50 protein-coding genes (1 of these 50 running past the window's edge) are annotated in these 57,671 nt (G+C 34.4%); 23 read left to right on the top strand and 27 right to left on the bottom strand.

Features of this window, described 5'->3' with window-relative positions:
* Positions 1–92, top strand: the end of a protein-coding gene (locus WCG23_02355; protein ID MEI8388707.1) for a nucleoside transporter C-terminal domain-containing protein. Its footprint begins 1,195 nt before the window's first position; only the last 92 of its 1,287 coding nucleotides appear in the window; its start codon lies beyond the left edge, outside the window; the stop codon is at positions 90–92.
* Positions 93–441: 349 nt separating this feature from the next.
* Positions 442–945: a hypothetical protein gene (locus WCG23_02350; GenBank protein ID MEI8388706.1), complete on the top strand. Its 504-nt coding sequence runs from the start codon at positions 442–444 to the stop codon at positions 943–945.
* Here WCG23_02350 and folE2 read toward each other — a convergent pair.
* Together folE2 and WCG23_02340 are read right to left on the bottom strand one after the other, a co-directional pair.
* On the bottom strand, positions 942–1,781 hold the full coding sequence (folE2, locus tag WCG23_02345) for a GTP cyclohydrolase FolE2 (protein ID MEI8388705.1): 840 nt from the start codon (positions 1,779–1,781) through the stop codon (positions 942–944). The two genes, WCG23_02350 and folE2, sit on opposite strands and share 4 nt — an antisense overlap.
* 14 nt (positions 1,782–1,795) lie before the next feature.
* Positions 1,796–2,158 carry a hypothetical protein gene (locus WCG23_02340; protein MEI8388704.1) on the bottom strand — a complete coding sequence of 121 codons (363 nt, stop codon included), beginning with the start codon at positions 2,156–2,158 and terminating at the stop codon, positions 1,796–1,798.
* Positions 2,159–2,395: 237 nt separating this feature from the next.
* Between WCG23_02340 and WCG23_02335 the strand changes: the two genes are divergently transcribed.
* Positions 2,396–3,277 carry a methyltransferase domain-containing protein gene (locus WCG23_02335; GenBank protein MEI8388703.1) on the top strand — a complete coding sequence of 294 codons (882 nt, stop codon included), beginning with the start codon at positions 2,396–2,398 and terminating at the stop codon, positions 3,275–3,277.
* Positions 3,278–3,281: 4 nt separating this feature from the next.
* Here the strand turns inward: WCG23_02335 and WCG23_02330 are convergent, their stop codons facing one another.
* Both WCG23_02330 and WCG23_02325 read right to left on the bottom strand, forming a co-directional pair.
* Positions 3,282–5,144, bottom strand: coding sequence for a diguanylate cyclase (locus WCG23_02330; protein MEI8388702.1), 1,863 nt, complete (start codon positions 5,142–5,144; stop codon positions 3,282–3,284).
* A 95-nt stretch (positions 5,145–5,239) separates the two neighbouring features.
* Entirely contained in the window at positions 5,240–5,410 is a 171-nt protein-coding gene (locus tag WCG23_02325; protein ID MEI8388701.1) for a hypothetical protein, read from the bottom strand.
* A gap of 412 nt (positions 5,411–5,822) precedes the next feature.
* Here WCG23_02325 and WCG23_02320 point away from each other — a divergent pair, with 412 nt between their 5' ends.
* Positions 5,823–7,583 (top strand): hypothetical protein, encoded by a 1,761-nt coding sequence (locus tag WCG23_02320; protein MEI8388700.1) that lies wholly within the window; start codon positions 5,823–5,825, stop codon positions 7,581–7,583.
* Position 7,584: 1 nt separating this feature from the next.
* On the opposite strand, the gene WCG23_02315 is transcribed toward WCG23_02320, so the two are convergent.
* On the bottom strand, positions 7,585–8,220 hold the full coding sequence (locus tag WCG23_02315) for a hypothetical protein (GenBank protein ID MEI8388699.1): 636 nt from the start codon (positions 8,218–8,220) through the stop codon (positions 7,585–7,587).
* Positions 8,221–8,375: 155 nt separating this feature from the next.
* Between WCG23_02315 and WCG23_02310 the strand changes: the two genes are divergently transcribed.
* On the top strand, positions 8,376–9,383 hold the full coding sequence (locus tag WCG23_02310) for an LD-carboxypeptidase (protein MEI8388698.1): 1,008 nt from the start codon (positions 8,376–8,378) through the stop codon (positions 9,381–9,383).
* Here WCG23_02310 and WCG23_02305 read toward each other — a convergent pair.
* Together WCG23_02305 and leuS are read right to left on the bottom strand one after the other, a co-directional pair.
* On the bottom strand, positions 9,375–10,358 hold the full coding sequence (locus tag WCG23_02305) for a HAMP domain-containing sensor histidine kinase (protein ID MEI8388697.1): 984 nt from the start codon (positions 10,356–10,358) through the stop codon (positions 9,375–9,377). The genes WCG23_02310 and WCG23_02305 overlap by 9 nt on opposite strands.
* 51 nt (positions 10,359–10,409) lie before the next feature.
* Complete coding sequence (gene leuS / locus WCG23_02300; GenBank protein MEI8388696.1) at positions 10,410–12,896, bottom strand: leucine--tRNA ligase; 2,487 nt, start codon at positions 12,894–12,896, stop codon at positions 10,410–10,412.
* Positions 12,897–13,023: 127 nt separating this feature from the next.
* Between leuS and galE the strand changes: the two genes are divergently transcribed.
* The 3 genes from galE to WCG23_02285 all read left to right on the top strand — a co-directional run bounded on the left by galE (position 13,024) and on the right by WCG23_02285 (position 16,166).
* Positions 13,024–14,055, top strand: coding sequence for a UDP-glucose 4-epimerase GalE (gene galE, locus WCG23_02295; GenBank protein ID MEI8388695.1), 1,032 nt, complete (start codon positions 13,024–13,026; stop codon positions 14,053–14,055).
* Positions 14,056–14,108: 53 nt separating this feature from the next.
* On the top strand, positions 14,109–15,050 hold the full coding sequence (locus WCG23_02290; GenBank protein ID MEI8388694.1) for a UDP-glucuronic acid decarboxylase family protein: 942 nt from the start codon (positions 14,109–14,111) through the stop codon (positions 15,048–15,050).
* A 111-nt stretch (positions 15,051–15,161) separates the two neighbouring features.
* Positions 15,162–16,166, top strand: coding sequence for a tetratricopeptide repeat protein (locus tag WCG23_02285; GenBank protein ID MEI8388693.1), 1,005 nt, complete (start codon positions 15,162–15,164; stop codon positions 16,164–16,166).
* A 31-nt stretch (positions 16,167–16,197) separates the two neighbouring features.
* Here WCG23_02285 and WCG23_02280 read toward each other — a convergent pair whose 3' ends face one another.
* Both WCG23_02280 and WCG23_02275 read right to left on the bottom strand, forming a co-directional pair.
* Entirely contained in the window at positions 16,198–16,386 is a 189-nt protein-coding gene (locus WCG23_02280) for a ferredoxin (protein ID MEI8388692.1), read from the bottom strand.
* 252 nt (positions 16,387–16,638) lie between these two features.
* Positions 16,639–18,069 carry a phosphoglucomutase/phosphomannomutase family protein gene (locus WCG23_02275; GenBank protein ID MEI8388691.1) on the bottom strand — a complete coding sequence of 477 codons (1,431 nt, stop codon included), beginning with the start codon at positions 18,067–18,069 and terminating at the stop codon, positions 16,639–16,641.
* A gap of 150 nt (positions 18,070–18,219) precedes the next feature.
* Here WCG23_02275 and WCG23_02270 point away from each other — a divergent pair, with 150 nt between their 5' ends.
* Positions 18,220–18,813, top strand: coding sequence for a hypothetical protein (locus tag WCG23_02270; GenBank protein ID MEI8388690.1), 594 nt, complete (start codon positions 18,220–18,222; stop codon positions 18,811–18,813).
* A 43-nt stretch (positions 18,814–18,856) separates the two neighbouring features.
* Here the strand turns inward: WCG23_02270 and WCG23_02265 are convergent, their stop codons facing one another.
* On the bottom strand, positions 18,857–20,305 hold the full coding sequence (locus tag WCG23_02265; GenBank protein ID MEI8388689.1) for a phosphomannomutase/phosphoglucomutase: 1,449 nt from the start codon (positions 20,303–20,305) through the stop codon (positions 18,857–18,859).
* Positions 20,306–20,541: 236 nt separating this feature from the next.
* Positions 20,542–21,402, bottom strand: coding sequence for a 3-deoxy-8-phosphooctulonate synthase (gene kdsA, locus WCG23_02260; GenBank protein ID MEI8388688.1), 861 nt, complete (start codon positions 21,400–21,402; stop codon positions 20,542–20,544).
* 256 nt (positions 21,403–21,658) lie between these two features.
* On the opposite strand from kdsA, the gene WCG23_02255 reads away from it, so the two are divergent.
* The 3 genes from WCG23_02255 (at position 21,659) to WCG23_02245 (ending at position 24,455) form a co-directional block, all read left to right on the top strand.
* Positions 21,659–22,069, top strand: coding sequence for a prepilin-type N-terminal cleavage/methylation domain-containing protein (locus WCG23_02255; GenBank protein MEI8388687.1), 411 nt, complete (start codon positions 21,659–21,661; stop codon positions 22,067–22,069).
* A 152-nt stretch (positions 22,070–22,221) separates the two neighbouring features.
* Positions 22,222–22,941, top strand: coding sequence for a response regulator transcription factor (locus tag WCG23_02250; GenBank protein MEI8388686.1), 720 nt, complete (start codon positions 22,222–22,224; stop codon positions 22,939–22,941).
* Positions 22,942–22,955: 14 nt separating this feature from the next.
* A complete protein-coding gene (locus tag WCG23_02245) occupies positions 22,956–24,455 on the top strand; it encodes a leucyl aminopeptidase (protein ID MEI8388685.1) in 1,500 nt (499 codons plus the stop codon).
* Here WCG23_02245 and WCG23_02240 read toward each other — a convergent pair.
* Genes WCG23_02240 through WCG23_02230 form a run of 3 tightly spaced genes read right to left on the bottom strand, consistent with a single transcriptional unit; the run spans position 24,452 to position 27,637 of the window.
* Positions 24,452–26,047: a DHA2 family efflux MFS transporter permease subunit gene (locus tag WCG23_02240; protein ID MEI8388684.1), complete on the bottom strand. Its 1,596-nt coding sequence runs from the start codon at positions 26,045–26,047 to the stop codon at positions 24,452–24,454. The genes WCG23_02245 and WCG23_02240 overlap by 4 nt on opposite strands.
* Positions 26,044–27,126, bottom strand: coding sequence for an HlyD family secretion protein (locus WCG23_02235; GenBank protein ID MEI8388683.1), 1,083 nt, complete (start codon positions 27,124–27,126; stop codon positions 26,044–26,046). Before WCG23_02235 ends, WCG23_02240 begins: the two co-directional genes overlap by 4 nt.
* A gap of 46 nt (positions 27,127–27,172) precedes the next feature.
* Positions 27,173–27,637, bottom strand: a complete 465-nt coding sequence (locus WCG23_02230) for a MarR family transcriptional regulator (protein ID MEI8388682.1) — start codon at positions 27,635–27,637, stop codon at positions 27,173–27,175.
* Positions 27,638–27,784: 147 nt separating this feature from the next.
* Here WCG23_02230 and rfbC point away from each other — a divergent pair, with 147 nt between their 5' ends.
* From rfbC to dnaX, 4 genes are all read left to right on the top strand, one after another.
* On the top strand, positions 27,785–28,342 hold the full coding sequence (rfbC, locus tag WCG23_02225; protein ID MEI8388681.1) for a dTDP-4-dehydrorhamnose 3,5-epimerase: 558 nt from the start codon (positions 27,785–27,787) through the stop codon (positions 28,340–28,342).
* Between the two features lie 3 nt (positions 28,343–28,345).
* Positions 28,346–29,323: a dTDP-glucose 4,6-dehydratase gene (gene rfbB, locus WCG23_02220; GenBank protein ID MEI8388680.1), complete on the top strand. Its 978-nt coding sequence runs from the start codon at positions 28,346–28,348 to the stop codon at positions 29,321–29,323.
* A gap of 1 nt (position 29,324) precedes the next feature.
* Positions 29,325–30,146, top strand: a complete 822-nt coding sequence (gene rfbD, locus WCG23_02215) for a dTDP-4-dehydrorhamnose reductase (protein MEI8388679.1) — start codon at positions 29,325–29,327, stop codon at positions 30,144–30,146.
* A gap of 87 nt (positions 30,147–30,233) precedes the next feature.
* Entirely contained in the window at positions 30,234–32,177 is a 1,944-nt protein-coding gene (dnaX, locus tag WCG23_02210; GenBank protein MEI8388678.1) for a DNA polymerase III subunit gamma/tau, read from the top strand.
* A gap of 7 nt (positions 32,178–32,184) precedes the next feature.
* Here the strand turns inward: dnaX and WCG23_02205 are convergent, their stop codons facing one another.
* Positions 32,185–33,225, bottom strand: a complete 1,041-nt coding sequence (locus WCG23_02205; protein MEI8388677.1) for a S8 family serine peptidase — start codon at positions 33,223–33,225, stop codon at positions 32,185–32,187.
* 73 nt (positions 33,226–33,298) lie between these two features.
* Positions 33,299–35,761 carry a phenylalanine--tRNA ligase subunit beta gene (pheT, locus tag WCG23_02200; GenBank protein ID MEI8388676.1) on the bottom strand — a complete coding sequence of 821 codons (2,463 nt, stop codon included), beginning with the start codon at positions 35,759–35,761 and terminating at the stop codon, positions 33,299–33,301.
* A 267-nt stretch (positions 35,762–36,028) separates the two neighbouring features.
* Here pheT and WCG23_02195 point away from each other — a divergent pair, with 267 nt between their 5' ends.
* Entirely contained in the window at positions 36,029–38,059 is a 2,031-nt protein-coding gene (locus tag WCG23_02195) for a methyl-accepting chemotaxis protein (protein MEI8388675.1), read from the top strand.
* 136 nt (positions 38,060–38,195) lie between these two features.
* On the opposite strand, the gene WCG23_02190 is transcribed toward WCG23_02195, so the two are convergent.
* Both WCG23_02190 and WCG23_02185 read right to left on the bottom strand, forming a co-directional pair.
* Positions 38,196–39,074: an SDR family oxidoreductase gene (locus WCG23_02190; GenBank protein ID MEI8388674.1), complete on the bottom strand. Its 879-nt coding sequence runs from the start codon at positions 39,072–39,074 to the stop codon at positions 38,196–38,198.
* Positions 39,075–39,136: 62 nt separating this feature from the next.
* Positions 39,137–40,735, bottom strand: coding sequence for a pyridoxal-dependent decarboxylase (locus WCG23_02185; GenBank protein MEI8388673.1), 1,599 nt, complete (start codon positions 40,733–40,735; stop codon positions 39,137–39,139).
* 206 nt (positions 40,736–40,941) lie between these two features.
* On the opposite strand from WCG23_02185, the gene WCG23_02180 reads away from it, so the two are divergent.
* Positions 40,942–42,519, top strand: a complete 1,578-nt coding sequence (locus tag WCG23_02180; GenBank protein MEI8388672.1) for a 5'-nucleotidase C-terminal domain-containing protein — start codon at positions 40,942–40,944, stop codon at positions 42,517–42,519.
* Positions 42,520–42,532: 13 nt separating this feature from the next.
* Here WCG23_02180 and WCG23_02175 read toward each other — a convergent pair whose 3' ends face one another.
* Positions 42,533–43,378 carry a metallophosphoesterase gene (locus WCG23_02175; protein MEI8388671.1) on the bottom strand — a complete coding sequence of 282 codons (846 nt, stop codon included), beginning with the start codon at positions 43,376–43,378 and terminating at the stop codon, positions 42,533–42,535.
* A gap of 24 nt (positions 43,379–43,402) precedes the next feature.
* Positions 43,403–44,501, bottom strand: a protein-coding gene (prfB, locus tag WCG23_02170; GenBank protein ID MEI8388670.1) for a peptide chain release factor 2 whose coding sequence is annotated in 2 segments (ribosomal slippage) — positions 43,403–44,431 and positions 44,433–44,501 — 1,098 coding nt in all. Because the reading frame shifts where the segments join, the coding sequence is not laid out codon by codon here.
* A gap of 290 nt (positions 44,502–44,791) precedes the next feature.
* On the opposite strand from prfB, the gene WCG23_02165 reads away from it, so the two are divergent.
* The gene (locus WCG23_02165) at positions 44,792–45,151 is read left to right on the top strand and encodes a YraN family protein (GenBank protein ID MEI8388669.1); all 360 of its coding nucleotides are present in this window, start codon (positions 44,792–44,794) and stop codon (positions 45,149–45,151) included.
* A 447-nt stretch (positions 45,152–45,598) separates the two neighbouring features.
* Positions 45,599–46,999, top strand: coding sequence for a chromosomal replication initiator protein DnaA (gene dnaA / locus WCG23_02160; GenBank protein MEI8388668.1), 1,401 nt, complete (start codon positions 45,599–45,601; stop codon positions 46,997–46,999).
* Positions 47,000–47,020: 21 nt separating this feature from the next.
* On the opposite strand, the gene WCG23_02155 is transcribed toward dnaA, so the two are convergent.
* The 7 genes from WCG23_02155 to WCG23_02125 form a co-directional block, all read right to left on the bottom strand.
* Positions 47,021–47,749 (bottom strand): glutamine amidotransferase, encoded by a 729-nt coding sequence (locus WCG23_02155; protein ID MEI8388667.1) that lies wholly within the window; start codon positions 47,747–47,749, stop codon positions 47,021–47,023.
* 2 nt (positions 47,750–47,751) lie between these two features.
* Positions 47,752–47,967, bottom strand: coding sequence for a hypothetical protein (locus WCG23_02150; protein ID MEI8388666.1), 216 nt, complete (start codon positions 47,965–47,967; stop codon positions 47,752–47,754).
* A gap of 152 nt (positions 47,968–48,119) precedes the next feature.
* Complete coding sequence (locus WCG23_02145) at positions 48,120–48,527, bottom strand: F0F1 ATP synthase subunit epsilon (protein ID MEI8388665.1); 408 nt, start codon at positions 48,525–48,527, stop codon at positions 48,120–48,122.
* A 3-nt stretch (positions 48,528–48,530) separates the two neighbouring features.
* Positions 48,531–49,964, bottom strand: a complete 1,434-nt coding sequence (gene atpD, locus WCG23_02140) for a F0F1 ATP synthase subunit beta (GenBank protein ID MEI8388664.1) — start codon at positions 49,962–49,964, stop codon at positions 48,531–48,533.
* Positions 49,965–49,981: 17 nt separating this feature from the next.
* Positions 49,982–51,436 (bottom strand): ATPase, T2SS/T4P/T4SS family, encoded by a 1,455-nt coding sequence (locus tag WCG23_02135; protein ID MEI8388663.1) that lies wholly within the window; start codon positions 51,434–51,436, stop codon positions 49,982–49,984.
* Positions 51,437–51,548: 112 nt separating this feature from the next.
* The gene (locus WCG23_02130) at positions 51,549–51,743 is read right to left on the bottom strand and encodes a hypothetical protein (GenBank protein MEI8388662.1); all 195 of its coding nucleotides are present in this window, start codon (positions 51,741–51,743) and stop codon (positions 51,549–51,551) included.
* 113 nt (positions 51,744–51,856) lie between these two features.
* Positions 51,857–52,072, bottom strand: a complete 216-nt coding sequence (locus tag WCG23_02125; GenBank protein MEI8388661.1) for a DUF378 domain-containing protein — start codon at positions 52,070–52,072, stop codon at positions 51,857–51,859.
* Between the two features lie 351 nt (positions 52,073–52,423).
* Between WCG23_02125 and glmS the strand changes: the two genes are divergently transcribed.
* The 3 genes from glmS (at position 52,424) to WCG23_02110 (ending at position 57,451) form a co-directional block, all read left to right on the top strand.
* Positions 52,424–54,265, top strand: a complete 1,842-nt coding sequence (gene glmS / locus WCG23_02120; protein ID MEI8388660.1) for a glutamine--fructose-6-phosphate transaminase (isomerizing) — start codon at positions 52,424–52,426, stop codon at positions 54,263–54,265.
* A gap of 422 nt (positions 54,266–54,687) precedes the next feature.
* Positions 54,688–57,120: a DNA topoisomerase (ATP-hydrolyzing) subunit B gene (gene gyrB, locus WCG23_02115; GenBank protein ID MEI8388659.1), complete on the top strand. Its 2,433-nt coding sequence runs from the start codon at positions 54,688–54,690 to the stop codon at positions 57,118–57,120.
* A gap of 157 nt (positions 57,121–57,277) precedes the next feature.
* A complete protein-coding gene (locus WCG23_02110) occupies positions 57,278–57,451 on the top strand; it encodes a hypothetical protein (protein ID MEI8388658.1) in 174 nt (57 codons plus the stop codon).
* Positions 57,452–57,671: the final 220 nt, after the last annotated feature.

Here is a 57,671-nt window from a genome sequence, read left to right as displayed (position 1 = left end):
GGGCTGATCTGGCAAAATTAGGGTTTAAGGCTTTGATTTGCGGAACTTTGGCTTCTTATCTCTCTGCAACAATCGCAGGTATTTTATTTTAGTAACTTCTGAAGTATCGCTTTGTTCATTTTCTTTCTTTTTGGACGCAAAAATAAAGAAAACAGAACCAAAAGAAAGAAAAACTAAAACCCAGCGGGGGAAAGAGATTCAGGGGCTACCACCCCCGAACCCCGGAACGAATACCGTAAAGCTCTCCTCCTGAGCAAAGCGAAGGATCTGTCTGGCGTTTATTCTCTTTTGTATTAGGGATTGTCATTGCGAGGAGGGCTAGAAGCCCGACGTAGCAATCCAATAATTAAAGTTAAATATTCACGCATTTATAATATTATTTGACAATATAATTTATTCTAAATATAATTTATAGAATTAAAAATAAGGGATTAACCAATTATGCAAAATATTACTAATCAGCCATTTACTAAACAGATTTGCAAACCGTCGTTTAACGGTGTGAATATTTTTAGGTCTCATTATACAGGAGTCCCTTCGGTAGGAATATGGGTAGATAAAAATAAAGATTTGGTTACTTTTGTTGATGGACGTATGGGTCAAAGCAGCTTGGGACATTCAAAAACTGCTTCAAGTCTGGTTAATATGGTAAAAAGACTTGGTCAAGAAGTTACTGATCCAAAAAATATTGAAAAAATAAGAAAAAAAGTTACAGGAATTGTAAAAGAGTTTGAAGTTCAACTTGGAGAACATATAAAACCTTCATCAGTTGAAGAAGCTGATTTACATACAGTTATACAAAAAGGAAACCCCACCTACAGTCCTGCAGGTTCAAAACTACCCACCAGCAAAGAAGTCCTGAGTTTTAATTTGGATCTTTCTGAGGAAGTTACAATTAAAGTCCCTCGTAGCAAATTAACAGGGATGGGAATTAAACAACCTTAACCTGAGAGGCTTTCCTCATGGTGAGCCCAGGCAGAATGGTTGTGAATACTTTCATGAGCCTCGCAATCAATCTCAAACCATGTAACCTCGGGAAGCTTTCTGATTTCAGAAATAACGTCTCTCAAGATGTCCTCAATGAATTTAGGATTATTATAAGCCTGTTCTGTTACAAATTTTTCGTCTTCACGTTTTAAAAGCGGATAAATAGGGCAACTTCCGCATTTTTCTATTAATTCTATAAGATCTTCGAGCCATATAATTTTATTTGGATCATAGCTGATTCTGGCTTTTACTATGGTTCTCTGGTTATGAGCTCCGTAATCAGAAATTTCTTTGCTGCAAGGGCAAAGCGTGGTTACAGGAACGGAAACCCCTAAAATAAATTTATAGTCATGCTCGTTTAAAATACCCTCAAAAGAGCATTTATAGCCCATCGGACTGGAAAGTTTACTTAAAGGAGCCTGTTTATCTATAAAATATTTAAATTCAAATTTAACTTTTGCGCTTTTTGCTTCGAGTCGGGCTTTCATTTCCTGAAGACAACCTTCTATATCGACTCCAAGAAGATTTCTTTGCCCCCATTCGCAAAGAATTTCAATAAAACGGGACATGTGAGTACCCCTATATTCTTTAGGGAGAGATACACTCATTTTTGCTTTTGCGCTTACAACCTGTTCTTTCGGGAATGAATTTGTTTCTGTATTCACTCCTGATTCGCAGTCGTTCTTTCTCTGGATAATTAAAGGAACTTCGACATTCCTGACACCAACACTCTGAATATCAATACCCCTATGGTCTTTTGAGTTTTGGATGTCTTTAAGTTCTGAATATGTCATTATTTATTTCTTATTTAAGCTTCAATATCTTGTGAATCAATAATATCAAATTCTTTTTGAAGTTCATCAAGTTCTTGGGAAGAAAGAGCTTTTAAAAGTTTTTTAGCAGCGGCTTTTTGAATATTCAGAGGCGCAACTCTTAATAATTCTATAGCTTTAAGCATTACAGGATCGCTGTCATACCACCTGGTGCCTTTGCCTTCGTATCTTTTTACTGTTTGATAAACTTTTTCTATAATATCTGAGGCTATAACCTCCTGAAGTTTTAAAATAAAATCAGCAGCCATATCTTTTGAATCATCAGGAGACATGGATAATAATTCCATTGCTTCACTCAAAGTTGGGTCATTATCATACCAGCGGCGTTGAGAATCCATTTATTTTTCCCCTATAAGTTTGTCATTTAATTTTCATCAGCCAATTGATAAACTATATCATGTAATTATAAAGTATAAAGCTTTTTTCAACATATTTCTACTTTGAATTATAGATTTTTTTGTAAAATACTTTGGTTGTATTATATTGATTAATTTTAAAAGCTTTTCTTCTTTATTATATTATGATGTCTTTAATAACAAAGCGATTACAGTTTTAATTTATAAAAGGGAAGATAAATGTCTGAACTGGTAAAAACATGGACAGAATGGCTGAAAAATTCAAGATTTTCATATATGTCTGAAGAACAAAAACAGCAAACGCTTTTATGGCTATGTCAGGTAAGAGATAAAGTCCTTGACAGAGCCAATTTGAAACCTGACGATATTCTTATCGATATAGGCACAGGAAACGGGCTCCTTTCTTTCGGAGCTTATGAAAGGCTCAAAGAAATGGACGGTTCAGGAAGGGTTATCGCCTCTGATGCCTTTAATGATTGTGTTGAAGAATGTTTTAAAATTGCAAAAGCCTGTGGAATGGAAAAAGAAATGGATTTTATTCAGACAGATGCTTCTGATACAAAGCTTCCTGAAAATTGCATTGACGTAGTTGTTATGAGATCAGTAATGGTTCATATTCTTGATAAATTTAAAGCAATAAATGAATTTTTCAGGATATTAAAACAAGGAGGAAGAGTTTCTGTTTTTGAGCCTATTATAAGCAAAAATACTAAATATTATGAGCTTATGACTCCCGAAAATTATCCTAATTATCAGGAACTGAAAGAAGCTGAAGATAAAATGGTTTCTGATGAAAATGACCCGCTTATGAACTTTGATGAACATTCATTGAAAAAAGACTTTGAAAAAGCCGGTTTTAAAAATATAAACATAGAGATAGTTGTTCAGTATTCAACTTATCCTGTTTCTAAAGAAATGATTGAGCCATGGCTTAACACCCCTCCAAGTCCGGGGAAACCTACAGTAAAAGAAAAATATCTTCAATATTTTTCAGAAAATGAAGTAAATGAATTTATTGAAAGATTAAAACAGGATTTAGACGGAAGAACAATAACCATAAATTCGCCAACAGCATATATTTACGCAGAAAAACTCTCCTAATAAATTATTCTGCGACAATAATTTTAATTTCGGGGATGGAGCCGACCTGATTACGTCCGTTATGTTTGGCTCTATAAAGCCCCTGATCGGCAAATTCTATAAGTTCGGTCGAATTTTTTCCGTCAATAGGATAAACAGAAACTCCTAAGCTTATTGTTACAGTAACAGTAAGCTTTTCCGCAAGCTCGAATTTTTTTTCCGCGATTGTTTGACAAATTCTGTTTGCCGCTTTTAACGCAGCTTCGGTATGTGCGTTGTCGAGAATAATCACCATTTCTTCTCCGCCATACCTTGCGACAAGATCACGAGCCTTAACGGCTTTTCTAAGTGTCTGTCCAACCTGTCTTAAAACCTCATCTCCTGCCTGGTGTCCGTAAGTGTCGTTAAATTTTTTGAAATGGTCAATATCTATAAGGACTAAAGCAAAACGGGTGTTGTTTTTATCAGCTTTTTTCATACATTTTGTCAAATGTTCCTGAAAATACCTGTGATTGTACAGATTTGTAAGTCCGTCAGTGGTTGCAAGTTTATAAGTGTAATCAAAATCTTTTGATTTAAGGACATATTTGATAATAAACATAAATGTAAAAGCAAGTATTACAAAAACAGCCTGCGGCAACACATCAAGCCATAAATTATGCTCATTAAGCATATAGGAAGCAAAACCGATATAAGAAGACAAAACCATTATAGAAATAAGGGTTGAGATAAGGGGCTGTCGGATTTTTATGACAGCTATCGCTATTAAAAGCCCCAGTAAGAGACAAATTCCAATATTGATATTATCTGAAGCTCTTTTTATAGGATTATTATCAAGTATATTGTTTAAAACAGTTGCCTGTATTTCAACACCGGGATAAACACTGCTTAACGGTGTGCTTTTCAGGTCAAATAAAGAAATGGCGGTTGCCCCGACAAAAACAACTTTGTCTTTGAAATAATCTTTTGGTATTATCGGCGGCAATCCTTTTTTTTCATTTTCTATTGATTTATAAACTTTCCAAAAAGGAATATATTCAAAAGAATGCTCACGACCGTACCAATTAATAATCATAGAACCTTTATCATCAAGCTGAATGTTTCTGTTGCCGAATAAAATTTGATTTTTTTCGTTAATTACAAACTTATCCGATTTAACTTTTTCATGTTTTTTTATATAATCTAATGCTAATTTAAAAGCCATATAAGGATAATAATTTTCTTTATATTTTAGAAAAGTAGGACTTCTGCGGGCAATTTTATCTTCTTCATCCCTTTTGAAATTTATAATTCCTATATTTTTGGTGCTGTTAATTAGCCTGTCTAAAATTAAAATAGGGTAATAATTAATACCGGAATCTTGAAAATTTATAGTTTTACTGTGATTTTCCAAATCCGCTTTCAATGAAACAGGCAAATCAGGCGTGTTTTTCACTCCACTCCTGTCCTCAAAACTCATGGAAACGTATACATTATTATGTTTTGCTATTGTGTTTGCAAATTCAATGTCTTTATCTCTAAAGCCCTTCTGGTAGCCTACAAACATCATATCAAAATCCAAAAGGCCTACATCGCCTTTTTCAAGATAATTTATTGTATCAGTATAAACATCCCTGCTCCACGGCCAACGCCCCAAGTCTTCTTCCAGAATTTCCAGGCTTACGTTGTCTATACTCAGAATAACAATTTTAGGATTAATTTTTTTTGTTTTTCTTGTCATTTGAAGCCTGAGATCATAAGTCTTCAACTCATAAGCTTCAAGCAGTTTTCCGATATCAAAAACTTTATTAGCCAGAAAATTTAGAAAAAATATAGTTAAAATAACAAATACAAAATATGAACTTTGTCTGAATAATTTTTTATCCCAAAAAATTTTTAATTTTTCCATTTTTATTCCTCAATTAACAAAATTTTCCTCTCTGCTCCGACAATAGTCCTATCGGCGCCATGAGAGGAATTTTTTTATAAGCAGTTTTTTGTTTTTTATCTGATCCATTTGGCATTAATAGGGTTACTGGTTTTTGTCACAGCAAACTCCCTACTAATAATATTATCATTTCTTGAAAAAATAAAGTTTTTTAATTCGCTGGTTGTTTTATCAATTCTTCCAGGATTTTTTAAAAATAAAAGCAGACACTCTTCGTTTGTGTTCATAAAAAAACTACTTCCCCCGGTAATAATAATATTTATACATGCCATATAATGCCTTTGAATAAGGCATTCCCCCTTAAAAGAAAAATTTTTCTTTGTATAGATTAAGTTTGCCATATTTAATTTTTTAAGACATCCTCCGAGGGATGAGTTTAAAACACTCTGGCAGGTGTAAACCATCCTATAAAAAGACTATGGGATTTTAAGTTGTTAATTCAAATAGGGTAGAATCTCAAACAAAAAGCCTTGATTTTCAGGCAAATAGTATTTTTAAAGAAATATTAAGTTGGTTTTCATAACTATCGAAGGCTGTTTTCACTAAATCATGAGGTTTTTCGCATTTTTTACAAGCATTTTTTTAAATTCAGCTGTTTTAAAAAAACAGAAACATTTTATAAAAGTAAAGAATTAACAAATGCAGATTCAAAACAATTTAATTTTTTATAATAAACTTGCAAAATTGCCTCTTGCATGGAACCCTCGCAATGAAAATTACGGTTTGCTTAAAAATAAATTTTCAGGATTGTCATTTAGCGGAACTCAAGCAATAGACAAATTTGACACATCTCCCTTAAATTTTATAGAAGATATGGAAGATATACAAACATTAAATAAACTTGCGGAAACAGTGAAACAAAGCGAAAACGTTAAAGATAAACACAATTTGTTAAAGTTTGAAGAAAAAATACTCTGGCAGGAAGCCGAAAATCCTGCACGATATATAAATCGTGCTTTAATGACATCTGCAATGAAACCTGTACCTGAAAACAAAGAAGAATGCATAGCAAAACTTCGTGAGTGCGCTTTATATGGGCTTTTTAGCCACTACATAATGTTAAAAACGATAAAAATCCCTTTAGGCGATCTTTCTTCCCACTTTCCTTTAATCGAAAAAATTATTAAAAAAACTCCCGATAATTCTTTTTTTGCTAAAAGAATAAAACTAAACTCTATTTACATGTTAAATTTGATTTATGACAATCTGGACGCAAACTCAAAAGAAAAAACCCAAAAATTATTATTTGATATTCTTAAAGAAAAATATTCCGATGATTGCAAAAAAAGTGCTTTAGACCTTTTGATAAGAATTATTCCTGAAGAGAATCCTGCTTTTCAGGAAGTTCAAAAAAGTATTAAAGACACGACTTCTAAAACAGATAAAAGAACTGCTTTAATAAATCTCGGCAAAATTCGTGATCTGCAATTACAAACAATCGTCCCCGAAATTTTAAAAAATGAAAAATCTGAACATTCTTTAAAAATTGCAGCGGTTTGGTGTGCAGGCAGGGTAAAAACTGAAGAAAGCTATAAGCTTTTATCAGGAATAATAAAGTCTCCGTCAAATACAGACAAAGACCTTGAATTAAAAGAAATGGCGCTTCATTCTTTTACACTTTACTTAAGAAAACATCCAAATGAAATAAAAACAACTCTTGAAAAAATAAGCAAATCAGATTCTCCTCTTAATGATGCTGCTTATATTTTGCTGCAAAAAGCTCAGGGGCATTTTAATCAGGAAGATCGTTTTTTAAATAAACAAATTCTTGATAAGTCAGAACGTAAAGATTATAAAAAATTAAGAGCCCAGTATATTAATGGGATTGAAGACTTGAATCCAAAACAAAAAAATCGTATAGACGAGGCGCTTATTCCTTATCATGGCGCTTTAAAAGAAATGACCGCAATGGGCGCAAAATTTTTTATTACAAATGACATTATTACCGGTATAAAAAAATATCTTACAGGAAAAAGAACAGGGAACGGCCGTTTTTGGGAGTCAGTTAAAGGCTCCTGTGGCAGTAATACATCCGTAATAAATAATACTTTACTTAAAAGATCAGATAATGCTGTTGCACATGAATTTAAACATAATCTTCATGACTATATACTGGATAAAAAAGATTGTGCCGGATTAGAAGAACTTTATAATAAGGCTAAAAAAGAAAATAAATGCCTCGACAGCTATGCAGCTTTGAACTGCCATGAATATTTTGCTCAGGGCTATGAAGCCTATATATCAATTTATAAACCCCATGTTAAGTTAATCGACAGTGATAATTACGAATCTCCTGAAGCAAATACCAGATCGGTTTTAAAACGTAAAGATCCCGAACTTTATGATTTTATAAAAGACTGCACTAAAAAATACGGGCAGCTTGAAACTCTGCCTAATTAATTTAAAATAAACAACTTTCAGTTTTTACTTTAGTCTCTTTTAGCAGGGACATTTTAATAAGAAGAACAGCCAATATTAAATATGCCAGAGCAAAAGCAAGAAGATCAAAAATAATTTTAACACTGTTTGTAATGATATCATTTTTTGCGCCCGCAAGCTCCATCCCAACTCTTTTTTCTAAATCCTGCAGTCCATTCTGTATATTTTCTTGTTTGATGCTTGGATTTGATTGAGCCATCATCACTATTTGAGATTTTACTTTATCTGCTTCACCTAAAATTTGTGTTTTGACATCAGCCAAAAGAGGTCTTACGGAAAGACTGTAAACAACTGCTATAGTTACAAGTCCTGCAAAGAAAAATATACTTAGCACCGCGGACACTCTTTCTGCCCAGACTGCACATCTGCATTTGGATTCTTTAGCGGAATTGCAAAGATAAGTTCCTCCAACTACGGCTAAAAGACCTAAAAGAGGAAAGATACTTCTTTCTGATACTTCTTGAGAAAACAAATATACCCACTTTGCAATCTTAAATTGAAAAGGAATTATTAAAATAATAAAATTAACAATCCACGTAATCAGGGTTGTAATCCCAAACACAACAAAAATTTTTGCCAAATATTCTTTTTTAGACATAACTATTTCTCCTTTTATAAATTTTTATTTATTCTATCACAGAAACAAAACATATAAATTTTTTGTCTATGTTCGCTTTATAAATTTAATTCTATATATATTAAAATTTCTTCCTGTTAAAATTTTATATAGTGCTTTAAAAAAGAAATCAGCATATGAAATGTTTGATGCTTTTTAGCATAGAAGACACTTTTTGGGTAAGAATAAATTTGGAAAAATTCATGCCGATACTTCCGAAAAAATTAAAAAAAGGCGACACGATAGGGATAATTTCCCCTGCCGGAGCTGTAAAAGATGAGAAGTCATGGGACTTTGCCAAAAAATATTTTGAAAACAAAGGCTATAAAGTTAAAATAGCTTTTCATGCAGATAACAAAAACTCTTATCTTGCGGGAAAAGATGCTGACAGACTCTCTGATCTTATAAATTTCTTTAAAGATGATGAAATTAAAGCCATAATTTGCTCACGGGGCGGTTATGGGACTTTCAGGCTTCTGGAAAAAATTGATTGGGAAATAATAAAAAACAATCCTAAAATTTTTGTGGGTTACAGTGATATAACTGCTTTATTGAATAATTTTGTTAAAAAATCAGGAATAGTAGCTTTTCATGGACCTCTTGCCCTTTCTGATTTCGGGGTGGAAGAAATAAATAAATACACAGAAGAAAATTTCCAAAAAATTATTGAAGGAAAAGCAAAAATTCCATACAAATTTGAAAATAAATTGAATTACGAATGTATTATTGCGGGAAAAACTCAAGGTGAACTAATGGGCGGAAATTTGACTATTTTGTGCGGATTGCTGGGTACACCATATTTTCCGGAACTTCAAGGAAAAATTCTTCTGCTTGAAGATATAGGCGAACCTCTTTATAAAATTGACCGAATGCTTATGCAGCTAAAGCTTGCAGGAATTTTTGAAAAAGTATCAGGAATTTTGTTTGCGGAATTTACATCAATTATTGAAACAGAAACAGCTGATAGTAATAAATTAACACCCGTTAACATCATAAAAGAGCTTACTAAAGGTTTAAATATCCCCATCGGATATGGTTTCAATGCTTCACACAGTAAACAAAAAACAACTTTGCCTCTGGGAGTAAAATATAGCTTTGATTCTTACGATTTTAAACTTGAAATAATTGAAAATTATTTAACTTAAAGGAATGCTGAAAGAAAAAATACTTCCTTTGTCAGCCAGACTTTCTGCCCATATTTTTCCGTTATGATTTTCAATTATTTGTTTTGACAGATAAAGCCCCAGCCCTGTACCTACTTTTCTAAACTTCATGGCTTTTGAGAAATACCTGTCAAATATTTTAGATATATCCGTTTCTGAAATTCCCTTGCCGTTATCTTTAATTTTTATAATAACATCGGTCTCATTGACTTCATGATCAAGGGAAATAACTCCACCGGGTTGAGTATAAGTTATGGCATTGTTTAAAAGATTTAAAACCACCCTTTTTATTTCGTTTCTGTCTATATTTAATAAAGGAATTTCACTGCGGATATTATTTTCAAGAGAATGATTGTTTTTAGCGGCAAGTGAAGAAATTTCATTCAGACATTCCGTTAATAAAACTTTAATATCAACAGGTTCTTTTTCAGGTTCTGAGGGAATTGCATCATATTTATAAACAGCAAGAAGAGTATTTACAAGGTTTAAAAGGTCTTTGTTGCTTTCCAGCATATTTAGAAGAGCTTCTTCCTGTTTTTGGGAAATTTCCCCGAAGGTTCCTTTTAGAAAAAATTGCAGTGTGTTTTTTTCTGCAAGAATTGGGATTTTTAGATCATGCGCGAGTGTTGCACTAAAATCTTCTCGAATTTGATCTAATTCCTTAAGTTTTTTAATATCACGCAGAAGTTCTTTCTGATAATCTTTTATTTTTATATCTCTATCCTGAAGGGCTGTGATCATTTTGTTTATGTTAAGAGAAAGTTTTCTGAGTTCGTTGTTGTATCTTATATGCAGCCTTTCCGAAAGATTGCCTCTACTTACATAATCAAAGACTTTTCCTATTTCATCAAGAGTATTGACGAGTTTTCTGTATTTTACGTAGACAACCATCAAGCTTATTGAAATAATACAGCTCAAATAAGTTATTATTACAGGTAAATTTTCTTCCAGACGCATAAATTTTTCCCGATTTAGGATTTTATCTTATCTTCGATTAATACAGCAGCTTTATACAACAATATTTATTAATTTATTGGGAACAACAATTATTTTAACAATTTGTTTTCCCTCAGTGTAAACCTGAACTTTTGCTTGAGCGAGTGCGGCTTTTTCTATATCTTCTTTTGATGAATTTAACGGCATGTCAATTTTGTCTCTAAGCTTACCGCTGACTTGAATAGCAATTGTTACGGTATCGGCTATACAGAGTTCTTCCTTGTATTCAGGCCATTCTGTAAGGTGAATTGAGCCGTTTGCACCGAACTCATTCCATATTTCTTCAGAAAGATGCGGAACTAAAGGCGACATAAGTTTTATTAAGGTGAAAACAGCCTGACTTAAAACAGCCTTGTCTTCTTCAGAATAAACTTTTTTAGTATTTACATAATCATAAAGGCTGTTTACAAGCTCACGGCTCTTGCTTATCGCTGTATTAAACTGAAATTCGTTGTTTATATCCTGAGTTATGCCTTTAATAGTTTTATGCGTTTCTCTTAAAAGGTCTTTATTTTCTTTAGAAAACGAACTGATGTCATTTTGGGGAACAACAGAATCAGGATGGGCTAAATTAGGTTCACATGTTTTGACCAGACGCCAAACCCTGTTTAAGAACTTGTAGCAACCTTCTACGCCCGCATCTGACCAATCGAGATCTCTTGCCGGAGGAGAATCGCTTAAAATAAATAATCTTGCGGTATCAGCCCCGTAATTTACAAAAATTTCATCAGGATCAACGGTATTGCCTTTTGATTTACTCATTTTTGTACCGTCTTTTAATACCATACCCTGAGTTAAAAGATTTTCGAAAGGCTCATTGAAATTTACAAGTCCTCTGTCTTTGAGGAACTTCACAAAAAATCTTGAATATAAAAGGTGAAGAATAGCATGTTCAATACCGCCAACGTATTGATCAACGTTCATCCACTTATTAACGAGCTCAGAATCAAATATTTTCTCGCTATTTTTAGGATCAATATATCTTAAATAATACCAGCTGCTGCAAATAAACGTATCCATTGTGTCAGTTTCACGTTTTGCAAGAGAATTACATTTTGGACAAGTTGTATTTACGAAATCAGACGAGGTTGCAACAGGCGATATACCCTTAACTGAAAAATCAACATCTTCCGGAAGAATAACAGGCAGGTTTTCATCGGGAACAATACCGCATTTTTCACAGTAAATAACAGGAATAGGCGCACCCCAATATCTTTGCCTGCTTATAAGCCAGTCCCTTAGCCTGAATTGAACTTTTCCAAATCCTGCATTATTTTTTTCAGCCCATTCTGTTATTTTTTTCTTGCCTTCATCGCTGCTTAATCCGTCAAATTCGCCTGAATTTATCATAATTCCGGCATCTGTATAAGCTTCTGTCAGAGGTGTGCTATCTTGTTTTTCAGGATTTTTGATAACTTCAACAACAGGCAGATTAAATTTTCTTACAAATTCAAAATCTCTTGTATCATGGGCAGGAACGCCCATTACTGCGCCTGTTCCGTATTCAACAAGCACATAATCTCCTGTCCATAAAGGAACTTTTTCCCCGTTGAAAGGATTTATGACATGTGTTCCGAGAGGAACACCTGTTTTAGGTCTTTCTGTTGAAGTTCTTTCAATTTCGGACAATCTTTTTGAATTTTCTATGTATTCATTAACTTTTTCTTTATTTTCATCGGTGATTAATTTATCTATATCGGGATATTCAGGTGCAACGACAAGATAAGTTACGCCAAATACCGTATCAGGTCTTGTTGTAAACACAGGAATTTCTATTTCGGGCTGCTCTTCGGTCTTAAACTTGAGAACAGTTCCGTAAGATTTTCCGATCCAGTTTTTTTGCATTAACTTAACGTTTTCAGGCCAGCCTGTTAACTTGTCCAAATCCTGCAAAAGTCTTTCAGAGTAGTCAGTAATCTTTAAATACCACTGAGAAAGCTTTTTCTTTGTGATAAGTGATTCGCAACGCCAGCATTTTCCGTCTTCCACCTGTTCATTTGCAAGAACGGTAGCGCATTTTTCGCACCAGTTTACGGGAGATTCTTTTTTATAAGCCAATCCTGCCTTAAAAAATTCAAGAAACAGCCATTGCGTCCATTTATAATAATCTTTTTTACAGGTTGCGATTTCTCTTTCCCAGTCAACACTTAAACCAAGTGTTTTAAGCTGCATTTTCATGTATTCTATATTGGAAAAAGTCCAGTCTGCCGGATCTTTTCCCTTCTGTATAGCCGCATTTTCCGCAGGTAATCCGAAGGAATCCCAGCCCATAGGGTGAAGTACATTAAAACCTTTCATTTTCTTAAATCTGGCAATCACATCAGAAATAGTGTAATTCCTGACATGTCCCATGTGAAGTTTTCCTGAAGGATACGGAAACATTGACAGAGCATAGTATTTAGGTTTGTCTGATTCGTTCGGGGTTTTGTTTATACCTTTTTCTTCCCACACTTGCTGCCATTTTTTTTCTATTTCCTGATGATTATATTGTTCTTTCAAGGTTTTAACTCCTTCAATTTTTTTATTTTACTTTGAGTTAATTATATACAAAAAAGTAATTTTTGGACGGTTTTTAAGGAAGGTCTTTTATTGTATAATCAATTTTAAACAAAATGGAGTAAAATTAATGATTTTAATAACCGGCGGAGCAGGTTATATAGGAAGCCACTGTACGCTTGATCTTATTAGAGCAGGTTATGAATGTGTGGTCATAGATAATCTTTCATACGGACATCCGGAAGCCATTCAGCAGATTGCGGATAAAGGCTCTATGAACGACGAGAGCCTTTTAAAACAACCTTGTTTCTGTAAAGTTGACCTTAAAAACATTGATGAAATAAAAGAAGTTTTTAAAAAATACCCGATAAAGGCCGTCATACATTTTGCAGCGTTTGCTTATGTCGGAGAATCAGTTGAAAATCCTCAAAAATATTACTACAACAACGTTGTAAATACTCTTAATCTGCTTAGTGTGATGCTTGAAAACAACGTGAAGAAAATTGTTTTCTCCTCAACCTGTGCAACTTACGGGAATCCGGAATATGTTCCGATAGACGAAAAACATCCGCAAAGCCCAATAAATCCATACGGCACAACAAAACTTATGATAGAAAAAATTCTTAAGGATTATGACAGTGCATACGAACTAAAATACATTGCATTAAGATATTTTAATGCTTCAGGTGCCGATGATGGAGGGCAATTAAATGCGGTAAACATAGGAGAAAGTCATTCTCCGGAAACTCATTTGATTCCGCTTGTACTCCAAACAGCATTAGGTCAAAGAGATTGCATAAAAGTTTTCGGCGATGATTATGATACTCCGGATGGCACTTGTATCAGGGATTATATCCATGTTAATGATCTGGCAAAAGCACACAGGCTTGCTCTTGAAAAATTAATAAAAGAAGAAAAAAGTAATTTTTATAATTTAGGAACAGGCAAAGGATTTTCTGTCAAAGAAGTAATAGAAAAAAGTGAAAAAATAACAGGAAAACTGATAAACAAACAAATTTCTGAAAGAAGAGAAGGCGATCCGCCTGTTCTTATAGCCGATAATAAAAAAGTAAAACAGGAATTAGGATGGAATCCTGAATATACAGAAATTGAGGATATAATAAAAACAGCCTGGAATTGGGAACTTAACAGAAAATATTAAAACAAAAGATAACAATCGTTAATTAATTTACTTGAATGAGGTTTGCTATAAAAATGAAAAAGATATTAGTTACCGGCGGAGCAGGATTTATAGGCTCACATTTATGCGAAAGACTTTTAAATGAAGGAAATGAAGTTGTTTGTGTCGACAATTTCTTTACAGGTTCTAAAGAAAATATAACTCATTTAATGGAAAACAAATATTTTGAGTTAATAAGACATGACATAACAGAACATTTACTTGTAGAAGTTGACCAGATTTATAATCTTGCTTGTCCTGCTTCCCCTGTGCATTATCAATACAATCCGATTAAGACAATAAAAACAAGTATTCTCGGAATTACCAACATGCTCGGACTTGCAAAAAGAGTAAAAGCCACAATTCTTCAGGCTTCCACTTCGGAAGTGTACGGAGATCCCAAAGAGCATCCGCAAAAAGAAACTTACTGGGGAAACGTAAATCCGATAGGAATAAGAAGCTGCTACGATGAAGGTAAAAGAGTTGCCGAAACTTTAATGATGGACTATCACAGACAAAACAACGTAGATATAAAAATTATAAGGATTTTTAATACTTACGGACCGAGAATGGCTGAATATGACGGCAGGGTCGTAAGCAACTTTATTGTTCAAGCTTTAAAAGGTGAAGATATCACTGTTTACGGGGATGGCAGCCAAACAAGATCTTTCTGCTACGTGAGCGACCTTGTTGACGGATTTATCAGAATGATGAATTCAAAAGACTTCACTGGACCGGTAAATCTTGGAAATCCTGTAGAAACTCCCATTGTTGAATTTGCCGAAAGAATCATTAAATTAACCGGAAGTAAATCAAAAATAATTTTTCTACCGCTTCCTCAGGATGATCCGACCCAAAGAAAACCTGATATCTCCCTTGCATCAGAAAAATTGGGATGGCAACCGGAAGTACAACTTCAGGACGGATTAACAAGAACTATAGAATATTTTGACAAAAAATTAAGTTTGACTAAATAAAAATACCGATTTTTTAGTTACAATATGCCTATATATGTTATATTATTAGAAGAGTAAGATTAATTTTATGTCACAAATCTGTCTTTTAAGTAGTTAATGGTTTAGGAAATTATGCAAAATATAAATATATATATAACGGCTGTTTGTTTTTTATTAATTGCAATAATTGCAGCTTTTATGTGGTTTTTTAATAAAAACAGACGATATGAAGTTGAGTATAATAAAGGAATAGAGGCGTATCAGGAAAAGAATTTTGAAACAGCAATAAAATTCTTTCTTAACTCAACTAGAATTAATCCTGAAAAACTTGATGCTTTTTATAATCTTGGTTTGACTTATATGGCGCTAAATAAAGTCAATGATTCTGAACAAAATTTTAAAAAAGCACTGGAAATAAATAATGATGATCATGATACCAATCATAACTTAGGATTGCTTTATTACAATATAAAAAAATATGATAAAGCTTTTAGCCAGTTTAAAAAATTGTCTAATACAAAACCTAATGACCATGAAACTATTTATCTTATAGGGCTTTGTCAAATGGAAACAGGAAATATTAACGAAGCTATAGAAAATTTTAATAACGCAATTAAAATAAAAGTTTCTATGGAAGACTGTTCTTATTATCAGACCCTTGCACAAGCTTATGATAAAAGATTTAATTTAAGCGGAGAGTTTAATGACTTAATTATGGCAAGAGATTTTTATAAAAAAACTCTCGAAATTGATTCAAAAAACGAAGAAGTCTGGTACAAAATAGCAGTTTGTTCTGCAAAACAAGGATTGTGGGATGATTGCGTTAATTTCTGCCAAAAGGTTATCGAATTGAATGATCAGGCTTTTGAGGCTTATAACCAGATCGGACTTGCAATGTATTGTAGCGGTGAATACGATAAAGCCGCTTCTATGTACAGAAAAGCATTGGCAATTAATCCTAAATTTTCCGATGTTTATACAAATTTTGGATATGTCCTTGAAAAACAGGGAGATTTCAAAGAATCGGTTAAAATGTTCAGGAAATTTCTTGAATTAAAACCGAATGCGGATAGTTCAGATATAGTTGATTCACACATAAAAGAACTTGAAAACAGCATTAATCTCAAAAATAATTAACCTGTCATTGAGCAAAGTAAAACCTCTGTTTTCAGAGGACTTTGATAGCATTTGTAGGACAGGCACTTACCGCATTGATTGTATCGGGCAGGTAATATGAAGAAACCTCTGTTACCGCTGTTTCTGACAAACCCTGAGAGTTTAGTTCAAAAATTTCCGGACAAATATCAACACAAATACCGCAGCCTATACATGTATTTTTATCAACTACAGCTTTCATTTTTTCTCCTTATTGATATATTGGGAACAAACAATTCCCAATATATCAATAAGGATTAAATTTACTATTAACTTATAGACTAAATTTTATGTTTAAAAATTCAAGTATAAGAATCGAATTGCTAAATCGCCAAAATCATCATTGCGAGCATAGCGAAGCAATCTATAATAAACAAAATAGATTGCCACGTCGAGTCTAAAGCCTCTCCTCGCAATGACGCATATATTTAATCAGCAATTCAAGTATAAGATTTTATATATTACTTACAAAATTTTCTATATCTTTAATCATTTTTTCAAGTTTGTCTTGCGTATCAGTTTCAAAATAAATTCTGAAAAGCGGTTCTGTTCCGCTTGGTCTCACAAGCATCCATGAATTATTATCTTCAAAATAAAATTTAAATCCGTCAATATTCTTCATTTTTTTGACTTTTAGTCCGCCAACTTCTTTTGGAGGGCTTTGAGTAAAAGTTTTCATTGTTTTTTCTTTTACTTCTTCAGTAACATGAAGGTCGATTCTGTGATTTATATAATGAAGCCCTATTTCATTTTTAACATCTTCCACTATTTGATAAAGAGGTTTATTTTCGTAGGCAACAACTTCCAGAATTGATAAATCCGCAACTATTCCGTCTTTTTCGGGGATATGTCCCCAGATGCTTAAACCGCCTGATTCTTCTCCACCAATGATAACCTCTTCTTGACGCATTATTTGTCCGATCCATTTAAATCCAACAGCTGTTTCATGAACTTTTACACCGTATTTTTCGGCGATTTTGTCTATTAATTGGCTTGTGGCAACAGTTTTAACTACAGAGCCTTTTCTGCCTTTGTTTTTAACTAAATGCCTGAACAATACAGCAATAACATCATTAGGAGTTACAAATGCACCTTTTTCATCCAGTACGCCAAATCTGTCAGCATCTCCGTCATTGCTAAGACCTATAGCTGGTGGGTTTTCAATTACCAGTTTTTTAAGCTCACCGAGATATTTTTCTTTAGGCTCAGGCATTGCACCTCCATAAAGAGGGTCGCGCCAGTTTTTTATAGTCGTTACTTTGCAGCCCGCATCTTCCAGTAAGCCGTCCACATAACCTCTGCCTGAAGCATATAAAGGGTCATAGAAAACATTTAAATTTGCTTGCTTGATTTTGTCAAAATCAATAAGTGTTTTTACCCATTTCATATAATCAGGTTTAGGATCAAAGACTTCGGTCGTTCCCTTTTGAGAAGAAACTTCAACAACAGTTTGACCTTCCTGAAGTTTTTTCACATTTTCTACGATTATATTGGTAATATCAGTTGTAGCCGGACCTGCATAATCAGGAATATATTTAATTCCGCAATATTCCGGAGGATTGTGGCTCGCTGTGAGCATTAAAGCTCCGGCAGAATTAAGGTGCTTTGCCGCATAAGCAACTACAGGTGTAGGCGCATCTATTTTTGTTATTTTCACATTGAGTCCAAGCTCATTAAGAGTTTCTGCGGCTCTTTGAGCAAACTTATCCGCTAAAAATCTTGTATCATAACCTATTATGACAGGTTTTGACGGGTCATATTTTGTTTTTATATAGCCTGCAATAGCCTTTGTTACAAGAACAACATTGCTGAACGTAAACTCTTCAGCGATTATCGCCCTCCATCCGTCTGTTCCAAAGGTTATTTTACTTGTATTGCCTGTCATTAAATATTTCCTCACTCATATTTTTTTAAATTCACTATTTAAGTTTAAAAAAGTTTATCAAAAAAGGCAATTTTTTTGTACTGTTTGTTTTTATTAATATAAGGGTAATAAAAACGGTAGTTTATTTAATTGGGGATGAGGAGAGAAAAGATGTTATTAATTAATTCATTAAACGGACCTTTTGATTTCAACACAGCAGAAGGCTTAGGCGCTAATACCGCATGTAAAGTTCTTGAATACATTGAAAAAGGAAAACAAAAAGCCGAAGAAAACTTAAGAAAGTTCTTAAAAGGCGAAATCAGTTTTGATCAGGTTTCAAACAACGAAGAATTTAACGCTTTATCAAAAGCTTATATTCCTTATTCTTCAATTGACGAAGAAACAGAAGCTCTTAATTTGAGACAGGGTATGGCTTTTGCTTCCGTATACATAAAAGCTTTCGACAAAGATAACGATGGCGCTATGAGTATACAAGAAGCCGGTCCTCTTGGCGCATTAATAGACTCTATTGACTGCAGCGGTAAAATCACACCCGGAAAATACCTTTCCTGGCTTATCTTTCAAGATTGCTCAGATGTATTAAACGGTGTTTTATCCCCAACTGAAGTTTCAAGATCATTAGCTTTAGTAAATCACGATCCTGATTTCGTAATAGAAAAATTAAAAGAAATCTATAAAGGTTACAAAATCAATGAATTAGAAAAAGATTTTGAATTACCTCTACCTACAGCCAGGATTAATTAAAATTAAAAAGGGACTTTTAAAAGTCCCTTTTTAATTTTATGCCTTAATTGACTATGTTTTTCATTTTTTCATCAAGAAGAGCGAGAAATTTTTCTTGATAATTATCAAGATTTTCCTGACTTCCCGCTTCGAAACGTATAGTAAAGGTTGGTTCAGTATTACTGGCTCTTATAAGAGCAAAACCATCACTAAAAACAAGTCTGATTCCGTCTATAGTGATAATGCTTTCTATTTTGTTGGCAAAAGCATCGGGTTTTTTGCTTAAATCAGCTTTAAGTTCTTCAACTACTCTGTATTTAGATTCATTCGGACAAGGAATTCTCAACTCCGGAGAAGTAAACTTTTTAGGCAGAGCATCGATTACTTGTGAAAGCTTAAATTCAGGATTTTTAGCTTTTTTTGCCGCAACGATTTCGATAATTCGGCATCCTGCATAAACAGCATCATCATAACCGTAATATCTGTCTTTAAAGAAAATATGCCCGCTCATTTCTCCTGCAAGCACAGCATTTTCTTCTTTCATCTTGCTTTTTATGTAGGCATGTCCTGTCTTCCACATAATTGAACGTCCGCCGCTTTGGTCTATCGTGTCATATAAAACCTGTGAGCATTTAACTTCCGACACAAAAACAGGTTTAGATGCCGAATTAATTTTTGTATTTTCAAGAATATTAAGAGCATAAATAAGCATCAGCTGATCGCCCGGCATTGCATAACCGTTATTATCAACGACACCGATTCTGTCTGAATCTCCATCAAATGCTATTCCAAAATCAGCTCCCGTTTCCAGAATTTTTTCTTTAAGAGACTTAAGATTTTTTTCTTTGCTCGGATCAGGATGGTGATTCGGAAAATTTCCATCAGGCTCTGTAAAAATATCAATCACTTCACAGCCCATTTTTGTGTACAATTCGGGAGCGACAACACCACCTGTGGCATTTCCGCTGTCAACCACGACTTTTACGCCTTTTCCTTTTCCGAAGAAATTTTTTCCGACAGTGTTTATATAGTCTGATACGATGTCATATTTTTTGTATTCGCCTTCTTTTTCACTTTTTACAAAATCACCTGCAAAAGTTATTTCTTTAAGTTTTACGATTTCAGCTTCATTAAGACCGACTTGCCTGTAAGTTATTTTAATTCCGTTATACTCAGCAGGGTTATGGCTTGCAGTTACAATAAGAGCGCCGATTAAGTTTAATCCTGCGTATTCTGAAAAATAACCCAACGGTGTAGGGCAAAGTCCTAAATCAAGGACATTTATTCCGCATGAGCGAAGTCCCTTTACCAGAGCCTCGGTAAGTTCGGGAGAATGAAGTCTTGCATCCTGTGCTACACTGACCCAAAAGTTATTAACTGCATTTTCTTTATTTGAAATATATGTCGAAAAAGCTTTTCCGATAAGTTCAAAAAGTTCAGGACAAAGGTCTTCTCCGACTTTTCCCCTTATGTCGTTTTTTCCGAATGCAACTTCACTAAATTTTGTTTTCACTGTTATTTCCTTTTCTTAAAGTTTCTTAACAATAATAGACCTAATGTGAGTATAACGATATTAAAAAATAAATTTAAAATTCCTTCAAATGAATAATTTTTAACATGAACTCCTTGAAATAAATCATAAACAATAACTATTAAAAAGTATCCCATTCCATTAAAAACCAAAATTATTCCAAAAATCAAACTAAATACTTTTAATATTTTATTAAAAAAGTTCATTAAGCTTATTTCTTACCTGTTTACAACTTCAAAAATTTCTTTGCAAACGCTTAAGAGGTCATAAGCTTTATCTAAAGGAATCATGTTAGGACCGTCACACGGTGCGTTATCAGGATCAGGATGAATTTCCATAAAAAGCCCGTTACATCCTGCCGCAATAGCCGCTTTTGCAAGGGTTGACACAAATTGTCTTTCGCCTGTTGTTGAATCTCCAGCACCTCCGGGGAGTTGTACGCTGTGAGTAGCATCAAAAATTACAGGATATCCAAGATTTTGTATTATAGGTATTGCTCTCATATCGGAAACAAGATTTCCATAACCGAATGTCGTTCCCCTTTCTATGATTACGACCCTGTCATTTCCGCTTTTTATAACTTTTTTTGCGGAATTTTCTATTTGTTTCGGGGCAAGAAACTGCCCTTTTTTAATATTTATAATTTTGCCTGTTTTAGCGGCAGCAACCAAAATATCCGTTTGTCTGGAAAGAAAGGCCGGTATTTGCAAAACATCCGCAACTTCTGCAACTATAGCCGCATCATCAGGATGGTGAATATCTGTTACTACAGGCAAATCAAATTCTTTTTTGATTTTTGCAAGAAGTTTAAGTCCTTCTTCAAGTCCCACGCCTCTGTAAGAATCGAGAGAAGTTCTGTTTGCTTTGTCATAAGAAGCTTTGAATATGTATGGAATATCAAGTTTCTGTGTAATTTCCTTTAATTTTTCGGCTGTTTTGAAAAGGATTGACTCATCTTCTTCGATTACGCACGGACCTGCCATTATAACCGGCTTATTGCCGCCTATAAAAAAATTATTCTGTTGCGAAACAGGAGAATCGCTTTGCAAGCTCATTTTAAATTCAACTTGTTTTAACAATTTTTTATCCTTTTTTATCCTCTTATAAAAGGATTATACAACGAAGCTGTTAATTATTTAAATTTTTATATTTTTTGTATTTACCGAAATATGTTTCTGATTATTACAATTTTTTAAAAAACTCTTTATTTTTTGCGAAACATGGACAATAATAATAATACGAAAAAGCAAAATACATTTCTGTTTTCAAGAAAAACCAGAAATTTTAAAAAAAATTAGAGTATATTATTATGTTTAAAGAAAGGACACACAAATTATGCAAAAAAGACAGGGCTTCACTCTTTTAGAACTTTTGATAGTTGTTGTTATTTTAGGTGTTTTGGCATTAATTGCAGCCCCGAGTTTATTAAATGCGGCAGATCAGGCAAAAGAAGGTACGGTAAAAGCTAACATAAGCGCTGCTGCTTCCTCGGTAACAAGCAGGATTGCTCTTGATTTATCAACAACCAATACAACGGCAGATATAGCTGATGCCATTGTAACAGACTTAAATGCTGAAAACAAAAACCCGTTTGATACTACTGCTGTTGCTTTTGCAACAAGCGGAACTACTGCAGGCTCCGTTGTGATTAGCGCTACTGACGCTGACACCATAACTATTACAGGATACGGAAAAACAGGAAACCTGCTTCTTACAAAAACAATTAACGCACCTGAGAGCAACTAAAAAATTTAAATAATCTTTTGGATCTTTTGAAAGCGGCAGGAAATCTGCCGCTTTTTTTATGTGTTTTTCTTAATATTATCTTTATTAGCATATAGCTCTTTTATTTGATAAAATTATTTTTATGAAAATGATAAATTTAAAGAGAAATTGCCATGAATAACAGAGTTTTGATTGTTGATGACGATATTGAAATTATGGACTGGCTGTCTATGGATCTTCAGATGAGCGGTTTTTGTACAGATTCAGCAACGGACGGACTAAGCGGTCTTCAAAAAGCTCAAAACGGGAACTACGATATAATAATCCTTGATGTTATGATGCCAAATATGGATGGTTTTGAAGTTTGCAAAAATATTAGAAAATCCGCCAAAACAAAAAATATTCCTATTATTCTTTTGACAGCAAAAGGCACGATTGAAGACAAAATCACAGGTTTTGGCTCGGGAGCCGATGATTATCTGGTTAAACCTTTTGACATTCAGGAGCTTCTTGTCAGAATGAGAGCCTTATTAAGACGCACAGATACCGCGCAGACTCATTCCGAAGAAATACTTACAAGCGGTAATTTTAGGCTTTATCCTGATTCTCTTGAAGTTAACGTAACTGATAAACTTGTAAAGCTAACCCCTACAGAGTTTGAGATTCTTTATTGTCTTATGCAGCATATCAATCAAGCCGTAAGCCTTCCTACTCTTCTTGGTGAAGTGTGGGGTTATGATGTAGACGAAGACGTCAGAATGCTCAGAGTACATGTTGGAGGGTTGCGAAACAAGATAGAACCTGATCCAAAAAAGCCAAAGTATCTTCATACCATTATAAATGCCGGATATAAACTTGTTCCCTGGGGGGAAGTTAGAGAAAATTTAGTATAAGGGGAATTTTAATTATGGAATTAAAAGTAAAAAAGGACTCTATAAAAAACACAAGCTGCGATGTGCTTGTAGTAAACCTATTTGAGGGTGTAAAAATCCCTGAAGGAGCAACAGGAACTCTAGATAAAGCTCTTGATAACCTGATTTCTTCTTATGTTATAGAAAAAGAAAAATTCAAAGGGAAATTGAATGAAATTTATGTTTTGCCAACCTACGGAAAAATTCCTGCCGACAAAGTTCTTTTAGTCGGGCTTGGAAAATCAGAAGAATTTAATTTAAATAAAATAAGAGAAATTTCAGCTAAAGTAATCAAAAAAGCCAAAGCAATAAAAGCCTCTAAAATATGTTCTATTCTTCATGGTGCAGGTATTGCGGGGCTGAATGCTTTTGACTGCGCACAAATGATTGCGGAAGGCGCAATTATAGGTGATTATGAATTTAAAAAATACAAATCAAAAAAAGACGATGACGAAAATAATAAAAACCAAATCGAGATTCTGGAAATAGTTGAACTCGATGATTCAAAGACGGAAAGCATCGAACTGGGTTTGGAAAGAGGAAAGATTATAGCAAATTCGCTTAACTTTGCACGAAACCTTATAAACGAACCTCCATGCGAAGCAACTCCCGAAAAATTAGCCGAAGTCGCTGCTTCACTTGAAGGAGTCGAATGTAAAATTTTTGAAAAAGATGAAATTGAAAAAATGGAAATGGGGTCTTTTCTCGCAGTCGCAAAGGGAAGTGCAAAGCCGCCAAAATTTATACACCTGATATATAAACCTTCAGGAGAAGCTAAGAAAAAAGTTGCTATTGTCGGAAAAGGAATTACTTTTGACAGCGGAGGTCTTGACCTTAAACCTGCTTCTTCAATGCGTCAGATGAAAGGTGATATGTCAGGCTCGGCAATTACTCTTGCTGTTATGAAAGCTCTTGTTCTCTTAAAACCTGCTATTGAAGTTCATGGAATAATAGCAGCCTGCGAAAACATGCCCGGCTGTCAGGCTTATAAACCGGGAGATATTTTAAGGGCAAAAAATGGAAAAACAATAGAAGTTGATAATACCGATGCTGAAGGAAGACTAACACTTGCTGATGCTCTTTGTTACGCTACAGAGCAAAAGGTTGATGAAATTATTGACATCGCAACCCTTACAGGAGCATGTATGGTCGCACTAGGCCAGATAGCTTCAGGGATTATGGGCAATAACCAAGAATTAATCGACAAATTAATCCTTTCAGCGGAAAAAGGCGGCGAAAGATTCTGGCAATTACCTCTTTATGATGAACACAAAGACGATATTAAAAGCGATATTGCCGATATGAAAAATGCCGGTTCTCGTTATGCAGGAGCAAGCACAGCAGGTATTTTCCTGAAAGAATATGTTGGTGAAACAAAATGGGCTCATATAGATATAGCAGGTCCTGCTATTCTTGAAAAAGAACATAAAGAACTTTCAAAAGGTCCTTCAGCCTGCGGAATGAGAGCTTTAATAAATTATATTTTAAGCATCTAATGCATACTCACTTCGCCTGTAGCCTTGTGAGGCTTAACTTTCTTAAGAAGGAAGGCTGTTGGCGTTAAAATTAAACAAATTATGCCGTATAGTCTGAAATTATCTATAAATGACCAGAGATACGCCTGTTTAAGCAAACTGCCGTACATAAGAAAATTTGCTTTGTGGGCCGCTATAACAGGACTCATATGTATAGATAAAAAATGCGCGGCTGCGCTGACTTTTTGCTGAAAAATAGGGTTATACGGATTTAAATGTGAAACCATATTTGCCTGATGAACTTGTGCAAAGCGAGAAAGCAAAGTTCCTACAATAGATACACCGATTCCGCCGCCGATATTTTTCAGTAAATTTTGAAGACCTGTAGCATTTGCCATTTGTTCGTTTTTTAAAGTCCCGAAAGAAACTATTGTTAATGGGATAAATATAAACCCCATAGCTGCTCCACAGATAATATTTGGCAATATAATATTATTCATTGATATTTGGAGGTTGAGATCACCAAGAATAAGACAGCCAAAACCAAGGGAAACAAAACCAAAAGCGACAAGCACACGGGCATCAAATTTATTTGATAAATAACCTGCAAGAAGAATTGAAAAAAGGCAGCCGATTCCTCTTGGGGTTATTGCCATTCCGCTGTAATATGCCGTATATCCGAGCAGATTTTGCAAAAATAATGGCAATATTGCAAGTGTACTGTACAAAATTCCGCTAAATAAGGTGTTTAAAATAGTTCCAACGGTAAAATTACGATCTTTGAATACGTTTAAATCAATTATAGAGTCTTTAAAATGAAGTTCCCAGGCTATAAAAAATATCATTGCTGTTGTTGAAACAGCTGATGTCCAGCATACCCAGCTTGAATTAAACCAGTCAAGTTTTTGCCCGTTATCTAAAACCATTTGCAAAGATACCAGCCATATTATTAATGAGCCAAATCCGAGATAATCTATTTTTTGAAAACCTTTTTTCATTGCATAAGGCGGGTCTTCAACAAACAAATTGGAAAGAAATACTGCTAAAACTCCTATCGGTACGTTGATATAAAAAATCCAGTGCCATGAATAATTGTCAGTAATCCATCCACCCAGAGTTGGTCCTATAATCGGCGCAAAAATTACACCTAATCCAAATAATGCCATTGCCATTCCACGTTTTTCTTTAGGAAAACTTTCCAACAGAACAGCTTGCGATATAGGCATGAGCGCTCCACCCCCCAAACCCTGAATTATGCGGGAAAATATCATCATCCCCAAACTTGTAGAAGCACCGCACGCCGCAGAGGCAATTGTGAAAATTATTATACATATAATAAAAAAGTTTTTTCTTCCGAATATACCACTAAACCAGGCTGTCGAGGGTAAAATTATGCCATTTGCAATGAGGTAGCTGGTTAATATCCACAACGATTCATTTGCACTTGCGGAAAAACTTCCTGCCATATGAGGCAATGCAACGTTCGCAACAGAGGAGTCAAGCACAACCATAAAAGTCCCGAGCATAACGGCAATGGAAATTAGCCATGGATTTATACTTGGCTTCCAATCCTCATTTTCTGTCAAAGAAATATTCAATTCCTTTGAACTCATTTAACTTTAACCTCAGGAATTACAGACATTCCCGGCACTATAACATATTTGGGATCAATTTTTTCGGTAAAAGTTATTTTTACGGGAATACGCTGAACGACTTTAACGAAGCTTCCAACAGCGTTTTCAGGAGGAAACATGCTTGTTGATGAACCTGTTCCTGACTGTATACTGTCAACACGTCCTTTAAATATTTTATTAGGGTAGGAATCTATTTTTATATTGACTATTTGCCCTATTTTCATATCAGTAAGTTGTGTTTCCTTGAAATTGGCAACTATCCATCTTTCTTCGGGGATAATTGTAAACAAAGGTTGTCCGGTTTGAACATACACACCTTCTTCTACAGCTTTGCTTGTAATAACTCCATTCACAGGAGCGCATATTTTAGTGTATGAAAGATTTAATTTTGCTTGTTTAACGCCTGTTTGCAGCTGCTTAATATTTGCCGTCATAACTTTGCTCTGAGAGCCGCTTATAGAAACTTGTTCCTGCGCCGCAGAAACTTTTTTCATATAAGAGTCTAATTTTGCTTTAGCTGATTTATAATTTGTTTCGGATCTGTCAAAATCCTGTTTTGAAGCGGCTCTGTTTTTATAAAGACTTGTGTATCTGTTAAACTCTGTTTCTGCAAGGTCTAATTCCGCTTTAATGGAGTAAATATCAGCATTTACTTGCTCCATGCTTTTTTGCGATTGAGAAATTTGTTGTTCCGAAGCATTTTTTTGCGCTTTTGCGCCTTCTACACCGGAAAGTGCCTGCTCATATTTGACTTCATAATCAGTCGGGTCAATATTAACAAGAAGCTGACCTTTTTTAACCGTCTGGTTATCATCAAAATTCACTTTGATTACATTTCCTGAAACTTTAGGACTAATTTGAATACTGTGTCCGACTATGAATGCATCATCTGTTGATACATATGTTGTAGAAAAAAAATAATAGTAAAGTCCTGTAATTATACCGATTACCACCAAAACTACAGGGATAATTGCTTTCTTTGAGTTGTTTGCAGATTTTTTTTCTTCATTATCACTTAATTCCGTGCTTTGTTGTTTTTTAAATTCTTCTTCCGACATATTTTTATCCTTATTATTAATTGTTAATTATTCGCAATAAAAAAAACTATATTTGCAGTTTAAAATCCTCATCCATATTCTCACAAACTTTTCCTAAGACTTTTCTTAATAAGTCCAACTCTTCGGTTGTTATCCCTTTGGCAGCCTTATTATTTATGTCAAGAAGGCAGGGATATACTTCTTCTACCTGTTTTCTGCCTTTTTCCGTTATGAATACTTTTAGGATGCGCCTGTTATTCTGGTCTGCTTCGCGATAAACAAAACCGCTTTCTTCAAGAATATCAATCAATCTTGTGATATTTGGTCTGTCTTTTAAAGAGATTTTAGCGAGCTGCCTTTGATACATCCCGTCTTCTTTGGAAAGAAAGAACAATATTGCAAATTGTTCGGGTGTTATATGAAAATTTTTTTCTTTAAATAACTGCAGTACTGTAATTTTATAATACAAAGCGGCTTTATTGACAATATAGCCTATGCCTACATCTTTAAAATCAATTTTAGTCGGTTCCATAACACCTCAAAAGTTACTATTTTAAATCAAGTTATTCCGCTAATTGTTATTATGATAACATTAAATCTTAAAAAAAGTTAATTTTTTATATTTAAAATATTAACTTTTTAAACTATAATTTCAATGTTATTTAAAATTGAGATAAAAATGGGATTTATATTTCATAAAACCGAATTAGCCGATGTTATTATTGTTGAGCCAAAAATTTTTGGAGACAGCAGAGGTTTTTTTCTTGAAACATACAAAGCTTCCGAATTTGCGGCAAACGGTATAAAAATTAATTTTTTTCAGGATAATCACTCAAAATCCTCAAAAGGCGTAATTAGAGGGCTTCATTTTCAGCATTTTCCCAAACCTCAGGCAAAGCTTGTAAGATGTCTTCATGGAAAAATCTTTGACGTTGCGGTGGATTTAAGGACTGAATCAAAAAACTTCGGAAAATGGTTTGGTGTGGAGCTTTCAGAAGAAAATAAAAAAATGCTTTATATTCCTGAAGGTTTTGCCCACGGATTTTCTGTACTTTCTGACGAAGCTGAAGTATTGTACAAAGCTTCAAACGAATATGCTCCTGAATATGATGCAGGTGTCAGATGGAATGATGAAGAATTAAATATAAACTGGCATGTTGAAAACCCCTTGGTTTCAGAAAAAGATAAAATTTTACCAATTTTTAATGAATACAAAAAGAAATTAATCAGAGGATAAGATATGAAAATACTTGTAACGGGCGGAGCCGGCTTCATTGGAAGCTGTTTTATCAGACAAATTTTGAACAAATACCCTGATTATAAAATCATAAACCTTGATTTGCTGACTTATGCAGGAAATCCGGAAAATTTAAAAGATATTGAAAAAAATCCGAATTATAATTTCGTTAAGGGTGATATTTGCGATAAAAAACTTGTCAGGGATTTGATTTCTCAGGTTGACTGCTGCTTGAACTTTGCGGCAGAGAGCCATGTAGATAGAAGTATCACTGATCCGGATGTTTTTATTAACACGAATATTTTAGGCACTCATAACCTTTTAAACTCTGCCAAAGAACTTAAATTATCAAGATATATCCAAATTTCCACAGATGAAGTTTATGGAACATTGGGTTCTACAGGTTCTTTTACTGAAAATACTCCTATTGCTCCAAACAGTCCTTATTCTGCAAGTAAAGCCTCTGCCGATATGATTGTAAGGTCATATTTTGAGACTTTTAAACAACCTGTTTTGATTACCAGATGCTCAAATAATTATGGACCTTATCAGTTTCCGGAAAAATTAATTCCTCTGTTTATTTCTAATATTCTTAAAGATAAGCAGGTTCCTGTCTATGGAGACGGCATGAATATAAGGGATTGGCTTTATGTATACGATCATTGCAGCGCTATAGATGCTGTTTTGCATAAAGGCAAAGAAGGTGAAGTCTATAACATAGGCGGAAATAACGAAAAACCCAATATCGAAATAACAAAATTGCTATTAAAAGAGCTTAATAAACCTGAAACCCTTATAAACTACGTTGAAGACCGACTCGGACATGACAGAAGATACGCGATAGAAAGCTCAAAAATCCAGAATGAGCTCGGATGGAGTCCTTCCGTTACTTTCGAAGAGGGAATCAAGCTGACAATTCAATGGTATTTGGATAATCAGGAATGGATAAACAATATTTTAAATAAAAAAGCAGTGATCTAAAATGAAAACAATACTCTTAACAGGTGCAAACGGCATGTTAGGGCAGGATGCCGTCAAAATTTTTTCCGAAAGAAGCTATAAAGTCATACCTGTTGATATTCAGGATTTTAATATCACAGATGAAACCAATGTTGAAAGCTATTTTAAAGACATAAAGTGTGATTATGTAATTCATGCCGCAGCTTATACCAATGTTGATCTTGCAGAAACCGAAAGAGAAAAGGCTTTTTTGATAAACGCTAAAGGCACGGAGAATCTTGCAAAAATCACTGCGGAAAAAAATATTCCGATAATTTATATAAGCACTGATTATGTGTTTGACGGAGAAAAGGATTCTGCTTATCTTCCCGACGATAAGACAAATCCGAAAACTGTTTATGGAGAATCAAAACTGGCAGGCGAACTGGCTGTCAAAAAATACAATCCAAAGCATTTTATAACGAGAACAAGTTGGCTCTACGGACACAACGGCAAAAATTTTGTTGATACTATGATTAATTTCTCAAAAACCAGGACTGTCTTAAAAGTTGTTGATGACCAAAAAGGCTGTCCGACATGGACTTATGACCTGGCGGAAGGAATTTTAAAAATTTTAGAAAACAACAGTCCTTTCGGGATTTATCATGTTTGCGGAAGTGATTTTACAACATGGTACGGCTTTGCAAAGAAAATTTTTGAAATAAAAGCCATAGAAATAGAAGTTATTCCCGTAACAACAGAAGAATTTCCGCTTCCTGCAAGAAGACCTCGAAATTCTGTAATGGAAAACAACAACCTTTGCAGAAATTGGCAGGATTCTTTAAAAAAATATCTGGAAATTTAGAAACTGTCTTGCTAAAATCAAAACCGCCTTGTCAAACAAGCGGGTTTTTGTTGTAAAATGGTTATAAACATAAAAAGGAATTTTAAATTGGCAACTTCTTATATCCCTTTATACAGAAAATACAGACCTCAGAAGTTCAGCGATCTTATAGGGCAGGACACGGTTGTTAAAACACTGTCAAATGCGATTAATTTTGATAAAGTTGCTCATGCTTACTTGTTTACAGGATCAAGAGGCACAGGCAAAACTTCTACTGCAAGAATTCTGGCAAAATCTTTAAACTGTGTTGAAGGGCCAACGGTAAATCCTTGCGGAAAATGCCCGAGCTGTATTGATATAGCCAACTCGAATTCTATTGACGTTATTGAAATCGATGCAGCAAGCAACAGAAACGTGGAAGATGCAAGAAATCTTATTGACAAAGTTCATTTTATGCCTGTTGCAGGCAAATACAAAGTCTACATAATAGATGAAGTCCATATGTTGACCCCTGCTGCATTTAATACTCTCCTGAAAACTCTTGAAGAACCTCCAAAAAAACTCGTTTTCATCCTTGCAACCACAGAATCTCACAAGGTTTTGACAACTATAATAAGCAGGTGTCAGAGATTTGACTTTAAACGGGTAAATCAGGATCAAATTTCTCAAAAATTAAAAGAAATTGCAAAAAAAGAATCTATAAAAATTAATGATAAAGCTGTTTCTGTAATTTCAAGAAGGTGTCATGGAGGGATGAGAGATGCTCTCGGACTTCTCGACCAGACAAGCGTGCTTTCTTCTCAACAGGATGAAATAACAGAAAATGACATTATTTCCCTTATGGGAAGCATGCCGGAAGATACTTTGTTCAAAATAGCTGACTGTTTTGCCAATAAAGATACAGGCGGACTTATCGCACTTATTGACGAAATTTCTATAACTAACGAGCCTGTACAGGTCATCAGAGAACTTATAAATTACTTCAGAAATGCCTTATTTGTCAAAACTTCCAAAGATTTAGAACAGATAAAAGATCTCGTTGATATTACAATCAATATGCTTCCTGCTTTGAAAGAACAGGTGAGCAATTTTGAAATAAATGAGATTGTTCAAATAATAGAAAAACTTTCTGCCTGCGAAAAAACTCTTAAAAGCTCCTCCCAACAGCTTTTATGGCTGGAAGTCGGATTAATAGGAATTTGCCACAGGCATGATATTCAGGTAATAAAAGAACTTGAATCAAGAATTTTAAGACTTGAAGGAGCTTTATCTTCAGGAAATATGCCGGCTGTAAAACCTGCAAATATTCAACCTCAAACACTAATTAAACCTATAACTCAGGAAAGCCCAAGACCTATTGAAATTACAAAAATTGAACCCGTATCTGTCGCAGCAAAGACTACTCCCGTCGAATCAGAGCCAAAAGAGCAAAAAACTGCATCAATAATTTCTGAAGTTATTGATGAACCGAAAGCTAAACAGGAAAGCGAAAATGTTCAAATAAATCCTGTTTCAACTTTAGCTGCTTCCGTAAACATTGCCGAAAACTGGAAATTCCTTCTGGACAATATAGGGATAAGTTCTGAACTCTTCAAAACATTTGTAAAACCGGTTGAAATCAATTCAGAAAAAATAATTCTTACAATTGAAAATAAAAATTGGTTAAAAAACATAAAAGAAGACAAAGATAAAAATACAAAGCTTGAAAAAGCCGCAGAAAAGTTGTTCGGTGGATTGCCTCAAATAATAATCAGATCGCCGCTTCCTGAAGATGCGTTGGTGCAAAAAAAAAATGAAGAATTAAAACCTGTTATTTCCACACCGGAAATAAAAACACAAAAATCCCAGCAGATTTCAACTCCACTGCTCGAAGAAATTCCAAAACCTCAAAAAACTCATCAAATTATTATTGATGAAAAACCTGTTTCTGATTTAGAAAAAGAAATCGCCGAAGAACTTGAAGAAATAAAAACAGAAATCAAGCCTGTTAATCTGTCCGAGCAGGCAAAACTTGTTCTGGATTTATTTAACGGAAAAGTTATCGACACTTGATTGCTTTTTACTTGCCTTTGGCGTTACCCATTTTTCTTCTTAAATATTTTCCAAGCGCGGTAGGAGTGGCAAAAGAAGTTCCTTGTGCTTTATTTATAATAAAAGCGGTTAATAATGACAAAAAAGATTTATTGCTTGAAGTATCTTTTGCAAGAATTTCCGATTTTTTATCACCATTTATATCATAGCCTATTAACTTTCCATTCTTATCTTTAACTTCATCTATAGGATAATCACCTTGTTCCCATTGACTAACTAAAGAGTTATCAACAGTATAACCGGTTTTTGTTTTCCTGTCTTCTTTCAAAGCACCTACTGTCGTAACACCCTTTGCAAAAGAATAAAGATTAACAGAATTTACTCCTTCATTTCCTGCTGCAACGTAAAAAGGTATTCCTCCTGATGTTATTTTTTCAATAGATTCCATTCTATCATTACAAGACTTAATTTCCGGCAGTTTATTGTTTTTGAACCATTTGCGAATTTCATTTTTGTATTGAGACAAATTTTCTTTTGTTAAAGGCAAACCCGTTACTTTTGCGAGATTATTAATTCTTACTGATTCTCCCATTGACAGATTTACAGCATCTATTTTTTCTCCGCGAACTACTGATTTAGCCAGCTCTTTCAAGGCGATTGTTGCATCAAAGCACATAATTTCATCAGGATTTTCTATTATTTTTTTTGCGTCTTCACCAAATAATAATTTTTCTTCTTCGCTGCCTTTATACAAAAGAGTCTTTGCATTTTCTAACTTCTCGATTGTTTCTTGTTCAGTATTTGGTGTTAATTTTCCTCTTTTAATAATATTTGCTGACGGACATTGAGCTTTTATATATGTTCCTACAGCTTCCCCATGAGTCATATCCGGAGTTAAATCATATGAATCAACAGGAATTGATTTATCTCCATATATATCAAATACAACAACATTCGGATGTTTTTTTTCAAAAACAGAGCTGTCAGCTGTTTTACTAAAAACAATTGCCGGTTTGATTAATTTATCTTTTGCAATTTTCGAATGTCCATCAATTACAAAATCAGCCATAAAATCTCTTTTCCCTCTAAATTCCCTTATTAATATAAAAACAAAATAGAGAGAAGAAGTGCTTAATTTATATTTATTCTCTGAAACTTGCCTCAGAATAAGCTTTTTTAAGCCCGTCTCTGATTTTTTGTATTTCGGTATCAATTTTTTCGTCTGTCAAAGTAGCTTCCAGGTCCTGCAAAGTTATTCGAAAAGCCACGCTTTTTGAGCCTTCCGGCACATGCTGCCCTTGATAAAGGTCAAAAATCTCAGCTTTTTTAAACAAGTTTGAAGAAGCTTTTTTAACGGTTTTTGTTATATCCTGACAGGAAATATTTTGCGGAATAATAAACGCAATATCTCTTGTAACGGCAGGAAACTGCGGAAGTTGTTTAAATCGAGGTGTCGCAAAACTCAAATTGTCTAAAAGCAAATCTAAATAAATTTCAAAAACATAAACCGGCTGGTTGAACTTGCATTTTTCTATCGTATCGGGATGCAATTCCCCGAAAATTCCAATTATTGGCGAATTTTTTGCAGAAAGTTTTATTTTAGCAGTTCTGCCGGGATGAAAATATGAAACATCCGAAACAGCTTCATATCCGACTCTTGAGTCTATTTTAAGCTCTTTTAACAGAGTTTCTACAACGCCTTTGAGAGCATAAAAATCGACTTCTTCTTTGTTTTTCCATACGCCTTGATTAATATTTCCGCTTATTGCTCCTGCAAGAATTCTTTTTTCTTCAACACCTGTGTTTTTTTCATCAGTGTTTCCTTTATAGAAAAAAGTTTTGCCAATTTCGTAAATACAAAGGTTTTTTTGTCCCTGATCAAAGTTATGTTTGACAACTAAAGCAATATTAGGAATTAAATTTTGTCTTAACATTGTATATTCTTCAGATTGAGGATTGGTAACTTTTATCGACTCGCTGTCATTGTGTTTAATCCCAATCCAGTCAAGAATAGGTTTTCCTATTAAAGAAGACGTTACAACCTCCCTGAAACCTTTTGCGATAAATATTTTGTGTATTTTATCGATAGTTTGGGTTTCTTTTGATACTTCAGCAGGCTGTGTATTTTTTGGCAAAGTGGTTTCAATCTTATCATAGCCATGGATTCTGCTTATTTCTTCAATAAGGTCAATTTCTCTTGTAACATCATTGATTCTATAACTTGGAACTCTGAATTTAGCAGAAAAAGTATTTCTTCCAAGCGTTTCAAAGCCCAGATTTTCAAGAATTTCAACGCATTTGGATTCAGGAATTTCTGTTCCCAAAATCCTTTTAATTTCGCTAAATCTAAGAGTTATATCAATATCAGGAAGTTTATTCTCGCCTGTTTCGGAAATTCCGATGATTTTAGCGTCTGCATATTCTTCCATTAGCTGCATAGCCCGCATTAAAGCAGGTCTTACGGAACCCATATCAACTCCTCGTTCAAATCTTGCCGAAGCTTCCGTTCTTAATCCGACACTTCTGGCAGATTTTCTTGTTGTTTGAGGGATAAAATAAGCCGATTCAAGAGCAATATTTTGGGTTTTTGCGTCAACTTCGGAAGTAAAACCGCCCATGAGTCCTGCTAATCCGACATTTGCCTGCTTTGTAGCAATCAAAACAGACTCTGTTGTTAACTCTCTTTCAGCTTCATCAAGAGTAACGGCCTTTTCTCCCTGATAAGCCCTTCTTACCGATAAATAATTTTCACCCAGTTTATCCGTATCAAACGCATGAAGAGGCTGACCGTATTCAAGCATTACATAGTTTGTTATATCGACTACGTTGCTTATACTTCTCACGCCTGATGCTATAAGCCTTCTTGCCATCCATTCAGGTGCCGGTTTTATTTTTACGTCTTTTATAATACCTACGGAATAGTATTTGCAGGTATCAAAATCTTTTATTTCAATGGAAAAATCTGGATTATTACCGTTTTGATATGATTTAACTTTAGGAGATTTAAGCGATTTATTAAATATTGCCGAAATCTCTCTGGCTATTCCAAGCACAGACATCTCATCGCCACGATTTGCGGTGGGCGCAACATGCAAAACATTATCTTCCTTAATTCCGAGGACTTCTTTTATATCCTGACCGGGCTTTATGCCTTCTTTTATTTTATTCAGAATCAAAATGCCGTCATCTTCTTGAAAATCTGTGGTTTTTAAACCCAGTTCTTCGGCAGAACAGAGCATTCCCTGTGATTCTACGCCTCTAATTTTTGCAGGCTTCAGAGAGAATTTTTCGCCTGATTTCCTGTCCATAACTTCAGAACCTACTGTTGCATAAGGAATAAGCTGACCTACAGCAATATTTTTTGCTCCACACACAACTGTTTTTTCTTCCGTACCGTTAAAAACCTTTGCCAACTGAAGTTTCTCCGCATCAGGGTGCGGGCTTATTTCACGAATTTGCGCAACGACAATGTTTGTAAAATCAGCACCGATTTTTTCTATTTCTTCAACTTCTAAACCACTCATAGTAAGTTCATGAGCAATTTGTTCAGGGCTTAAATTTGATATATCAACATATTCGTTTAACCATTCTAGAGAAACCAGCATTTTATAATCCTTTCAGGGTTTTATCTTTTTTAGGCAAAAATATAATCTGCCTTAAGATTATAATATAAAGACTTTTTTTTCAAAAATATGATAAAGTAGAAATTGCAATAACTATAGTTATAAAGCAACTTCCAAAACATTAAGTTATTCTTAATAAACTAATATACAGTAGAAAATGTTTTATAATAAATATTATTCTTAAGAGAAGAGATAAGTATAAAGAAATTTGCATTAAATTAGTTACTAATAAGGAAAGAAGCTTTATTTATGAAAAAAATGTTTAATTTTAGTGTTCTAATTATGAACAAATTGAAGTATGCTCAAAAATTTGCTTTATTAGGTTTGTCTGTTGTTATTCTTACAGTCGGAATAATTTATTTGTTATTATCTAACTTACAATCACAAGCTGATTTCAGCATAAAAGAAAATCTTGGCTTAGAGTATATTAATCCTCTAAGAAACCTGCTTTTTAACGTACAAGACTACAGGGATTTGTCATATCAAGGAAAAACCCCTTCAACAGAAGAAATAAACAAATATGTTAAATTAACTGATGAAGCAGACAAAAAATTAAACCAAACACTTCAAGTTAAAGAAGACTGGCAAAAAATAAAAACTAATTTACAAAATGCAAATGATTTTGATAAACAAACAGTAGTTGTTAATCAAGTTATCACTTTAATAAGTCATATTAACGATACATCAAACCTTGTTCTCGATCCTGATCTTGATACATATTATTTGATGGATGTTTATAGCTTAAAATTGCCTAATTTGCTTGAAAAAATAAATCAGGCAAAAATTTTAGGTACAAAAAACTTAATCGGGAATGAAAATAACCAAAAAGAATTAATACAACTTTCCACGCTTATAGACGAAATAAACGAAATTTTAAAATCGGATATTTCCGTTGTGTACGGATTTAACCCATCTACAAAAACTGATCTCGACCCTTCTTTTAATAATGCTTATTCGGCAAACAAAGAATTTCTTGTTTTATTGAATAAAATTATTGATAAAAAAACTGTTTCTTTAACGCAGTTAAAATCAGCTTCAAGCAAGGCTTTAAGCAACAACATGAAATTTTATGATTCTGTTGCCCAAAAAGAAGGACAGTTAGTTACAAAAAGAGTAAGAAAATATGAAGATCAGAAACCTGTAGCAATTTTCTACACATTGTTGGTTCTTTCTATAATCGGATATTTATTTGCCGGTTTTTACTTATCTTTAACTAACGCTTTAAAGAACATGGAAACAAATTCTTTAAAAATAGCGGAAGGCGACTTAACAATTAAAATTACTCCGGAGACAAAAGACGAAGTTGCTGATTTAGCTGTTATATTTAATAAAATGGCTGAAAATTTAAAAATATTAATTCAACAGGTCTCTATATCAGTTGAAGAAATTTCTGCGGGTTCGGAAGAATTAAATGCAGCAGCTGACCAAACAGCTCAGGGAGCGCAACAAGTTTCGACAAGCGTGGAACAACTTGCAATAGGAACACAGCAGATTTCGAAAAATATTGAAGCAGGAGCTTCAAATATTAATAAAATGAATAAAGTACTTCAAAATATTTCTGGAGAAGCGCGTAGTATTTCTGAACTTGGGAATAACACTGAAAAAACTGCAGCCTCAGGAAAAGAGCAGGTTTATAATGCCGTTGATAAAATGAAAAGCATTAAACAGGCTACAGGGGAAATTTCATTAACCATAGATTCTCTTGGAAAATTAAGTTCGGAAATTGAACAAATCCTCGAATTAATTAAAAATATTGCAAGCCAAACAAATCTTCTTGCTCTTAATGCGGCAATAGAAGCAGCCAGAGCCGGTGAACATGGAAAAGGCTTTGCCGTTGTTGCAGACGAAGTAAAAAAGCTTGCAACTCAATCAGCAGGAGCAACAGACAAAATTGCAAACATGATTAAAGAAATTCAAAGTAAAACAAATTTGGCTGTTACAACAACAAATAAAGCTTCAAAAGAAGTTGAGGACGGTGTTTTAGTAATAAATGAAGCAGGAAACGCTTTGGTTGATATCATAACTCAAGTTAAAAAAACCAATAATGAAATCCAAAGCATAAACAAAGATATTGACGGTGTTACAAAAAACTCTGACGACCTTGTTCAAATGATTGAAAACATTGCCGAAGTGACAGAAGAAACAGCCGCAAGCGCAGAAGAAATTTCCAGCACTACAGAAGAACAAACCGCAAGTCTTGAAGAAATCAGCGCAAGTTCAAATTCTTTAGCCAGAATCGCTGAAAATTTACAAAAACAAATTACTATATTTAAAATTTAAGAAAATCAGCTCTAAAAAATAACGAATCTTTAGTTTACTCGAATTATTAAATCGCTAAAATCGTCATTGCGAGCATAGCGAAGCAATCTATAAGAAATAAAATGGGTTGATTCATAAATTTAATCGGCAATTCTGGTTAATTAGTCTCAAACTCGCATTTATCAAGTCCGACACGTTTACAAATAAATGTGTCTATAAGAGAATCCGGCAACTTTGTTAAAATTTTCGAGAGAAAATGCGCATCTTGTCCGACAAGATAACGTGTTTTAGGCTTTTTGGAAGTTAAAGCGTGAAATATTGCATTGGCTACTTGCTCGGGAGCTGATCCGCTTCTTTCAACCCTTTTCAAAGTTCTTTCTAACAGGTTCCGGTAAACGGCACCGTAATATTTTTCGGCTTCGGAAGGCATTTCTGCGACTATTTCTTCCACGAGGTTTATTGATTTTTGCCAGATAGGAGTTTTTATAACACCCGGCTCAACAATAGAAATCGGTATTTTCCACGGTCTTAATTCTCTTCTTAAGGAGTCTGACAAGGCTTCAACAGCAAATTTTGAAGCAGCATAAGCACCTTTGAACGGAAAAGCGGTAAATCCCGCTATAGAACTTATATTTATAATTCTTCCCTGTCCTTTTCTTATAAGCGGAAGCATTTTTTGAATAACGCTTATTTGCCCGATCACGTTTATTTCTAGCTGAAGCCTTAACCTGTCTATCGGCAAAAACTCTAGCGGACCTGCTACTGCTATCCCCGCATTATTCACAAGACCGTAAAGTCCCTTATCTGCTGTTATTTCCGAAATTTTGTTAAAAGCCCCGTTAACTGAATCCTGATTTGTTACATCTATAAAAATCGGTGTAATATCCGGGTTTTCTGCTTTTAAATTTTCTGCATCTTCTTGCTTTCTAACCCCTGCAAAAACATGAAACCCCTTTTTTGCAAGGGTAATGGCTGAAACTTTTCCTATTCCGGAAGAAGTTCCTGTTATAAAAATATATTTTTTTTCTCCAGACATTTTTTCACCTTTTAAATTTTGTACAAGATTATTTTATTACATTATAAGTTTATTTAAAAACTTTATCTCCAACCACGTTCACGTTCGCTTAAAAAAGCTGCTTTTCGAGTTGTTTTTCGTTTGAGTTTTGCGGATATTTTTTCGGCATCAAAAGCATCAGGCTCTTTAAGCTCACTTATAAACTCGTCAATCTGCTCTTTAGTTACCGAATCCATAGTAAATATATGTGCATAATGTCTTTCTTCATCATTAATTAATAGGGTCTCGCAAGAAAGCGAATGTTTATAAACAATCCTGCCATTAGGTTTTCTAAAACGTACTGTTAACGATAAAGGTGTTCGCTCAATAAACAAATCAAGCTCAGGGTGGTATTTCTGAACTGTTTTAAGCTGTTCTTCCGCATAATTTGCAAGATTTTCGCAACGCACAGCCCTGTCAATTAAATTCTGGTAAGAATTTTGAGCAAGAAAATCCCACAAAATTACAGGTGATAAACCATTACGGGATCCGGCAAACGTGGTATCGGGAGAGCCTATATATTCCGGAGCATCAGGGGGAATTAACTGATATTTAACCTTTGTCATAAAAATCCCGCTTGGCCATGGAGTCCCAACCCATTTATGCCCGCTTGTAACAATAGAATTAACATACGGAAGACGAAAATCAAAAATCGGACCTCGCTCGGCTATTTCGCCCCGATTATAAGCCATTTCCAGAAAAGGCATGTATGATGCGCCTAACGCACCGTCAACATGAATCCAATAACCGTTGCGAACATCCGAATGCCCTTGCTCATCATAAATAACTTCCCTATTTACCAGTCCGTATTTCTCAAAAATCGGCATTAATTTTTCGCCTATTGCTTGAACATCATCATAAGCACCCTTAAAAGTTGTTCCATAATTACAAACAACGAGGATAGGATACCCCTTTGCTGCAAAAAACTCCACAAGAATAGAGAGTTTTTCTACATCTATTGCCCCTGTTCCCTTGCTGCCGTTCAATGACGGTACTTCGAAAAAGTCTTTCGTCCACTCTCCTGTCAAACTTAGAGGATTTTGGCACGGATAAAGATTTTTGCCTATATCATAAAAAGTTGGAATCTGAAGAACACGCATTGCTTTAATGATTGAATAATGAGTATCTTCGGAAAAAAACGCTACAGGCCTGTAAGCATTTGGATTGCCCTGTGAAGAAAGCGCATGAATATATTGTGTCCTGTGTTTTCCGTTTTTATGTTCGTTTCCATTATCAATCAAAAGTTTTTTCCCTGACAAATAATCTCTGGCATTCCAAATTCCGTAAAGGTTTCCTTCTGTACTGCCCATTGTTAATGAATAACCCCAATAACTCTCTGGATCTTTAAAATCATGAGGAGTCTTTGCATTCCAGAGTTTGGCATAATAATCCAGTACAGCTCTTTCTATAGCTTTGCTGTTAGGTGTATAATTCCCTGAAACAAACGGATCTCCAATATTATTAACGTGAAAATTTAAAAATTCTTTTATATCCTCTTCATAATTTAATGTTTGGACATTTTGATATCCCAAAAAATGCTTACTTTGCTCGTCAACATGACCAATATACTCATTCAACGCTTTTTTGCGATCGCTTAAGCTCAGCCCTTCCGTGGATAATTTGAATATTTTTTCATCAATCATTTTTTCCATCCTGTTTTTATAAAGATGAAATTAATTTTAAAAGCAATATTAAGATATTAAAATTCGCTATTTGTATAAATATTTTTATATTAAAACAAATCAAAAAAACTGTTCTTAATTATTCTTAACATTATATGCTGTACAGGTAAATTTTTTTATGTTTGGGTTTTACATAGATAGAATCTACTATAAAAGAGAACTCGACAATGTTTCCCATATCTTTCAGAGGCAATACAGATTTTAATGTTTTATATTTCAATGATGTACACGCCAAAGTAGACAATATAAAGCACTTTAAGACTGCTGTTGATGAATTTGACAGAGAAAATAAAGACAAAAGAACTCTAAAATTTGCCGGAGGAGATATAAATTTTGCCAGTGATTTAGAGCCAAATATTTTACTGATTAAATTAATGAATTTAATCGGATTAGACGCTTCCTGCGCAGGAAATCATGAAATAGAAGGCGGCAACTACTGGGCTAAAGCTATTGAAATAGCAAAACCAAGTTTTAAATTCCTGTCAGCAAATCTTTCTTTTTCAAAACCTAACGAAATGGAAAATAAAATAGCAAAATCAACAGTTATTGAACGAAAAGGAGAACGTGTCGGCGTTATCGGGGTTACTGCTTTTGATTCTGCGGAACTTATTTTTAAAGCAGATTTTAACGATTATGTTTCTGTAAAAGATTTTGAAAAAACAGTAAAAGCAGTAAAACAAGAAGTAAAAATATTGGAAAAACAGGGTATAAACAAAATTTTCTTATTAGCCCATACCGGAGAAAAATCCAAACAACATTTTGAATATTACAAAAATCTTGCAAAGATTGGCGGTATTGACGTAATTATTGGAGGACATGATCATAAAAAAGTCGACAGCTGGTCTGTATCAGAACGAGGCGAACCCGTAAAAGTTGTATCCGCTGAAGCTGCAAATGATGACAATAAAGATACCGAGGACTTAGGGACTTTTGGAATTTTGAAAACTGTATTTAATGATGATGGGGTTCTGATACCCGATAAATGCAAAAATAAAATTAAAAACACAAAGGAATATCCTATATCCACAGAAGTTGTAAAATTAGAAGAAAAAATCCTGCAAAATAATAAAGTGATAAGTTATTCCAATCAAAGTTTAGAATGCAAAAAAAGAAAAACAGAAGAAAATCCTGTTGCAAACCTGTTGGCTGATTCAATGCTCTGGATAGCAAATAAAATAAGCCCGCAGTCTAACATTCAAATAGCACTGATAAATTCAGGGGAAATTAAAGCAGATCTTCCAAAAGGTGAGATTACTACAAAAAATATAAAAGATGCTTTTCCTTTTACCCATAGTGTAACTATGGTAGAAGCGACTTTTACAAAAAAACAATTATTTGATGCTCTTAATTGGGGCGTAGAAACCTCAACATTTCCTAAACCAACCCTTGGTTTATTACAGGTCGGCGGTATGAGATATACGATTGGTAAAGATAATAAAGTAAAAAATGTTTATTTAATCAACAAAAATGGTAGCCTGGGCGAATGTTTGGATAAAATGCCTGACAATAAAAAATACACGGTGGTTTATGATACCTACCTTATGCAAGGTGCAAGCGGAATGTCCAGTTTGAAAAAAGAACCTCATGAACCAAATGTTAAAATTTATCCTTTCAATCACCAGAGCGGACTTCTTGAATATTTAAAACAAAATTTTTCAACTAAACCTTTTGAAGTTAAAACCGGTCGCATTGAGAGAGAAGCTTCAGGTTTAAAACCTACAGAAAAAGAGCCGGTACATTGTTAAAAATAAAAATAATTTATTTGCTTTTAACAGTGATAATTTCAATTTCAGGGACGACTTTAAATCTCACAGGAATTATGCTTGTGCCAATACCTGTACTGACAAATAAATCTTTGTTATTTTCATGCACATGACCGAAAGCATAACGCTGACCAAAGCCGGATGGGACAACTAATCTGCCGAAGACAGGAAGATTTACCTGCCCTCCGTGTGTATGTCCTGATATAGTCAAACTTACCCTTTCAGGCACAAAAGGGAATACATCGGGATTATGACTTAATAATAAAACAGGACTGTTGTCTTTTACTTTACTTAAAGTCGTATCAATCTCGGGAAACCTTTCCATTAAATCTGCAACTCCTGCAATCCATAAAGGTTTACCATTAATAAGCAATTCTTTGACATTGTTTTCTAATACTGTTATTTTTTTATTTTCTAAAACTGCGTCAACTTTTTTCCCGTTATATTTCCAGTCATTATTTCCAAGAACAGCTATTATTCCGTATTTTGATTTTAATTTTGATAAAATATCAGCCACAAGCTCAGGTTTTACAAATTTTTCTCCAATAACACCATGACTTACAAAATCACCCGGTAATAAAATTAAATCCGGCTTTTCTTTATTGGATAGTTCTACAATTTTTTCCAGCTTTTTAGAATTGATAAAAGGGGCGCCTGCATGAATATCTGAAATTATAGCTATTCTGAGATTATCGTGTTTTTTATTCCAATGATTAAGTTTTATAGTTATTTTATTAACAACAATCTCATTAGGTTCAATAAAAAAACTTATAACAACCAAAATTAAAAAAGCTAATAATAGTAAGATTTTTATGATGTTTTTAAAAGAAAAGTTTTTCATTTTTTTTGTTTGCCTTCTTGCTTTTTATGAGTATTTCTTCAGATACGCTTCAATAAATTCATTAATTTCACCGTTCATAACAGCATCAACATTTCCTGTTTCATAATTTGTACGATGGTCTTTTACAAGACTGTACGGATGAAAAACGTAAGACCTTATCTGGCTTCCGAAATTTACATCCATAGCTTCACCTTTAAGCTCAGAAGTTTTCTTTTCATGCTCTGCCTGTTTTAACGCAAGGAGTTTAGAAGCTAATAACTGCATGGCGTTTTCTCTGTTCTGAAGCTGAGAGCGTTCCTGTTGACATTTTACGACAATTCCTGTCGGTTTATGAATTATTCTTACGGCAGACTCAACTTTATTTACGTTTTGACCTCCTGCGCCGCCTGCTCGCATAGTTTCAATTTCTATTTCATCAGAATTAATTTCAACTTTTGACTCAATATCGGGAACAACAGGACTAACTTCCAGTGAAGCAAAGCTTGTTTGACGCTTGCCGTTAGCGTTAAAAGGAGAAATCCTGACTAACCTGTGAACTCCTTTTTCTGCTTTTGCGTAGCCATAGGCATATTTTCCGCTGACTTTTGCAGTTGCGCTTTTTATTCCTGCTTCTTCCCCCTCGGAGGTATCAAGGATTTCCGTTTTCCATCCTTTTGCTTCAGCCCACCTGAGATACATCCTAAAAAGCATTTGCGCCCAATCCTGCGCATCAGTCCCGCCAGCCCCCGCATTTACCGTCAAAATAGCATCCGAAACGTCATACTCGCCTCCGAGCTTTTTCTGAAGTTCCCATTTTTGCAATTCCAAAGTCAATTTTTCAAGACTCTCTTCTATTTCCTGATAAACAGACACATCTTGCTCTTCTTCCGCCAGCTGAATGAGAATTTCAACTTCTTCAGCCTGAGTTTTCCAGTTTTTATATTCTTCAAAAGAGTTTTTAATTTCGCTTAATTCCTGCGAAAGTTTCTGGGCTTCGGCCGGATTATCCCAAATATTGGGTTCCTGAAGCTTTTTTTCAAGCCTGCTTATTCTGTTTATTGATGACTCAGGGTCAAAGACAGCCTCTAACCTGACTCAAAATTTCGTTAATTTTTTCAAGCTCTTTTTTATATTCTATGGTCATTTATTTATCCTTAATTTTTTTTACATGTACTAAAACAATTTTATCACTCATGCTTTTTACAAATAAATATTAAATGTAAAGTTTTGTTAAGAAATTTTGTAATTTCAGAAATGCACGTTTAAATTTGTTCCTCAAGGGGAAAAAACATTATATGCAACCAGTGAAAATCTTCCTTCAATCCTTCTCTCTAATTCCTCTCTCTAATATGTGATAGACTTATCGGCGAAAGCCGGTTTTTTTTGCTTATTTTTTAAGATATTCCCTGCTAAAATAATGGAGAGGAAAAAATTATGAAACAACAGAATTTCTCAAAAGGCAAAGCGGGTGAAAACCTTGCTGTGAGCTTTCTTGAAAAACAGGGATTTAAAATAATAGAAAAAAACTGGCGTTTTTCGCGCATGGGAGAAATAGACATAATAGCTCAAGACAAAAACACCCTTGTTTTTATAGAAGTAAAAGCAAGGAGTTCAAATTTTTTTGGCAATCCTCTTGAATCTGTTGATGAAAAAAAATTTAATAAAATCCAAAAACTGGCTGAAATTTACTTAAGCCAAAATCCAAATAACAGCTACGAAGGCTTCAGGTTTGATTTAATTGGTATTTTGCTTAAAGAAAAACCTGAAATTAATTATATTAAAGGAATTTATTAAAAAGCGCTTTTTGCAAAAAAATATCAGAAGGTAACTACTACAAGTTTCGTTACCTTCTGATATTGATTATATTAGCTCTTTTTAACTTTAATTTAATTCGACAAAAGTATAATTTTTATTAAATATTTAAAAACCTAATAGCCTGCTGGGCGGGAATGCTATAGGTAATGCTTCTTAGCCGTATTCTGATGGTTTAAACACGCAGAATATTAATTAACGTGAATTGCCTGGATAATCAAAATTTACATAAATATTTGTATTGTCATTCTGAGGGCTTTAGTCCGAAGAATCTGTCCGAAAAAGTATTTAAGCTAAAATCCAAAAGGGACAGATGTTTCGCTTTGCTCAACATGACAATAAGAAAATTAATTGGCAATTAGAGTTTAAAATTTAATTTGGGCATGCAAAAAAATCGTATTAAAATAATAGAGAAAGAAAAAGGCAAACATGACTGAAGAATTAAAAACATGGGAAAAAATACAGGAAAAATTGGCAGAAGCGCTTGGCACTCCTGCTTATGAATCATGGATAAAACCCGTTAAATTCAATTCTTTAGATGAAAACAACCTTATAATTTCCACAAACAGCAATATAGCAAAAGAAAAGATTTATAAAAACTATCTTGACCTTATAAATAAAGTCCTTAAAGAAGTCACAGAAAAAAATATCAAACTCAAAATAAAAGTTGAAAAATTTGAAAATATACAACAAAAATTGAATTTTCCCGAATTATCAGACTTAAAACCTGAAAAAAAACCAAGAGAGCTGAAAGAGCCGAAGCAAAATAAAAATATTCCGCTCTCTGAAAACCAGATTGATGCACTAAAAAGTATTTCAAATAATTTAAACCTGAAATATACTTTTGACACGTTTGTGGTGGGCTCTCATGACAAATTTGCACATGCTGCCGCTTTTGCCGTTGCAAAATCCCCAGGAAGGGCTCATAACCCTTTATTTATATATGGAAGCTCGGGTCTTGGCAAAACCCATCTTATGCAGGCAATAGGTCATTATGTGCTTGTAAACCATCCTGATTTAAAAATCAAATACTTAAGCACCGAATCCTTTACAAATGAACTTATAAACTCTATCAGGACAGATAAAATGCCTGCCTTCCGCTCAAAATACAGACAAATGGATGTCTTGCTTCTTGATGATATTCAGTTTATTGAAGGAAAGGAAAACACGCAGGAAGAAATTTTTCATACTTTTAACACTCTTTATGAATCAGGCAAACAAATAATTATCACCAGCGACAGACCTCCAAAAAACATTCCCACACTTACGGAAAGACTCAGGAGCCGTTTTGAATGGGGACTTTTAGCCGATATTCAAATTCCTGATATAGAAACAAGAATTGCTATTCTTAAAAACAAAGTGGAGCGTGAGAACTTAAACGTTCCTGACGATGTTCTGGAAATTATTGCAATTGCCTATCAAAACAATATTCGCGAACTTGAAGGCGGCTTAAACAGGGTGATTGCTTACGTAAGCATTAATGACTGTCCTATGACGGTTGAATCCGTAAAAAAAATAATGAATTTCTCGGGTTCCGGAAAAAATTTAACTTTAGATAAAATAATCGAAATAACCGCAAATCATTTTTCAATGGAATCAGCCGATATTAAAGGGCAATCAAGAGCAAAAGAATTTTCTTATGTAAGGCAAATAGCTATTTATCTTTCCAGAAATCTGACAAACTCCAGTTTCCCTTCAATCGGCAACGCTTTTGGCGGAAGAAAACACACAACTATTCTTTATGCCTACGAAAAAATGAAAGAAGAAATTCAAACAAACAAAATTTTATCTGAAACAGTAAACGAAATTTCAAATAAAATTACTTCTTAACAGGATTGATATTAAAGCTTCTTAATATTTTCTGCCGACAGCTTTTTTATGCGCAGCCCACTCAATTTCATCATTAAGCGGCTCCAGTTCTATTTTTCCATGATTTCTTTCAAGCGAAAGCTTTATTAAATAATCTGTAAAATGCGGATTTTTTGGCAAAAACGAACCATGAAGATAAGTTCCGAATACATTATTATAAAAAGCGCCTTCTGTTTTGTCTTTCCCGTTATTACCATTGCCTACAACAACTTTTCCCAGAGATTTTGTTTCTCCCTGAAGATAAGTCAGCCCGCTATGATTTTCAAACCCGACAAGATTTTTTTCTTTTAAAGCAAAATCTGTTTTAACTGTCACATTCCCGATATATCTCGTATTTCCGGCAACAGTATAAGCATCTAAAAGGCTTATGCCTTTTAACTCATCTCCGGCATGGGGTTTATAATAATGCCCTAAAAGCTGATACCCGCCACAAATCGTAAGAAAAACAGCCATATTATCCCTTGCCTGAATCAAAGCTTCTTTTTGTTTTTGTAATTCCTCTGCTACGGCAATTTGCTGCTGATCCTGCCCTCCGCCGATAAAATAAAAATCATATAAATCAGGGTCAATTTTATCGCCCTGATGAATTTCATGGATTTCAGCATCTATATTTCGCCATAAACAACGATTAACAAAGGCAAGTACATTGCCTTTGTCACCGTATATGTTTAATAATTCAGGATATAAATACGCTATTTTTAGTTTTAACAATACTAAGCCTTTGTGTTTATTAAATTTGCCACCTTATCAATTGGTAGATCCACCTTAATATGGTCTTCAGCCAGAGCAGATTTACTAAAGTAAATTAGCGTCGCAGAATCAGTAGGGCTATAAAGTCTTTTTACATCATCAGGATTTACAAAATTATTTTTACCAACTTTTACTACTCTTCCAAAGCCTAGGTTTTGCATTCCCAAAGGTTTAATCATTTTTTCTTTCTCCTTTTGTTCAGTTAACAGCTAAATTTTCTTTCTAACTATAGAACGAACATAAAGAAAAAAATTAATATCTTTCAGCCGAAACATTAAGGAATTGTTACATTTTTTTGAAAAATTCCCACTTTTTAATTTACAAAAACAGGTTATTTAATTTTGGAAGCGGCATGGATTCTGGCAACTGCACGAGAAAGAGCTGCATTCGCTCTATCAGCATCAATATCTTTGGCACCTGTTCTTAAACGAGTTTCTGCTCTTTCTTTTGCTGAGTTTGCTCTTGCTACATCAATCTGTTCACCGAGTTCCGCCAAATCAGAAAGTATCGTAACCGCATTGTCTTTTACCTGAAGAATTCCGCCCATAGTAGAAATAAATTCTTTTTTGTTATCCTTAATATATTCGGTTACCCCAATATCAAGCGGTGTCATGTAAGAAATATGATCGGGAAGAATTCCGAATTCTCCTTCCAAAGATTGAGAATAAACAGCATCAACTTCTTCTTCAAGGAGGATTTTTTGGGGAGTAATTATTTTAAGATTTAATTTTTTTGGCATTTTTTATTCGCCTCTTGCCATTTTTGCGGCTTTTTCCTGAACTTCTTCTATTGTGCCTACCATATAAAAAGCCTGTTCGGGAAGCTCATCATGTTTGCCTTCAAGAATTTCTTTGAACCCTTTAATTGTATCTTCAAGTTTAACGTATTTTCCCGGAGTTCCTGTAAATGTTTCAGCAACAAAGAAAGGCTGACTGAGGAATCGTTGAAGTTTTCTTGCTCTTGAAACGGTGATTTTATCTTCTTCGGAAAGCTCGTCCATACCAAGAATTGCAATGATATCCTGCAAATCTTTATATCTTTGAAGTACCTGCTGAACACCTCTGGCTGTGTCATAATGATCATCGCCTATAATTCTCGGGTCAAGCACACGGCTTGTGCTGGCAAGAGGATCAACAGCAGGATAAATTCCAAGCTCGGAAATTTGTCTTGAAAGTACTGTTGAAGCATCCAAGAATGCAAATGTTGTAGCAGGTGCCGGATCGGTTAAATCGTCAGCAGGGACATAAATTGCCTGAACAGATGTGATTGAACCATCTTTTGTACTGGTAATTCTTTCCTGAAGTTCGCCCATTTCTGAAGCGAGTGTCGGTTGATATCCTACCGCGCTTGGCATACGTCCCAAAAGTGCTGATACTTCCGAGCCTGCCTGTGTAAATCTGAAAATATTATCAATAAACAATAATACATCCTGTTTTGCGGTATCTCTAAAATATTCCGCAACCGTAAGCGCACTTAAGCCTACTCTCATCCTTGCTCCAGGAGGCTCGTTCATTTGTCCGTAAACAAGAGCAACTTTATCGATAACGCCTGAGTCTTTCATTTCATGCCAGAGATCGTTTCCTTCTCTGGTTCTTTCTCCAACACCACCGAAAACAGAAACTCCGCCGTGTTCCTGGGCAATATTATGAATTAATTCCATAATAATAACTGTTTTTCCAACGCCTGCACCACCGAAAAGACCGATTTTACCGCCTTTCGGATACGGTTCAAGAAGGTCAATAACTTTAACGCCTGTCTCAAAAATTTCCCTGTCCGTATTTTGATCAATCAAAGTCGGTGCAGGTCTGTGAATAGGATAGTGATCTTCTGCCTGTATAGGCTCGCCTTCGTCTACAGCCTGACCCAATACATTTAAAATTCTTCCTAAAGTTGCGTTTCCTACAGGAACTTTTATCGGTTCCTGTGTATTTACAACTTCCATACCTCTTCTTAAACCGTCAGTACTTGACATTGCAACTGATCTTACTCTGTTTTCTCCCAGCAACTGCTGAACTTCTGTTACAAGATCAGGATTTTGCTGTCCGGGATATGCATTTTTTATTATAAGAGCGTCATAGATCTGAGGCAGTTTGCCTCCGGGAAATTCAACGTCCACAACAGGACCTATAACCTGTGTTATTAAACCTGTTGTTTTTTCTTCAATTACTGATGTCATAAGTACCTCTTAATTATCTATATAACTGTTAAATTCTTTTCAATAGATTTTATTACTTGAATTTTATCTTTATTCTCCACAAAAATCAAACAATTAACATTTTTCCTGAATTCATTAAATTCCTGTTTTTCGAGCTTATTAAACAACATTTCAATATTTTCTGCCAAAATCTCTGTAATAATAGTTTTTTGCGCATTTGCAAACAATGATAAATATTTAATATCATTAGCGCAAACAACTTCTTCAACATAAATTACATCGGGCGATTGAAAATCAATAAATTTTGCCGCTTTTTCAAAGTTAAACCCGACTTTTTCTTTTAATTCACACTGGGTTATTCCCTCTAAATCATACTTTGCAATAGATTCAACCGTCATTATGTTTTTATTTATTTTATCAAGCGAATTTAATATTGAATAAGCAATAAAACTTTTTCCGCTTAAACCAGGACCTGAGACAAGGATAATTCCTGATTTTTTAATGTTTTCTTCAAGAAATATTCTGTCATTTTCTTTCAAAGAAAGCTCGTTTACTGTTTCAGGATGCCTGTAAAGCTTTATTGTAATCCTTTCACCTTTTACTGAAGGGAAAGTAGCGATTATAGAAGTTATGCATTCTCCCGCTGCATCAGAAGACTTTGCCTGTAGTCTTCCCGAACGGATAAGTCCCTCTTCTGTTTGTTTTACTCCTGCTGCCGCCAAATAAAAATTAAATTTGCCAAGCTGAGGAACTTCATGGGCAGAAGGATCGAGCCCTGCTATAGATTTTAATTTGGAATTAAAAAGAGGGGTTAAAAGAAGAGGAATTGCTCCTTTTTCGTAAAATTGATTTTCTTTTTTAAATTTTATAAACTTGCCTTCGCCTGTATTCTCCAGAATTATTTCATAGACTTCTTCCAGAAGTGCCTGAAAAATAATGGCATTAATTACTTTTTCCGCCTGAAACTCATTTATAATTCCTGTATTAAGCTCATCTCTCCAGTCGAATTTTTTATTCACTTCAACTTCGTTTTCTTTAAAATCCCTAAAAAAATAAAACTTGTTTACAGATTCCAAAATAAGTCTTTCAGAAGATATTACAGGCTCAATCTGGCAGTTTACCGATTTTACAAGATTATTTAAAACAAAAAGATCTAACGGATCTGCCATAGCAATAGTTAAAACATCTTCTATTCTAAAAAGCGGAATTATTTTGTACTTTTTTGCATCTTCGGCGGAAATAAAACAAAGACACTGCTCGTCAAGAGAATAATCTTCAAGATTTATATACGGAATATGAAGGTTATTCTCTATAAATTTCAGTAAAGTTTCTTCAGAAAGCAAATTTTCACGCACCAAAACCTGACCTAGATGCAAATTGTTTAATTTTGACAATTCTTCCGCAGCGGTCAAATCTTCAAAATTCAAAAGTTTCTCTCTCACAAGGTCGTATTTGAGTTTTTCTATAGTTTTATTTGAAAAATATTCCTGCATAATAAAGTTATTTTATCATGCCAAACAAAAACAGGAGATTTTTTCTTTCCCCGTATTTTTTATAACAAATACTCGTGTTTGCTTCTCTTGCAGTAGTTAACAAAAAAAGGTTTTAACGGGCATAATTACCTGTGAGTTTGTAGCCCTGAATATTTAACATAATCTGAATAAGACCTGCTAAACCGACTATAGCGTTTATTAATCTGGCAACAAGAGGAATACTTTCGCTTGTTGTTGCTGCAAAGCCCCATGAAACTGCCGCCATAATAACTATGGCATAAGTAACCGTATAAAAATATCTCATCATGAGCTGTATTCTCCTTTTTTTAACCCTCTGTCAAAAACTGAGGGAATTAATAAAAAAATATAAAAAGACAGGGATTTTCATTTATTCCCTGTCTTTTCAAGTATTACCAATTTTTAGTGAGCAAAGCCTCTGGCAAATTTATGGTGTTGACTGCTAAGTATAATTTCCGTAACAGCAGATAACCCCACAAGCGAATAAATTATTCTGCTAAATGCTGTCATGTCTCCAAATAAAAATGCCACGAGATCAAATCTGAAAAACCCTACAAGACCCCAGTTTAAAGCTCCTATAATAATAAGAGCGTATGCAACAATATGTAAAATTTTCATAATATATCGCCTCCTTGTTAGTACAATAATAAGGACTTTTTTGTTTAATTTAAAGAGCATAAGGATGTATTTAAGTTTTATAAATTAGGCTGAAAGTCTTACATATAAGAGCCTATCTTGTTAAAAATATATAAATAAAGATTTTAGTATTCAATTCTTTAGTATTCTATTTCTTTATATAATCTTTAGTTGTAAAATTAAATTCTTTTGATATTCTTATCTTTAATAAGGGAAAGAGATCATAAGACTAAACGTCTTGTTACTGCTACAAAATCCCCTCGATTGAACTTAATTTTTATTAAAAGAGAAAAATTACACTCCATAAATTAAAAATACGAGGTATTAAAAATAGTGTGCGGAATAGTTGGTTATATAGGAAATGAGCCTTTAATCTCTTTTTTATTAAATGGTCTTAGCAAACTTGAATACAGGGGATATGATTCGGCAGGAATAGCAATCCATAAACAGGATTCAATAAAAATCTTTAAAGCTCAGGGCAAACTTGATAACCTGAAAAATATTCTTAAAGGCAACTCAAAAGACGAAGAAGCCTTAATCGGTATCGGTCATATAAGATGGGCAACCCATGGAGCTCCGAACGAAATTAATGCGCATCCCCATATAAGCAGCGAAAAAAAAGTTGCGCTTGTTCATAACGGGATTATAGAAAACTATAAAGAATTAAAAGAAGAACTGACCGCAAAAGGGTTTGAATTTCAATCGCAGACAGATACCGAAGTTATTGCACACCTGATTGAAGACTGCCTGCAAGATGCAAAAGATTTTGGACATGCCATAAGACGCGCTCTTAATAAACTTGACGGTGCTTATGCACTGGGAGTAATTTTCAAAGACTCTCCCGATACACTTTACGCAGCCAAAAAAAGTGCGCCCCTGATAGTCGGATTAAGCGACAAAGGAAACTACATAGCAAGCGATGTGCCGGCTTTGCTTGAATATACAAAAAAAGTGATTTATCTGAACGACTTTGAAATTGCGGAAATCAAAGAAAATTCCGTAAAAATCACAGATATGGACGGAAATGTTTTAGCAAGAGAAGCTGAAATTATACCATGGGAACCTGTTTCCATAAACAAAATGGGCTATAAGCATTTTATGCTTAAAGAAATTCATGAGCAGCCTGATGTAATAAGACAAACCTTGTTTAACAGATTAACGGGTTCATCAAATCCTATTCATCTTGACGAAGTAAAACTGAACGAAGAAAGCCTGAAAAATCTTGACAGAATCCAGATTATTGCCTGCGGAACTTCTCTGCATGCCGCCCTTGTCGGTAAATATCTTATCGAGGAATTTATAGGAATCCCTGTCGATGTTGAAGCTTCCAGCGAGTATATTTACAAAAGAGTTATTTCTAATAAAAATTCTCTCACAATAGGCGTTTCTCAGTCTGGAGAAACAGCGGATACGATTACGGCGCTAAGACTGGCAAAAGAAAAAGGCTCTCATATTCTTGTAATAACAAACAGACCCGATTCAACAATGGCAAGAGAAGCTGACAGCCTTCTTCCCATAAACGCAGGGTTTGAAGTGAGTGTCGCTGCTACAAAATCCTATACCGCACAGCTTTTGGCGTTTTATCTTCTTGCTTTAAGACTTGCTGAAATCAACAAAAGCCTTGATTCAGAAAAGCTTAAAGAATACAAAAAAGAACTTCTCCAGCTTCCTCATAAAGTTGAAATAATTTTAAACAACACTGAAGAAATTAAAAAATGTGCAATAAAATTCAACGCCTCAAAAGATTTTATATTCATGGCAAGAGGAATTAATTACCCTGCCGCTCTTGAAGGGGCTTTAAAGCTTAAAGAAATCAGCTATATTAACGCTACAGGCTATCCTGCAGGAGAATTAAAACACGGACCTATTGCCATGCTTGATAAAACAATGCCGGTTGTTTCAATACTTGTTCCGGGGAAAGTTCTTGAAAAAGTTCTTTCAAACAGCGAGGAGTCAAAGGCAAGAGAAGCTCGCATGATAGCTGTAACATCAAGCGATGATAAAAAACTTGAATCAATTTTCAGGTATATAATTAAAGTTCCGTATACTGATGAGATATTTTCCCCAATTTTGACAACGATTCCGATGCAGCTGCTGGCTTATTACATAGCAGAATTCCTCGGTAAAGATATTGATCAGCCAAGAAACCTCGCCAAGTCAGTTACTGTAGAATAAATCATTCGTTTTGTTCACGAGGATAACTCAATGATTTTCGTTCCGTGCTTCAGGGGCAAAGCTCCTGACTGTGTTGACCCCTTGGGTTAAGGTTTTTCTTTCTTTTGGTTCGTTTTCTCTTCTTTTTGCGTTCAAAAAGAAAGAAAATGAACAAGCGGAAAACTTAGAAAATCAGATGGAAATTTTAGCAGACATTATCTTATTACTTTAAACTGTGTTACATACTACAAAAAACTTAAACTTTTACCAAGTAAAAACTTGTGCATGGTATAATATTAGTGAGAGGATTTATCGATTATTAAGTATCTCGGGAAATCAAAAGTACTATTATCAGAATATAGCAGGAATAGTTATAAAAAAACATTCCTTAAATTAGAAAAAACAGGCATGTACAAAGAATTAATTTATATAAGGATTCAATAGTGGATACAACTATGACAGAAACATCAAATCAATATAACGCAAGTAACATTCGTGTGCTGGAAGGACTGGAAGCCGTAAGATTAAGACCCGGTATGTATATTGGTTCAACAAGCCAGAGAGGCTTGCATCACCTTATTTACGAAATCGTGGACAATTCTATTGACGAAGCTCTTGCAGGTTACTGTTCTGAAATAAAAGTAACCATTAATAAAGATGAAAGCATTACTGTTATAGATAATGGTAGGGGTATTCCTGTTGATGTAAAAGAAGAATCAGGAAAATCTGCGCTTGAAATAGTACATACGGTACTTCATGCGGGCGGTAAATTCGGAGATGGCGGATATAAAGTTTCCGGCGGACTTCATGGCGTTGGTGCCTCCGTAGTAAACGCTCTTTCCGAAAAAATGATTGTCGAAGTTTCCAGAAACGGTTGGGTTTATAAACAAACATATCTTAGAGGCGAGCCTACTTCTCCTGTTCTTAAAGAACATGAAACCACCGAAAGAGGAACAAAAACCACTTTCTGGCCTGATCCTGAAATTTTTACCGAAACTACGCATCTTGACAGGGATATTGTTTCAAAAAGACTCAGAGAAATGGCTTTTCTCAACAAAGGACTGAAACTCATTTTCAAAGACGAAGAAACCGAAAAAGAAAATGTGTTTTTCTACGAAGGCGGAATTTCAAGCTATGTTGAATATTTAAATAAAAACAGAGATGTTATCCATCCCGGTATTGCATACATTGATCAAACAAAAGACGATGTTCAAGTTGAAGTAGCTTTTCAGTATACGGAAGCCTACAATGAATCTGTCTTGAGTTTTGCAAACAATATAAGCACAATGCACGGCGGAACCCATCTTACCGGATTTAGAAACGCTCTTACAAGAGTTGTCAACGATTATGGAAGAAAAAATTCCATGATTAAAGACGGCGAAGAAAATTTATCCGGAGATGACGTAAGAGAAGGAATTACCGCTATTATAAGCGTTAAAGTTCCAAATCCACAGTTTGAAGGACAAACAAAAGAAAAACTCGGAAACAGCGAAGTTCAGGGCATTGTAAACAGTATCGTCCTTGAAGCTTATCAGGATTGGTTTGAACAAAACCCCAAATGCGCAAAAACTATCATTGCAAAAGTAATTCAGGCTCAAAGAGCAAGAGAAGCCGCAAGAAAAGCAAGAGAATTAACAAGAAGAAAAAGCGTTCTTGAAAATTCTACTCTTCCGGGAAAACTCGCTGATTGCAGCAACAGAGACCCTGAACAATGCGAAATATATATAGTTGAGGGCGATTCTGCGGGCGGTAGCGCAAAACAGGGCAGAAACAGAATGTTTCAGGCTATTCTTCCTTTAAGAGGTAAAATTCTTAACGCTGAAAGAGCCCGTATTGATAAACTTTACAATAATAACGAGATTCAGTCCCTTATTCAGGCGCTGGGAATAAGCATAAGCAAAGATGAAGATCAATTTGAGATGGAAAAATTGCGCTATCACAAAATAATCATCATGACAGATGCTGACGTTGACGGAGCGCACATTAGAACACTTCTTTTAACGTTCTTTTTCAGATATGCAAAGCCTCTAATAGAAAAAGGTCATATATGTATAGCACAACCGCCTCTTTATAAACTTACAATAGGCAAAAGCTCCGAGTATTTTTACGATGACAGAGCTCTTGATAAAGTTCTAAGAGGAAGAGGAGTAAACAATTTAAACCTGTTTGATTCTTCGAAACAAAAATCCTGTCAGGGAGAAGAGCTGGTCAAACTCATAGGAAACATGTCCAGCTACTACAGTTCCTTTAAAAATCCTATTATAAACGTCATTCCTGAAATTATTATAAGAGGATTAATAGGCTCAGAAGCCAAATCAGAACATTTTGAAACGCTTGAAACATTGGAAGAATTAAACGCTTTACTAAGCGAATATCTTACAAATCACGGCGTAACTTTCAGAACAAAATTGAAAGAAAACGAATCAGGCAAAAATTCGATTGTTGTATATACGGGGGATGAAGAAAATCCTGCGATTATTACAGCGCCGCTTATTAACAGTATCGAATACAAGAGAATTAAAGAAGCTTACCCTCAAATCAGATCATTTCTTCTCGAAGAAGAAACCAGCTTGCATCTTGTAATTGATGATAAAACAGACGTAACAATAAATTCTTTTGAAGAAATAAATAAAATAGTTGAAGAAAGAGGAAAAAAAGGTGTAAATATCCAGAGATTTAAAGGTCTTGGAGAAATGATGCCTCAGCAGCTCTGGGAAACTACTATGAATCCTGAAACAAGAACTCTTTTAAAAGTTGATATTGATGATGCGGTAGTTTGCGACCAGCTTTTTGACACATTAATGGGTGAAAGAGTTGAACCTAGAAGAGAATTTATCGAATCAAACGCAATGTACGTAAAACATTTAGATATCTAATTAAAAAATATAATAAAAAAGAGACGGTTTTCAAAACCGTCTCTTTTAATTTTAAATAGAAAATACAATGATTTTTATTTCTTCAAAGTTTAAACTATATATAAAAAATTGTTTTTAGAGATGCCCCAAAATAAGCTTAAACAAGAAGGCGGTCAATATGAGAAAAAGTATTCTAAAAATATCGACTGATAAAGACAAAAATAATATTAAACATTTAAAAAGCAAGGATCTTACAAACCGAAAATTGTTATTATTAGGTGGGACAAAAGGTGAAGATGTGCACCTGAAAAAAATCAAAAAAGATGATACAAATAAAAATTATTATACATAAATTTAAAAGCGACTTTTTATTAAACAAAAAGTCGCTTTTAATATTTTTTAATAATCTTAAATTTTAAAGACAGCTACCTGTTTTGCGAGAACTTCTGCAACACCTGCAAGGGTTTGAGAGTTTGCACTAATTTCTTCAAGACTTGCTGTCTGTTCTTCTGTGATGCTGGAAATCTCTTCTGCGCTTGCTGCCGTTTCTTCTGTTATCGCAGAAATGTTTT

Source organism: bacterium (genome assembly GCA_037147175.1).
Classification (GTDB): Bacteria; Cyanobacteriota; Vampirovibrionia; order Gastranaerophilales; family UBA9971; genus UBA9971.
This window is presented reverse-complemented; position numbering and strand designations above follow the sequence as displayed.

What these genes read in the sequence shown, in the direction of transcription:
- WCG23_02350 (MEI8388706.1), top strand. Translation starts at nt 442, where the DNA reads ATGCAAAATATTACTAATCAGCCATTTACTAAACAGATTTGCAAACCG.
- folE2 (MEI8388705.1), bottom strand. Translation starts at nt 1,781, where the DNA reads ATGACATATTCAGAACTTAAAGACATCCAAAACTCAAAAGACCATAGG.
- WCG23_02340 (MEI8388704.1), bottom strand. Translation starts at nt 2,158, where the DNA reads ATGGATTCTCAACGCCGCTGGTATGATAATGACCCAACTTTGAGTGAA.
- WCG23_02335 (MEI8388703.1), top strand. Translation starts at nt 2,396, where the DNA reads ATGTCTGAACTGGTAAAAACATGGACAGAATGGCTGAAAAATTCAAGA.
- WCG23_02330 (MEI8388702.1), bottom strand. Translation starts at nt 5,144, where the DNA reads ATGGAAAAATTAAAAATTTTTTGGGATAAAAAATTATTCAGACAAAGT.
- WCG23_02325 (MEI8388701.1), bottom strand. Translation starts at nt 5,410, where the DNA reads ATGAACACAAACGAAGAGTGTCTGCTTTTATTTTTAAAAAATCCTGGA.
- WCG23_02320 (MEI8388700.1), top strand. Translation starts at nt 5,823, where the DNA reads ATGCAGATTCAAAACAATTTAATTTTTTATAATAAACTTGCAAAATTG.
- WCG23_02315 (MEI8388699.1), bottom strand. Translation starts at nt 8,220, where the DNA reads ATGTCTAAAAAAGAATATTTGGCAAAAATTTTTGTTGTGTTTGGGATT.
- WCG23_02310 (MEI8388698.1), top strand. Translation starts at nt 8,376, where the DNA reads ATGAAATGTTTGATGCTTTTTAGCATAGAAGACACTTTTTGGGTAAGA.
- WCG23_02305 (MEI8388697.1), bottom strand. Translation starts at nt 10,358, where the DNA reads ATGCGTCTGGAAGAAAATTTACCTGTAATAATAACTTATTTGAGCTGT.
- galE (MEI8388695.1), top strand. Translation starts at nt 13,024, where the DNA reads ATGATTTTAATAACCGGCGGAGCAGGTTATATAGGAAGCCACTGTACG.
- WCG23_02290 (MEI8388694.1), top strand. Translation starts at nt 14,109, where the DNA reads ATGAAAAAGATATTAGTTACCGGCGGAGCAGGATTTATAGGCTCACAT.
- WCG23_02285 (MEI8388693.1), top strand. Translation starts at nt 15,162, where the DNA reads ATGCAAAATATAAATATATATATAACGGCTGTTTGTTTTTTATTAATT.
- WCG23_02280 (MEI8388692.1), bottom strand. Translation starts at nt 16,386, where the DNA reads ATGAAAGCTGTAGTTGATAAAAATACATGTATAGGCTGCGGTATTTGT.
- WCG23_02275 (MEI8388691.1), bottom strand. Translation starts at nt 18,069, where the DNA reads ATGACAGGCAATACAAGTAAAATAACCTTTGGAACAGACGGATGGAGG.
- WCG23_02270 (MEI8388690.1), top strand. Translation starts at nt 18,220, where the DNA reads ATGTTATTAATTAATTCATTAAACGGACCTTTTGATTTCAACACAGCA.
- WCG23_02255 (MEI8388687.1), top strand. Translation starts at nt 21,659, where the DNA reads ATGCAAAAAAGACAGGGCTTCACTCTTTTAGAACTTTTGATAGTTGTT.
- WCG23_02250 (MEI8388686.1), top strand. Translation starts at nt 22,222, where the DNA reads ATGAATAACAGAGTTTTGATTGTTGATGACGATATTGAAATTATGGAC.
- WCG23_02245 (MEI8388685.1), top strand. Translation starts at nt 22,956, where the DNA reads ATGGAATTAAAAGTAAAAAAGGACTCTATAAAAAACACAAGCTGCGAT.
- WCG23_02240 (MEI8388684.1), bottom strand. Translation starts at nt 26,047, where the DNA reads ATGAGTTCAAAGGAATTGAATATTTCTTTGACAGAAAATGAGGATTGG.
- WCG23_02235 (MEI8388683.1), bottom strand. Translation starts at nt 27,126, where the DNA reads ATGTCGGAAGAAGAATTTAAAAAACAACAAAGCACGGAATTAAGTGAT.
- WCG23_02230 (MEI8388682.1), bottom strand. Translation starts at nt 27,637, where the DNA reads ATGGAACCGACTAAAATTGATTTTAAAGATGTAGGCATAGGCTATATT.
- rfbC (MEI8388681.1), top strand. Translation starts at nt 27,785, where the DNA reads ATGGGATTTATATTTCATAAAACCGAATTAGCCGATGTTATTATTGTT.
- rfbB (MEI8388680.1), top strand. Translation starts at nt 28,346, where the DNA reads ATGAAAATACTTGTAACGGGCGGAGCCGGCTTCATTGGAAGCTGTTTT.
- rfbD (MEI8388679.1), top strand. Translation starts at nt 29,325, where the DNA reads ATGAAAACAATACTCTTAACAGGTGCAAACGGCATGTTAGGGCAGGAT.
- WCG23_02205 (MEI8388677.1), bottom strand. Translation starts at nt 33,225, where the DNA reads ATGGCTGATTTTGTAATTGATGGACATTCGAAAATTGCAAAAGATAAA.
- pheT (MEI8388676.1), bottom strand. Translation starts at nt 35,761, where the DNA reads ATGCTGGTTTCTCTAGAATGGTTAAACGAATATGTTGATATATCAAAT.
- WCG23_02195 (MEI8388675.1), top strand. Translation starts at nt 36,029, where the DNA reads ATGAAAAAAATGTTTAATTTTAGTGTTCTAATTATGAACAAATTGAAG.
- WCG23_02190 (MEI8388674.1), bottom strand. Translation starts at nt 39,074, where the DNA reads ATGTCTGGAGAAAAAAAATATATTTTTATAACAGGAACTTCTTCCGGA.
- WCG23_02185 (MEI8388673.1), bottom strand. Translation starts at nt 40,735, where the DNA reads ATGATTGATGAAAAAATATTCAAATTATCCACGGAAGGGCTGAGCTTA.
- WCG23_02180 (MEI8388672.1), top strand. Translation starts at nt 40,942, where the DNA reads ATGTTTCCCATATCTTTCAGAGGCAATACAGATTTTAATGTTTTATAT.
- WCG23_02175 (MEI8388671.1), bottom strand. Translation starts at nt 43,378, where the DNA reads ATGAAAAACTTTTCTTTTAAAAACATCATAAAAATCTTACTATTATTA.
- WCG23_02165 (MEI8388669.1), top strand. Translation starts at nt 44,792, where the DNA reads ATGAAACAACAGAATTTCTCAAAAGGCAAAGCGGGTGAAAACCTTGCT.
- dnaA (MEI8388668.1), top strand. Translation starts at nt 45,599, where the DNA reads ATGACTGAAGAATTAAAAACATGGGAAAAAATACAGGAAAAATTGGCA.
- WCG23_02150 (MEI8388666.1), bottom strand. Translation starts at nt 47,967, where the DNA reads ATGATTAAACCTTTGGGAATGCAAAACCTAGGCTTTGGAAGAGTAGTA.
- WCG23_02145 (MEI8388665.1), bottom strand. Translation starts at nt 48,527, where the DNA reads ATGCCAAAAAAATTAAATCTTAAAATAATTACTCCCCAAAAAATCCTC.
- atpD (MEI8388664.1), bottom strand. Translation starts at nt 49,964, where the DNA reads ATGACATCAGTAATTGAAGAAAAAACAACAGGTTTAATAACACAGGTT.
- WCG23_02135 (MEI8388663.1), bottom strand. Translation starts at nt 51,436, where the DNA reads ATGCAGGAATATTTTTCAAATAAAACTATAGAAAAACTCAAATACGAC.
- WCG23_02130 (MEI8388662.1), bottom strand. Translation starts at nt 51,743, where the DNA reads ATGATGAGATATTTTTATACGGTTACTTATGCCATAGTTATTATGGCG.
- WCG23_02125 (MEI8388661.1), bottom strand. Translation starts at nt 52,072, where the DNA reads ATGAAAATTTTACATATTGTTGCATACGCTCTTATTATTATAGGAGCT.
- WCG23_02110 (MEI8388658.1), top strand. Translation starts at nt 57,278, where the DNA reads ATGAGAAAAAGTATTCTAAAAATATCGACTGATAAAGACAAAAATAAT.